The sequence below is a fragment of the Nostoc sp. genome (assembly GCF_036919895.1).
In the GTDB taxonomy this organism is placed as follows: domain Bacteria; phylum Cyanobacteriota; class Cyanobacteriia; order Cyanobacteriales; family Nostocaceae; genus Nostoc.
Genome location: NZ_JBALBW010000037.1, coordinates 115343 through 173013, shown reverse-complemented (window position 1 = coordinate 173013; position 57671 = coordinate 115343). Strand labels below are relative to the sequence as shown.

The following is a 57671-nucleotide window of genomic DNA, read 5'->3' as shown; positions in this document are numbered from 1 at the left end:
TACAGTCTTGATACTGACCGTCCCCTGTTAGCAGCCAATCCCTACCTTTCATAACTTCTAAATTGATAGTGGAGAAGATTGGAACACAATGATCGGTGAGACATTAGGAATGTTACCTACAGGAAGCTTAGTAGGTATGTTAATAGGAGGGATGATAGAGTTACTATCAGTACTTGATCCTAATAAAGAATAGGATCTAGTAGATAACCAATTGTTCATGATTTCACCTTGACTTTTCATTGCTGACTAATTAATCGTCTTCTTCTGCTGGACGTGTCAAAATATCCAACAAAATCCCAGAACCAAAATCATTCTTTTCGTCTATCTGTTTGACTCTGGTGCTGATTTCTTTGGCTTGCTCAATTTCTCCTAACTTTGCTAGTACTAATCCAGAAGCAGCATAAGCATTTAAGTACAATCGAATTTGTGGGTCTTCTTTGCGATTGACTAATATTGGCTGAAGTTGCTCCCAGTCATCAGGGAATTTTTCTAGTTCTTTAATTTTACCTAATAATTTGATTGTTGTTTGTAATGCAAGAGAATAATTGTTTTTATAATAGAAAAATCTATATGCTGCTACCAAGACATCTGTATTATCACTAGTCTGGTCTAAAGCTTGTTGAATATATTTTTCGGATTCTGATGTATTTTCCCAGTTTTGTGCAGCTAAAATTAATAGGTTTTTGATATCATCTGGAACCTGAAACCATGAGAATTTGTTTGTATCGACTTGCATATTAGGAATGGGGAATAGGGAATGGGGAATGGGGAATAGGGAATGGAGGACAAAGGCAAAACCTTGGGTTAAGCATTTCTTTCTTCTCTTTCTTCTCTTTGTGTCCTTTGCGTCCTTTGCGGTTCGTTAAAAAAAGGACTTTGGCAAAGAGTTTTAGCCTTAACTGACCTGTATTAGGGACAAGGTGATAACTTACAACCAGTCTTTCCCCTTGTCCTCTTCTCATGCCAATTTAAAACAAAGTAAGAACGTACACCAAAGTGAATAAGACAATCCAAATAATGTCAACGAAGTGCCAGTAAATCTCTGTCATTTCGATGAAAGTATGATTGGTTGCAGAATATTCACCAGGGAGACGCGATCGCCACAATGCGCGTAATATCAATAACAGTCCAATAAAAACGTGCAAACCGTGGAACCCTGTCATGATATAAAAGCAGTTGGCGAAAACGTTGGTGGTCAAACCATACCCCAATGTTGAGTACTCATAAACCTGACCAGCCAAGAAAATTGCACCCATGAGTGCAGTAATGGCATACCACAGTTGCATTCCCTTGACGTTATTTTTTTTAATCGCCGTATCACCGAAGTGAATCACGAAACTACTAGACACCAGAATAATGGTGTTAATCGTCGGTACAAGTAGTTCTACTTCGCTGCCTTCTGGAGGCCAAACTGGTGTAATACCTCGGAAAAATAGATAAGTTGCAAAAAATCCCCCAAACATCAGCGATTCAGAGGCAAGGAATGTCAACAATCCCCAAACTCTTAAATCTGGATGTTCTTCGTGTCCTGCACTGTGATCTTCGCTTGTCGTAGCTATGGTCATATTGTTTACCCTCAAAGGTGAAGCGTCGGGCAATTCAATTCTTCACAGTCCTGATTTGTTTGTGGGATGGGTGTCTCACCTGTTCTAAATTAAGGCAGGATGCCCAAGCCCACAAGAGTTATTTTTTGCGAATGAAATTTGGTAATACCCAACAATGTGAATGCGTTGGCTTGCATTGTGAATGCATTGGCTTGCATCGTGAATGCATTGGCTTGCATTGTGAATGCATTGGCTTGCATTGTGAATGCATTAGCTTGCATCGTGAATGCATTGGCTTGCATCGTGAATGCATTGGCTTGCATCGTGAATGCATTGGCTTGCATTAAAAACGCTACGCTTTCACTAAGCACTAGCTTCCGGTGTTGCAGATGGCTGTACTTCAGTACTATGATCGTGACCGTAATCATAAGGGCCATGAGTTACAACCGGCAACACTTCCCAGTTTTCAATTGCAGGTGGTGAGCTAGTTGTCCATTCTAAAGTCAAAGCTTGCCAAGGATTATCACCAGCCAAAGGCCCTTTCAACCAACTGTAAATGATGTTGATGGCGAAAGGAATTACCGATATCCCCAAAACAATTGAACCGAAGGTACAAATTTGATTGAGGTCGATAAATTGAGGATCATACATTGCCACTCTTCGCGGCATTCCTTTCAAACCCAACTCGTGCATGGGTAAAAAGGTTAGATTTGTGCCAATGAAGGTGAGAGCAAAGTGAATGCGTGCCCAGGTTTCATTCAACATTCGTCCGGTCATTTTGGGGAACCAGTGATAAATGCCGGCGTAAATGCCAAACACGGAACCGCCAAACAGAACGTAATGGAAATGTCCGACAACATAATATGTGTCGTGGACGTGAACATCAAAGGGGGCTGTTCCCATCGTCACACCACTTAAGCCGCCCATGACAAACATGGACAACAAGCCAATGGCGAAAAGCATCGCACCTGTAAAGCGGATTTTACCACCCCAAAGGGTAGCAACCCAAGCAAAAATCTTCACGCCAGTGGGAACTGCAACGATGAGAGTGGAGATGGTGAAGAACATCCGCATCCAACCGGGTGTACCACTGGTAAACATGTGGTGTACCCAAACGAACAAACCCACAACGCAGATGGCTACACTAGAATAAGCGATCGCTTTATAACCAAAGATTGGCTTGCGGGAGTGAACTGGAATTACCTCCGACATGATGCCGAAGATGGGCAGAATCATTAAATATACTGCCGGGTGAGAATAAAACCAGAATAAGTGTTGATAAATTACAACGTTACCGCCAGCATCTGGTTTAAAGAAGGATGTACCAAAGTTGAGGTCGAACAACAGCAGAACTAAACCGGCTGCCAATACAGGTGTGGAAAACAACGCTAGCAAGGAGGTTGCCAAGATTGCCCAGCAGAATAGGGGTACTTGATCCCACTTCATGCTAGGAACCTTCATCATCAAAATGGTGATTACGAAGTTCAGCGAACCCAAAATTGAGGAAGTTCCTACCAAAACGATCGCAAGTATCCACATAGTTTGAGCAATTGGCGCTGTCACCAAACTCAAAGGTGGGTAAGCTGTCCAACCAGATTGCGAACCGCCAAAAATGAAACTACCTAATATCAGCGCACCGGCTGGTGGATTTAACCAAAAGGCGATCGCGTTCAGCTTCGGAAACGCCATATCCCTAGCACCGACCATCAACGGCACCAAGTAGTTACCAAATCCGCCAATAGCGCTAGGGACAATCCACAGGAAGATCATAATCGTCCCGTGATTGGTCATGAAAGCGTTATACAGATTGGGGTCGAGTACGTCTGATTCTGGTGTTGCTAATTCCACCCGCAGCGCGATCGCCATCAGTCCGCCGATGAGATAGAAAACAAACGCCGTCACCAGGTATTGAATACCAATAACCTTGTGATCAACATTAAATGTAAAATAATCTTGCCATTTCCACGCCTTTGGATGGGAGGTGTGGCCAGCCACCATTTCCGGTTTATTTCCTTCTGGTGGAGTATTTCGTGGAAATCCTACCTGCGTCATATTTTTTACCACTATGCGCGACTCTTGCACAGACGCGATTAATTGCGTCTCTTGTACAGACGCGATTAATCGCGTCTCATGACTACTGACTCTAGAGTTGCTGCGCTGATTCCCATATCATGAGTGTGGGGCGCGAGAAACTCTGATGTTGATAAGTCGCCTGGATTAATTGCAACGACTTGATTGGGGTTTTGCTGTTGAGCAATCTGGTTTTCTGTGCGCCAGCTTTTATATTCTTCCGGTGTGTGGACAATTACCTCTGTCCGCATTGAACCGTGATAACCACCGCACAACTCAGCACAAACTACGGGATATGTACCTGGTTTGGTGGCGACAAATCGTAGTTCGGTAGGGATACCGGGAAGTGCATCTTGCTTCAAGCGGAAGTTTGGAACCCAAAATGAATGAATTACATCTTGTGCTGAAAGGTTGAGTTGAACATCAGCACCGACGGGAATGTGCAATTCCCCAGAGGTAATGCCACTATCAGGGTAATTAAATATCCAGGCATACTGTATGCCTTTGACATCAACAACTAAGTCGGCTGGTTTCCCTAGAGTTTGAGGAGATGCGCCAATACCAATTGTTGGAGCGATCGCTGGAGCAGCTGTTGCTTCAGAGGTATCGCTGAGTGTAGCAGCAAGAGCAGTTCCCGACTTATGAGCAACATGACCTGCTGAATGAGGATGACCCGCAGGTTCAAAACCGCCCATTTGGTTAAAAACATCTACACTGTAGATGCCCAAACAGAGGACAATCACTGTGGGAATTGCCGTCCAAAAGATTTCTAAGGGAACGTTACCTTCCACTCGCACGCCATCGGTATCGTCACCCTTGCGGCGACGAAACTGAATCAAAAAAAGTACAATGGTTCCTTGTACCACCAAGAAGAATGCGATCGCAATGGTAAACATGACGTTGAAAAAACCGTCTACCAAAGGCGCTTGTAGCGATGCCTGCACCGGCATAAGAGTGTGGTTTTGACCGATCCAAATGCTGATTGCTGTAACTGCTATCCCAGCAACCAGAGTCCATAGTGAAACAGGAACTTGTTGCATACATGCTACCTGCTTTGTAAACAGTCTTTTATAGGTACTGGGTATTGGGTACTGGGGATTAGGTATTAGGTATTAGAAAAACTATTCCTTGTCTTCCCAGTCCCTAGTCCCCAGTCCCCACTCCCTTTTCACTTTTCACTTATTAACTTTCTAACGTGCAGCCATAAAAAAAGGGGGAAAATTCCAGATTTTTTCCATATCTTTCCCCCAAACAAATATAAATTATATTTCAACTCATACCACAAAGTTAGCCCTCTGCTTTCATCAAAGCTAGTTGTTCTAAGAGGCACTGTTAGACCTAATATTGATTAGGCTATGTTAGCAGCAAGTTTAAATTTGTTAATAGCTGACATTTTGCAATTTACGGATTTGTTTACTGTGAACTATTTATTCGTTACAGTAAATATTTAGTATTCCCCTCAAGTTACCTTGCCTAGTGCATTTGCACTTTATGCAAACAGTGCCTCCTTGAATTAACAACAATTTGGACTAACTCTAAAAAATCTAATTATTTCCTGCAACATGGGTGTAGCAATTTTTCGGACAAATCCGTGAACACGCTTCACAACCAATACAGTTTTCTGGAGAAGTAACTGCCATTACTTTACGTTCAATTTCTTCATCGTCTTCATCTTCTACAAATTCGCCTTCTTCATTGAGCGCTTTCAAACCTAGCACATTGTATCCGCAGACTTTAACGCATCTGCCACAGCCGATACATTTATCCTTATCGATTTCCTGAGCAAATTTTGGTGTCCAAGTCTTGCCGCCAAATGTCAAACCTGTTAGTTGTGCCATGAATAAATCCTCGGCAATTTTGCCTATCAATCTGTTTGTGCATTAATCATCATATTATCCTAATCTTTTATTATTTTGTATTCAAAATTCACTTTCTCTCCATAAGAAATCTATGGTTTTGAACACAATGAGAAATCATTTTTTCAATCAATAATAAATGCAAAATATTGCCAATAACAATTATCAATACTTCAAATTTTCTCCTTCTTACGATCCGTATGGGAACGCATTGCTTGAGTCTCTGACTCAATAATCGGACTGGATACAGCAGCCGCTAGTCAGCTTTCCCCATGCAAAGCATAGAAAGGAGAGACGCATAAATTATAGGTTTTAAACCTACCCTCGTCGGTAAAGCCTCATGTAAACGCAAGTATATCGATAAAAGTAATGATATTATTTTTCAAATACTTTCAGCTTTAGACAAAGAAATCTAGATAAACAGTATACATGGATACAAAAATAAATGTTCATTAATTACAATTTGATATATGCAATATGTATTTTGCAAAGCAACAATTTGCAATTTGATCTGATTCAACTATTTATATAAATGATGACAAAATAAATATTGGTTTTCCATTTAAATCAATATAATGAATTTATGAAGGAAACATAATCAATTTATAAAGCAACTGTGATTTTTATGGCAGAATCTGAACGTACCTTAAATATTAAAATTATTAATAAATCAGAGGAAGTCCAATCGTGTCACGGTTAAATATGTTCTCAAAACACTTTATAGTTAAATCTCAACTGTTCACTAAATACGTAATTAAATGAAGATTAAGATATCTTACTAAGCTTGGTACGAACAAATTAATCATTTTTTTCATGAAATGTATAGTTAATAAATAAGTTTTGTCCGGCTCGGTTTAAAAGCCTTAAATAGCTTCCGATTGGATGCAAAGTCAAAATATGGATGTGGGGAGTGAATGGGCGAGAAAAATTATTCTCGCCAGAAAGATAATGTGGTAGCGAGTCATGAATAGACAGGACTCATCCAGGGGAGAACTGAGACAGACATCTCAACGATTAGAGTGGGAAAAGAGCCTTATGCCTTATACAATTCCTAACAACAGTTGCGTTGGATGTGACAACTGCCGCCCCCAATGTCCTACGGGTGCAATCAGAATAGAGGACAATGAATATTGGATTGATCCTGGTCTTTGTAATAATTGTGAGGGCTATTATTCTAAACCACAATGTGTAATAGCTTGTCCAACTAAGTCTCCCATTCCTTGGCAGGCGAAAAAGGGGAGATGCAAAGTTGAACCGAGAGATGCTAGCAGCTTAGACTTGTTTTCTAACGGCAAGAATAATCCATTTGCTTCTGCGATCGCAATTTGGGAAGCTTGTAATGTACTAGGGCAACGCACATCGCTACATTGGGAAACCGATGAAGAAGGCTACATCAGTTACAGCCGACAAGTTAATCAAGGTAAGGGTGCGATCGCTTTTCACATCCAAGATCCATTGAAAGTTAACGACAAGGCCACAAATATAGCAGCAATTGAGGGGCTTGATATTAGAGCCGCTTGCATACATCTAATTTTTGCAAGTTATGCTACAGCTTTAGATCAACCTTGGGAGCAAGAATTTGCGATCGATGAGCGCCAAATCGAGAAATATTTGGGGATGGAGAAACGCAAAGATTTAAGCAAAGCTGCCAAGCTAGCTTTAATGAAAAATCTTGTCCAGCAAGCTTGCTCCCTAATTATCTCCATTGACTGGCCTCAACAAGGTCGAATTAACGGATTTTCTGTTACAAACAGTCGCTTATGGCACTTAGTAGATATTCAGCACCACTTTCAAGAAGATAATCTTGGATGCAAATATCTGATTGGGCTAACTTTTAAAGTTAAAGCAGGTGCATGGGCGCAATATTTCTTAAACAAACAAGCGTGTAAAGAGCGAACCGCATTCTATCAATACGGTAGTCTCCCTAAAACACTACTAACCACAGTCATGAGCATTTGGCAGCAACATGAAGGCGCAGTCCGGTTAATGCTGTGGTTGCTGTTTAAAACCAAAATGGGCAAAGAACAACGCATCACTATTCCTACCTTGCTGCGGATTGCTTACGGTGAAGAAAAAGTCGCCCTTGCATCCAGACAACGGGAAGAACGCAAACGTCTGCTGCGAACCTTTGAAAGCGATTTAGAAATTCTCAATCACTATGGAATGAAGCCACTTTTCGATCCAGTTACTTACCCACCAGAAATTCAACCTTTGTGGGCAAAGTTAATCGATCTTCCCGAAGATCCAGATGAAGCATTAGAATTTTGGACTAACGACGGTGGTGCTGAAACTCGCCTCACAGACACAGGCCCCCGTGGTAAGTGGAATTTGTTAATGAATGCGCGGATTTTAGCTTTTGAACTCCCACCAGAATGGGAACAACAAATTTCCGAATCAGAAAAAAAGCAACGGCGAACTGCTAAAGCCAAAAGAAAGCCCAAAGCTACAAATGATTTACTGGGTGAACAGATTTTGCAAGCGCGAAAAATTTTGAATCTTTCCCAAAGAGAATTGGCAAAACTTACAGGTAAAAGCCAAAGCTGGATTCGAGATATCGAAAATGGTCGTTTAAAAGCCAAATTAGAAGACCAAGTTCTGTTAAGGAAAGTCTTAAATATGTCTTTATCTTGATTTTGGATTTGGAATTTCAACGCAGAGGTAGGCAGAGGCTTTATTACGAATTTGTGCAGCGTTAGCAATCCTCTGCGTTACTTTGCGTTTAAAATCTCTACATTTTTATGTACTATAACTCATTACCTTATTAGAAGAAACCCAGAGGCTACCTACAGCATATTTAGTAACTGTTAACTCTTGTGTAGCATTGCATGAACTCTTCAGTTGTTGAGTCTTAGTTTCATCTTTCACAAGTTTAGCTTGGTAAGTGGAGAGAGAACCAGAAGGTTGTTCAAAACTTAGTTCAGCTAGAATAGTATTGTTGTCTAAACTTTGCTCCAAAATTTTCCCTGCAACTTTGTAATTAAACCAATCCCATCCGTTACAAAGGATTAGTTCTCTTTCCAAAATCTGAAGTGCAGCAGGCAGAATTCCCCAGCCTCTATAGACTTTCTGTAAGCATTTAATATCGCCTGTTCGAGTCAAAATTGATCTAAATGAATCTTGATCGAGACGACCATAGTATCTTCCTTCTGGCAAATCTATGATTGTTGGCGCAAACCGATGTCCACCAAAGTGCGATGATTTCCAAATTCGTACATTATCCAAGCAGAAATCAGCATTACTAGCTGTTACATGGAAGTAAAAAGGAGCGCCATATCTAGCACAGCACTTATCATGGCTACCGTGGGTACAAACTAAAATATCTCTAGTCGGACTAGTTTCTACCTCACAATTAGAACTAATACCCCATATCCATTTTTGGACAACTGCTGCTACTTGCTCAATATTTCCTAACTTAAACTCTTGCTTATGGTATCCCTTACTTAATCCTTCTTGTTTTTGATAAATCAACAGCGTAGTGTGATTTACTTTGTGTGAGACATCATTAGCAATTAAAAGAAATCTAATCGGTAGTTTAGCACGCTTCACTTCCTCTACCAAAACCTTCAAATTCTGAGGTACCCATTTAGAATTAAAGGCTTCTGATGTCCAAGGTAAAGGACACTCAACTAAAATATAAGTTTGATAATTGGTGGCGCTACCAATAACATCTTCTCCTAGTTGCTGTGACTCATCAGAACAAAAAAAAGTATTCATCTCGCTGTACTCATTAGCGTATTTTTTGGACAAAAGGTATTACAAAATACATTTGTGTTCTTAGCTACAAATCCTTGGCTAAAGGAGATAAAAAAGAACAATATTCATTTCCCTATTAAAACTAGGTAGCCACTTTATAACATCATTATTTATCGAGGTATTTCCGGTTAATAAATTCTCCACAATAAAGATAAACAGTGTCAAGATAGATTTTTCCGTATCAGCCACGTTACTTTTGTATCTAGTTTTATTGTTATTTGGTATTTTATAAATTTCCCCTTGCTGAAACGCGACTTTTATGAGCTTGTTTTCTTTAGCAAAATCAAATAAATTAAACCCTGTACATACATACAAAGCTACTTGGAGAGTTACCAAGGATTAACTTGCTGATAATATCAATGTAGCCGATACTACAATCAAAAACATTGTTCATAGTAAGATACTTGTTTAAAGTTTTGCTGAAGTTATTTATATAGCTAGTTACAAATCCTGTTTTTACATCTAAAAATATAGTTTTTTGTTTTTCTTCTGAAGAATATATTCCTAAAGGGAGATGCGAAATCAGCCAATATGAGTTAAAAAATCTTTCTCCACTATCTATTTTTAATATAATATCGATCAATTTATACATATTGCGAATAATTCTCAATTAAAATGTAAATAAAGACAACAAAAATAGGGGCAAATGCTTTAATACCCCATAGTTAATGCACTCTACGTTAATGTTGAAAGTTAGTGACTAATTATTAAAAGCTTCACTGGTATCAACATTAACAAACTTGTTATTTACCCTTTTACCTAATCTAACTTTCTGATGCTCATGTCAGGGTTTGATGATAGGTATCTGCCTTGACTGTAACTGAACTAAAAAATAAATGCAAGTATTTGAGAATCTTTATAAGGACTCAAGAAAAGGTGAGTGAATGACATTAATTTTAGCTCTAGATTTTGGCGGCACTAAACTAGCAGCAGCATTGGTAAATATCGGTTCGAGAAAGTGGTTGCGTTATGAACGTCGTCTCTCGCCAGCGAATGGAAATGCTAGCACTGATTTGGAAATTATGCGATCGCTCATTTACTCGCTGTTAGAAGATACAAAACCTGCTGCGATCGGTGTCAGCTTTGGCGGCCCAGTAGACGCTTCCACGGGAACGGTGCGACTATCTCATCATGTCGCTGGATGGGAAAATATTCCTCTCAAAGGGTTGTTGGAGGATGAGTTTGGTGTGAGTGTTGGTGTAGATAATGATGCCAATGTTGCTGCTTTGGGTGAACATCGCTTTGGGGCGGGACAGGGATACGATAGTTTGTTTTATATAACTGTCAGCACTGGCGTGGGTGGTGGTTGGATACTCAATGGGCAGCCTTGGCGGGGGGCTGGTGGGATGGCTGGGGAAATTGGACATATCGTTGTAGATCCGGCTGGGCCAGTTTGTTTGTGTGGGAAGCGAGGATGTGTGGAACGTTTGGCTTCGGGGCCTTATATGGCGCAAAGTGTTAGGGAAATTTTGGAGAACGAACCGCAGAGGCGCGGAGGACTCAGAGGGGGAGAGGTATTGAGGGGTTTGGTGGGGGGTGATTTAACGTTGCTGACGGGACAGTTGGTAAGTGAAGCGGCCGCTGCTGGGGATGATTTGGCTAAGGAAGTTTTGGATAAGGCTGCTTGGGCGCTGGGTGTGGGTATTGGCAATGTGGCGAACTTGATGAATCCGCAGCGCTTTGTGTTGGGAGGTGGTGTGACGAAGGCGGGTGAGGATTTTTGGCGGGTGGTGCGTCAGGTGGCGCGGGAGACGGCTTTACCAGAGGTTGATTTTGAAATTGTGCCGGCGGTGCTGGGTGATGATGCGCCATTGTGGGGGGCTGTGGCGATCGCTTCTAATCGTTTTGAACTGTTCCCAAGTTAATCCATGTCGGAAGAAGCGTTGTTCTTCTGGTAGGTTAATAGCATTTTCTAACGTTTGAGTCATAATATTTCTTACTCTCCCAGTTAGTACTCATAAAATTTATCTTATTTACATTTTAAGTCAAAACTAAATTATCCCGATGAATCACAGTTTCTACACCGGCATAACCTAAAATTGTGGGAATTTCTCGTGAATGATAACCGCGAATTTTTTGCAAATCATTGCTATTATAATTCACAAGTCCTCTAGCAATTTCGTTACCGTTGCTGTCACACAATTGCACAGCATCTTGTGTGTCAAACTCTCCTTCTAATGCCTTAATTCCAGCAGCTAATAACGATTTTCCTCCTAGAGAAATTGCCGCGATCGCACCTTCATCTAAATACAATTTACCCGCAGGTAGCAGACCGTAAGCTATCCAACGTTTACGCGCCGAAGTTGGTTCTGGTTGCGGTTCAAAATGCGTCCCAATCAGTTCACCTTGGATAATTTTTTCTATATTCCGGGGAAATCGCCCTTGAGTAATTACAGTCCGCACTCCCGCCGCGATCGCAATTCTCGCAGCCGAAATTTTTGTCAGCATCCCGCCAGTCCCCCATTGAGAACCTTGGGAACCTGTTTGTATTTGTAATTCTGCTAATTCTTTAATGCTACTAACTAAAGCGATCGGTCGAGCATCTGGTACTGAACGGGGATCGGCTGAGTAGAGGCGATCGACATCGGTAAGCAAAAATAACCAATCTGCTTCTACTAGGCTAGCAACCAATGCCGAAAGGGTATCATTATCACCAAATTTTAGTTCGTCTATTGCTACAGTATCATTTTCATTGACTATGGGGATCACTCCCAATCCTAGTAATTCCTGAAAGGTGTTGTAAGCATTGAGATAGCGGCTGCGCTGTACTAAGTCACTTCGTGTCAGTAATACTTGAGCGATCGCTTGTTGCAGAGTAGTAAATAAATCATCATATATACGGATTAATCTACCTTGTCCAACTGCTGCTACAGCCTGTTTGAGTGCGATCGCTTTCGGACGTTCAGTTAAGCCCAACCGCGCACAACCCACGCCCACAGCCCCAGAAGAAACCAAAATTACCCGATGTCCCTGGCTTCTCAAATGGCAGAGTGTTTCGGCCAAAGTAGCGATCGTAGAAAGTGCTAATTGTCCCGTTTCTGGTTGAGTAAGGCTAGAAGTACCGATTTTGACAACAATTGTTAGTGACATCTAAAAAGTGAGGAGTTAGGAGTGAGGAGTTAGGAGTTGAATTTAATTCATAACTCATAACTTCTAACTCCTAACTAAATTTGTAAAGCGCCAATCCCTCTATAGTGAAGGTTGACGCTTTACGGAAGTATATTTACTTAGTATGAGTTAGGGTTTTTATTTAGCTTACCCCATGTTATTAATACTTATGATCCCCGATTTTTGGCTTCCAGTAAGATTCCTTAACTATTTCTTTAGATTTACTTTCCTGACGATTTTTCAAGTTTTATGAATCTTGCTTTTCTTGGGGGTAATAGAGGCTCCTAAGATTTCAGATACCCAAACTTCAAAGTTGCGGACGGGATGAGAACGCAAAGCTGCGTCGGCATGGACAATGGGTTCAACTAAAATGGTAAACATCCCCAAGCGATTACCTGCTATGACATCGGTAAATAAGCGATCGCCTACCATTCCCACTTGATGCACTGGCAGATCCATTGTCCTGACTGCTGCCCTAATTTTGCGTCGGGAAGGCTTCGCTGCACCTAAATAGTAAGGTAGGTTGAGCGATCGCGCAATTCCCCCAATTCTTGCTTCACTCAGGTTGTTACTCACCAAACACAATGCAGTACAGGTGCGAATTTGCTCCACCCACTCTCGTAGTTCTGGGGAAGCCATCCCTACTGTAAAGGGTACTAAGGTTTCGTCTACATCCAACACCAGCCCTTTAAGTCCGTATTTTTGGATAATATCTGGTGTTAGATTCAACACTGAACCTTCTAAAATCAAGTCAGGTTGCAAAAGGTTATTCCAGGCCATAGTCAACAGTCAAATTTCAAGAGCTTCAGACAAATGAGCATAACCCAATATAGTTTAGTTAGTCTAACTCCATACTGGAATATCTCCCTGAACATTTTGAGATAAAATCCCTAAAATATTTTATATTTCTTTGACGTAAAAACTATTCAAATCAATAAATATATCGTTTGCTTCTAATTTAACAAAATTCAAAATATTGTCATTTATTACCTCATCATAAATTTTTTCATTTCATTTGCTTCCTGTTAATTCAATAATTATGCTGCTAACATTGCCGTTAAATATCAATTTATAATTTCCCTGGCAACGCTTGAGATTAGTTGTATTATAAACTGGTAAATAGAAGTTTTGAATATTAAATAAAACATTATAAAGCAAACACATATATGTTAATATTGTGGCAATAAATTAAAGTATATTTATTAGCTGGTGATTATATAGCTTTTCCTAATCAAATTAGTTACATCATAGCCCCCTCCTCGCTTGCGGGGAGGGGGTTGGGGGTGGGGTTCTTGTATCTCACCAGACAGGGAAACGCTATAAATTCATTTCCTAAGATTGTCAAAATTCAACATTTATGGTTTGATTAGGATTTGCTTTATCCAAATTGTTGGGAAAAGATTCTTTACCATTACAGGGTCAAAATACAAACGCACTTTCAGCAGTGCTAGATAAGTTTATTGGTAAGCTGAGATTGTAGCGATCTCCAATATACAGGCATTGGTTGCTATCGCTACCCTCGCAGAGTAGCAGACAGAAAAGCAAATAGGGCGATAATGCAAAAACTCCTTTTTAATGACAGAGATAGATTTAGAGCGCAGGCCCTATTCCTTGGTGAGGATATTCACTTACAGACGTTAGAGAATTACGTTTGCTTGGCGACTATGCCATTAATGGTTACAGTCGGTGAACATGGCTGTGTGGTACTTCTGGACTATGGTGCAGTTGTCTTGTTTAATCTTGAGCCTGTAGAAAAGGTAGCCTTTTTGACCAAACTATCCTCTCAAGTTAGTGACTCTTTTGCCGATCCAGAAACAGAAGAAGTGGAAGTTCATCTCAACATTGCGGAGAGTGAAAGAGTTAAGGAAGGGAAAATTCAGCTGCATGAATTTAGTGTAGAACGGTTGCAGATAGTGGCTGATATCCTCGCTAAAAGTGTTGTGCTGTCTCATTACGAAACTAGCCTCGCGTCCGTATTCGATCAAATTAAACCATTTGCAGCTAGTCTCCAAAGCGAAAACAGAGGAAGAAAGCAGAGTAGAGAATTACTGCGTCAACTTGGGACTGCGCTGTTAGTTCAACATAAGATTGTAGGTCGAGTAGAGATTATTGATAAACCAGAATTGCTCTGGGAAGCCCCACAGCTAGAAAACTTATATCTCCGCTTAGAGGATGAATACGAAATCCGTGAGCGTCACAATGCCTTGGAACGCAAGCTAGAGCTAATAACCCAAACTGCACAAACAGTCCTGGAGTTCATGCAGCATAGCAGTAGCCAGCGAGTAGAGTGGTATGTGGTGATTCTGATTGTGGTGGAGATTCTGCTGTCACTGTATGACATCGTTTTCAAAGGCTAACGCTCAATTTGGAGACCGTAAAAATTGCTGCTTTTGAACAGTAGCCTTGAGTCTGGCAATCGCAGCCAACACTGCAAAATTCTATGCTTTTATCAGAATATTAAACAATACAAACTCTCCCAAAATGTTTCATTGCTTCCACATTTAACGGGACATGGTAAAGGGTTTAAGTAGATTTTGATTAAAATAAAAATTCAAAATGAAAATGTTACATTTTGAATTTTAAATTTTATTCTACTTCATTAAAAAGATGTTCCTCTAACAGAGGTTGCACTTGGCGAAACTCCTCTGGGGAAAGTAATTCCGGTTCACCTGTTTTCGCAATCCGTGCAAAAAATAACAGAGGATCGAGGGGTGTATAAATTGCATACTCCTGATCTTCCTCATAGAAGCTAGCGAGTAGCTGTAATTGCTCTGGATCTAAATCTGCCTCTTCGTCTTCGATTTCTAAGGTAAAGAGTTCTGATTCTTCAACAGGCGGTAAATCACCTGCCACTGTCAGAGCATAAGCTGTGTTCTTCAATATCAGGTTCTGCTCGGATAGTACAGCTTGAGCATTAGCAAAAATTTGCTCAATGATGTTGTCGTCTTCTACCAGAACCGCTTCTTCTTCCTCATCGTCACCTTCCCAAGAAAAAATCTCTACAGGTGAGTCTACAGGAAGAAGTAAAACGTATTCTTGCCCATCTACCTCAAGGGAATGCTCTACATAACATTCGAGCGATCGCCCTTTGTCATCGGTTAAAGTGATGGAACTGGTATGAGCGTTATCATCTTCTTCAGGAAATGGAGGGGAAAACATAGCCGAAAGGTAAAAATTTAATAAATATCAGCAAGTTTGGAAATCGCTTAACTATATTAATGACATATTCTGTCAATGAGATAGCTTGATACGTAGATACAACTGCTGGCTAATCGTTTTCAGAATATCATGTTAAAAGGTATCAATATTCAATAGCCGCAACTGAACTACGGGAACTAGCACGCTTAACATCCAGCCATTGTTGTAAAATTAAAGCGGCTGCTTTACGGTCAATCAAACCTTTATGGCGTGACGGGGAGCGGTTCTCAGCTATCAGCAGTTGCTCTGCTTGAAATGAAGTTAATCGCTCATCGACATATTCCACAGGCAGTTTCAGCGCTTTAGTAAGTCTTGTAGTAAATTTCTGAACTTGACGCGCCTGAAATCCTATTGAGCCATCCATTGAATAAGGTAAGCCCATAACTAGGATTTGCACTTCGCGTTCATTAACTATTTGCCGGATTTGCTCGACATCCTGGTCAAAAGATGTGCGCTCAATTGTGGTTATCCCAGTAGCAATTAAACCCGTGCGATCGCACCCAGCCACACCAATGCGCTTGCGACCGAAATCTAGTCCCAACGCTGAAATAAACGGTTTTGGCTGCTCCTGGGATATCACTAATTCTCCTGCTCTGCATCTGCTGATTCAGGAATCGGCGATGCTTCTATACTAGGGTTTTTTACTGGAAAGTTAATCGATTCTGACTTGATTGGCAGTGGTTTATCTGAGGATGGTAGCTTTCCTGGTTGTATCCATGACATTCCACCTGGTATAGGTTTACGTGCCGGTTGTAAACCTTGCAGCATGTCAGTCCACTGAATTCCCTCTAAGGAGACGAATTTAGATTCCCGTAGCTTGTGCCACACTGAGCGAGACATAACTAATGTATGTTTTATGCGTTTTGCGCCAATTCTTTCCAAATACTCTTCTCGCTCCGCCTGATAGTCAGAGGAAGCTAGTTGTAACCCTTGCTGGGGAAAATCTTGGGCAATCCGAGCCAGTTGAGATAGCAATTCTGGATAGAGCCAAGTGTAAGCAGGATGAACTGTCAGCGTTGCAGAGTGGGGAACTTCGCCCTTTCGGTCAAGTTGCACCTGAAAATAGCCGATCGCAGCTTTGCGTTGGGGTTCAAATACGTAACCACTGACTACTTCTGTTTTGGTCAGCCATTGTTTCACAGCATCAGTTAAAGCGCCAAACAAACTGGTTTTAAAGTCGCGAGTATTGCGGTCAAAAACCTGGCGTACCAAAGGTGGCATAGATGCCGTATCTAGTTGGTATAGCAATTGGGCATCAGCATTACTCACTGGCAAAAGATTGGGCAAATCTGGCTCTGCTTGTGCCAATTCAGCTAGCAATTCCGGCCCAATTTCCCAATACGTCATTTCTGCCAGACGCTGGAATCCATTTTGTCGATATAGTGCCAGTGCCTCAATATCGTTGATGTTAACTTCTAGTAGCCAAGTCCGAGCTTCCAAAATCGATTCAAAGCAATGGCGCAAAAGTTGCGAACCGATTCCTTGTTTATCGACACCACGCTCTAACAACACTTGATCGATGCGCCAAGTGCTGCGTGTTCGGTTAAAGGGTGATACTTGAATCATCCCTAGAAGCATCCGCCCTTGCTCTGCAACATAAGCACAGAGGCGATACTGAAGCGGGTTAGGGAACCAACTCAAAAACTTGAGTAATCCATACCAGCGACGCAGCATGAGCATCTGGCTGATGGCAAAACCTGCTCCCTGGGGAGTAAGGGCTGCGAATGACTCTTGAGTTATGCGCTCAATTCCGTCCAGATCCCGGTATTGGACTGGTCGGATAACAACACTGAGGTTTCTGGGAAGTAATGAAGTCATTTTTATTCGAGCCGCTATTTAGCCTTAACTAACTGCTCTTCAAAGGAACTGCTGCAATAATATTAACTGCTTTCTGCCCTTTACTAGTGTGTCAAAAGGGAGATTTGAGTAAATTAATACTTAAAAAAGCAGAAAAAGCAGACTTTGTGAGAACACGATTGGCGTTAACCCAACAACATCTGCCTTTATTTTATTGGAATTTTGATTAAAATTTGTATATATTTACAGCCCTTGTCGAGAAACTAGCTTTTCAAAGTGGGCTTGAGTTTGATGGAGTAATTGCTGGCGACTATCTACCATTGTTTGTTTCAGGGATGGAACAAGATTGCGAGCTTGCAGAGTCATGTGAAGTTGCAGGTTGGCGACATATTCACTGAAATCTTGATTCACTTCATCTGCGCCCGCATCTGTTAATAAATTTGATTCCATTGCCACTGTGTTCTCCTGTGTTAATCCTATTCTGTCTCTCTTCATGACAAAAAATTATCATGTTGCTTGGACTAACTTCTTAATTTGCAATGAAGTTTAACGCTTCTTAGGGATAGCGATCGCAGCAGGGTTTTTATTTGCCCATTAAAATCTAAAACCAACACCACCTTGTACAGAGATAGCTGTACCACCACTATCACGGTAGGCATCAAAAGCGATGATGGCATTGCCAAAAAGGACAGTATTGCTATTCGGGATCATATAATCGATGCCCGGTTGTAAAGCAAAACTGATTTTGTCGCCCACAGGAGAAGATCCACCACCACCAGCCAACACTAACCCAGCACCCAGGTAGGCATCGGCTTGCCAGTTAAGGGGAATATCGTAAGAAATCGTTGGCACAACTGCTGTATTATTACCAATTAACACTTGAGCACGCAGTGAAAGCGGTGCTTCCAAAAGCTTGTAGCGCCCAGCTATCACTCCCCCGAATTGGATACCATCAGTAAAACCAACACTGGGGCCTATACCTATATAACTGCCATAAGCTACTTGAGCTTGCGCTGGTTTCATAGTCGCCAGACTCAAAACCAAGCTAGCCCCCAAAACTGAAACCAAATATGGAATATACTTCATAACTGACTCCTCACACCATTTTGTTATTGGGCATTGGGTTAGAAAAACTCTTCCCCATTCCCCATTCCCCATTCCCCATTCCCCATTCCATTCTACGGGCAACGAGGATGAATGCCTCCTTGAGTACAAATGTACGCTAATTGCTTGGCATCTAAATTTTTGGCTTGAGAAAAATCAACCCCTTGAACTACGGCAGATACTGAGCCTAAATCTGGGGTTTTGACAAATTGATCTGCTGGATCTTCTTTGCTAGGGGCGAGAATTGCCCCCTTAAAATCTGCTCCTGCCACATTTGCTCCCCGTAAATCTGCAAGACTCAGGTCAGCATTTTGTAAGTTAACGTTTTCCATCTGGGCAGAACGCAAAACAGCACCAGCGAGACGAGTGGCGCTGAGGTTAGCATTGCTGAGATTAGCACGATCCAAATAGGCTCCTGATAAGTCTGCTCCTTGCCAATCAGTGTTAGTTAAGTTGGCAAAGGATAATTGTGTTCCTATAGCAGTAACGCGACCTAAACGGGCTGCATAAAGATTAGCTTCGTTCAATTTAGCATCGCCTAAATCAGCCCCAGTTAAGCTGGCTCTTTCCAAAACTGCGTTTCGCAGATCGGCTCCCACTAGTTGGGTGCTGTTGAGTTTTGCGTCATATAGACGCGCGTTGGATAAGTTGGCTCTGTTGAGAACGGCGCGGCTCAAATCGATCCGGTTCATCAAGACGCGACTAAGGTTAGCATCAGTCAGATTGGCTTGCTGCAACTGAGCTTGGCTTAAATCAGCTATTACATCGTCGTAGGTATCCCAGCGTCCATCTTCACCTGGACTCCGAAAGCGGCTACCCTTAAAGCTGGCTTGGTTAAGATTTGCAGATTTAAACTTAACTCCTGATAAATCAAGGTTGTCTAGTACCAAGTTGAAAAATGAACTTCCTGGAGTACCACTTTGACCTAATTGGATGCTACTAAGGTCAACGCCCTCCATTTTTCCGCTATACACAGAGAGAATTTTGTTGATCGTTCTTTGGTTTATTTGTAGCCGCCCTTGTCGCAAATCCCGTTCTTGGGTTGCAGCGCTCCCTACAGATTCCAGTTCGCTAACCAAAAACTGATTCTTATTTTTTAATTCGGGGATGGCTTGGGGCCCGACAGTTGTCAAAGCTTGTTGAATCGTATCCAGGAGGCTGGGGTTGGTTTCGCTAACCAATAAATCCGCCAGATATTTAATAGACTGGGGATCGTTAAGACCACCCATAGCCAGAATTGCACTTTGGTGTTGCTCGTTAGTCACCCCAGAGTTGGGAGTCAATTGTTTGACAAGTTCGAGGAACTGTTGGCTATTAATTTGCTTAGTTGCTCGTTGGGATTGTTGAATTTGGATATAAACTTGAGTGCCAATTAAAGTTGCCAACACAGCAGTCATACTTGTAAGCCCTACCCCAAACAAAGTCAGATTAGGATTTTGCTGTATTCGCCGCCACAGGTTAGGCGATTGGTTGATTTCATCTACCGCTAATTCTTCTCCCTCTTGCCATTCTTCTACTTCATCATTACCGCCAGCAGACTGAGCTTGTCTTTTGCTAGCTAAGAGTGAAGATGGTAAGGGACGAGTTGCATCTATTGTATGAGTGCCTGCAAGTTGATCGTGCAGGGCGCGACGATCCCGACGCGACCGCGACGGTAAACCTATCCCTTCACCGACAATCATTAATAAAGACAAAAATGTGAATAATCCTAAATTTGGAAAAGCAAAGCTGTAGCGCCACAGGAGATAGGCGATGGAGATAGGTACAGTCCAACGTCCAACTCCTTCTCTAATGACAACTGCCCCCAATCCGGGCGATTTTCCTTGCTCGTTGACAACCCGCACTTTGAACCAGCGTTTCGGAATTGTGTTACCAGTCTTAGCCAGTAAATACAATTGCCACCACGAGAGAGTTACAGGGGCTAACAGGGCGATTGTCCACAAAATATTAGTCGGCCATGCTACGTTACGGATGCCATAGCTCACAGGCAGAGCGAGAGGCCGAGCGATCGCTCTTTCTGTAACTACCAGCACGGGGTTAAGCGGCACTCGGTTCAGATCGCTTCTAGAATTGGCGTAGACACCAATACCGAAGGGAATCAACCCACTGGCAACTACTAGTGTGATTTCAGCCGCCCAAGCGGCAAAACGCCTACTTGCTAGTAACAGCGAACTGGCTCTTTCCGGTTCTTTGGACTGACCAGATTGATTACTACTTTGTCTAACAATTGGTGATGTCATCGAATAATTCCCTTTGATATTATTTCTACGCCGCGATCGGTACAATTAAAATAGACTCAGCTAATGGGCAAAAAGAAAAGCATATTGAAATAGAATTTAGAAGTTATGGAAGTCAGGAGCCTTTTGTATTATGGCTCCTGACTTTCATAACTCCGGGCAGATTGCCAAGTAAATGCATATCAACTTATTGCTTACGTTGAAAGCTACTAGACACAAAAAATTTGTATCCAACATACACTAACGCTGCCAAAAGTGCCAGAGTTATTACAGATGCAACCAGTTTAAACACTGCTTGCAGCATCGCCAAGGCGACAAGCACCGTCACACCCGAAACTACCAACTTTTTCGTTCCAGATAAGCCGTTGAACCAAATTTGAAATCGCTCTAGTTGCAAGTTCAAGTTGGCAAAAATAGACTGAGGCATCTGTTTTTGTCCTTGTGGTTGAGAAACAACCCCAGGTGGGGAATTAATCTCTGCCTCTAGCTTATCGAGACGACGCTGTAAGTCTTCTTCTGGTTGAGGATTCATCAATCTTTTCTACCTCAGTTAGCACACTTATTGAAAAACAGACCAACTAAATTCTATTTTTGGTGGTTGTCTTAGTGATTTTAGCTAATGTCTGTGTGTGCAATACCTTTATGACAGGTAAAAATTATGTTTTTTTGTTGTTGTCTGCTAACCGAGCTACTTTTTTAAGTATTTTTACGTCTTTAAAATGTCAAAAAAGCTTTCTTAAGTGATGCTTATTATACTGGTGGTTAAATATTTTGGTGGACAAGCGATCGCCACTAACGATCTTAGATGAGATAATTTGCATGACTGAGGTGGAGATGTTGTTTTGCAGCATCTCCAGATTGCATCTTCACAAACAATCTTAAAGTTAATGGTATTAGGTTATACGGTAGCTTTTGGAACCAAGGCGCATTGCTGTCGTCTATAAAATTAGACTGTATAACAATATTGCTCTAAAAAATCTGGAGCATTAATTAAAATGAAAACGCTTCGGCTACTTGCAATTGTTCCCACAGCTTTGGCGATGAGTTTGGTTTTCACTGAGGCTAATTTGGCACAGACACCAACAGTCCAAATTAATCGGAATTCCCAACCAGATCCACTAGTTTTAAACGGAAAGTCTGGGGGAACTGTCAAAAGTAATTGTGGCAATATTACCACTGAACCTAGTCAAGTTATCCAGGTTACAGAGTCACTACCTTATTTACGGTTAACAGTAGAGAGTCAAGGGAAGCCAACGCTGTTGATAGACGGGCCCGGAGGGCGCTTTTGTGTAATGCCAGATAGCTACTCTGGAGGCAAGCCAGAACTTTCTGGTTACTGGAAAACAGGAAAATACTCGGTCTATGTGGGCGAACTATCCGAGCAGCAGTCTAGCTACACCCTCTCAATCTCACAAAGAAATAAGTAGTCATTTGTAAAAGACAATGACAAATGACTAATCTTCCAGTGATTTAGCTGGAACTTCGATAGCAGTGACATCAATTGTGCCTTCTGGTGTGAAACGGAGAAAATGACTATTTTGCACTAACAGCGACTCCCCACAGTTAGGACACTGTAACTGACTGTTATTTAAACCTGTAAATTCGTATCCACAGACGGGACACTGGTCAGCGACCAAGTTGCGTTGCAGCCACCAACGGAACCCAAAAAAAGCCACAATAGGTGCTAAAAATAGCAACCCGACAATAATTACCAAGGATTTAACCAACCAACCCAAGCCTAATGATGCCAGCAACCAAACAAGTGCCAGTAGGGTAAGCCAAGGCCGGAGATTTAAAAGATTCAATTGAAATGACTTAAAGCTCATTTTTTAAATGTCGTCCTGCTCTCCTTCTAGGATAGCGATTTTAGTCATTTGTTATTGGTCACTTGTCATTTTGACTTGATAATTGAGGATAGAAGCATTTTTTGCAAGTGCTGTTGGAAGGCATTTATGCCAAACAAAGCGATCGCCTGTTCTCGGAGCCACTCTCCATTACATCGCTGGTCATCCCCTTGAAGCATTTCTATACAAGCTGCTGCGACAGCATCGGGATTGCGGTGTGGTACTCGCCATCCCAGTTTACCATCCTGTAAGGGGTCAGCCGAGCCATCGTCATCACCGGATAACACCGGCACTCCACAAGCCATTGCTTCTAGATAGACAATGCCAAAGCCTTCTTGTGAAGGCATGATATAGGCATCAGCAAGGCGATAATGTTCCATTAATTCTTCTGTGGCAACGAAACCAGCAAAGACGACGCGATCGCTCACACCTAAATATGCAGCTAACTGTGCCAATCGCGGTTGGTCATCACCGCGACCAATTACTAAATATTTCACTTCTGGGAAAACCTGAGCAATTTGTGGTAGTGCCCGAATCGTGACATCTACACCCTTGTAAAGATCCCCTGACCATAAGCGTGCTACTGTCATTAACACCTTAGAATCAGTGAAACCATATTTTTGAACTAATTCTGGCTGCTTGGAACCAGGAGTAAATTTATCTCCATCAATTGCACAAGGCATCATCTCTACCATTTTGGGGTTTAGACCATTGGCAAGACAAGCGCGATCGCGGCTGTAGCGACTAATTGTCAAAATTCTATCTGCTGATGTCAGGGCGCGACGTTCTTGATTTTTCAGAGGTTCCCAGACTTCTTTGCCATAAGTTAGTACGGTGTAAGGAATCCCCAAGGGTTGACAAAGGGTTTGGATTAATACTGCTAAGTTAATGTGACCGCAGAAAACTTGCTGCGGACGATTTTGCAATAAACACTTAAGTAAAGCTGTTGCCATTTGCAGTCTCCCCAAATGAGGAGACTGATTTTTAAAGTAATGAAATTTTAAGTTCTCGTCTTCAAACAAATTTAATCTATCAGCGCTATCTCGCAGCAAAAAGACTTCTGCCTTGTAAACTTGGCTCAATTCCAGATAGGCGCGGAAAATATCTTTTATATATGATTGGATACCACCCTCGTGGGCAAAAATTTCTAAAAACACGAAGACATGGTTAGTTCTTTGATTGACTTTATCACCTACCTTGAGATTTTCTGTCACTTTAGTGATGTGCATAATATTAGGTTATTTATACTTGGGTTAAGGGCGCGATCGCACCGCTTTGTAACCGCTCTAAATCTGTTTTTACCATTTTTTCTAAAAGTTGTTCAAAGCTGACTTGGGGTTCCCAGCCAAGGTTTATTTTAGCTTTAGTGGGGTTAGCGACTAATTGAAAATGCTCGTCTTGTCGCAATAAGCTGGTATTTAAAACTATATGGTGCGTCCAATCCAATCCGACAGACTCAAAGGCTGTGGCAACTAAATCTCTAACACTGTGCAGTTTTCCAGTGCCAATCACATATTCTTCAGGTTCATCCACTTGCAACATCAGCCACATTGCTTCTACGTAATCTCCTGCAAATCCCCAATCGCGTTTGGCATCTAAATTACCCATTTCTAAGGTGTTAGTTAAACCCAATTTTATCGATGCGGCTGCCAAAGAAACTTTTCGGGTTACAAACTGAGGTGCGCGTAAAGGAGATTCATGGTTATATAAAATCCCACTACAGGCAAATAGTCCATAGCGCTGTCTGTGATGCACCATTGTCCAGTGGGCGTGCATCTTCGCCGCAGCATAAGGATTTTTGGGACGAAAAGGCGTTTCTTCGTCTTGTGGCGAAATAAATACATCGCCAAACATTTCTGAACTGCTGGCTTGATAAAATCTGGTAGATAAACCTACCTCTCGCACTGCTTCTAAAAGTCTGGTAGCCGTACCTGTGATCAAATCTAGGGTTCCCAATGGGTCGTTCCAGGAGTCTGGGACAAAACTGGGAGCCGCCAAATTGTAAATTTCTTGGGGACGCAACTGTTCAACTGCGGTCAACAGCGCTGCATTATCTCTCAAGTCAACCGTAAAAATTTCTACTTGATTTGCCAGTGTTCCCAGCTTTGTCAAATTAGGTTGTCGATGCGGAGGTACTAATCCGACAACTCGATAACCACGGTTAAGAAGCAAATGGCTGAGATAGTAGCCATCTTGACCAGTTATTCCTGTAATTAGGGCTGTCTTAGTCATATTTGTCCCCTGTTCTCTCTATCTCTGTAAGCACTGAATGGCACTTGTTGGAGAACAAAAATTCAGGCTCTCAACACTGCTGACAAATCTTAACAAGGGATCTAGTGTAACTCGAATGCTATGTTTACTGTATTCACTAATTATTTTTATACAAAAACATTCTTTGAGATTTTACAAAAAAATCATAATCACTACGCAATTTTACGTAAAAAATATATTACTCCAAGTCAAAGACTATTGAAAAGAAGTATACTTTTATCAGTCAAGTAACTACATATTCGAGCAGAAACCCCTTCTTCTGATGTTTTTGTTTTCAAGTGTTTTCAAGTAAGTGAATCAACTTAACTTTTACTTTTGTGCTTCTACAGAGTATTTGACGATGAGAAGGCAATTTCTACCATCTCCACCACGTTCGTATATAACACGGTCTGCCAACCGCCGGAGGAGAAACCATCCATAGCCACCTACTTGTAGAGTACCTGGGGCTGGTTCTGCGATCGCATCAGGATCGAAAGGTTTTCCATAATCCCAAATTCTAATCTCTAGTCGGTCAATCCATAGATAAACGTTAATCTCAATGGTTGTTTCCGGGGGTAAAGCATGATGAGCGTGACGAACAGCGTTAGTAAAACCTTCTGCTAATGCTAAATTGAGCCGATCTAGTTGGGTTTTTGACCAGCCAAGTTGAGACAAATGTTGCAGACAAAATTGCTCGAACCATTCTTGCACCTGGTTTAGGAGACTGAGTTCGCTCTTAACCTTCAGATGGTCTTGCTGCACTATAGTAAACATTAACTGTGACTTAAATATAAATAAACCTAAGTTGCTAGTTATTAAATTTTGCACTATTCGCCAAATTTCTCCGATATAGAAAAATTTAAATTTAGATATTTTGTGTACCAAAATACAAAACATCGACGATTTTGGCATTTTGAGGATTGTAACTAGCAACTTACGTTAATTAAGTGAAAAATGTTTATATTTGATGACTTTAGCGCAAGTCTTTAGGCGCAGCCTTCCCATTAGGCATTCTCAGTCGAAGACTGGGAACAAGATAATCTCTCAAAGCTTGTTTAAGTCAAGAATTTTACCTGAAGTTGACACCAATGGCCTTTGGCTGATGACTCATTAATCTTAGCCTCTTGTAGAGAAGAGGCTAGGATTAATGAATTCTATATTGTTAAAATTGACGCCTGTAGATTTATTTCAAAAGCACATCTGTATATACTCTTGAAACTCACAGGCGTCAAAGCACTTTGTGGTGACTAATTTAAAATAGTCCCAAGGTCAAAGATTTATCCAATGGCAAGGCAGCACCAATACCTAGCCACAGGGTGACAAGAGTACCAAAGAGGAAGACTGTGGTTGCGACTGGACGGCGGAAAGGGTTTTGGAACTTGTTGACATTCTCAATAAAGGGAATGAGAATTAGTCCTACTGGTACAGAACCCATTGCTAACACTCCCAAAAGTTTGTTAGGAAGCGATCGCAAAATTTGGAAGACTGGATATAAGTACCACTCTGGCAAAATTTCCAATGGTGTAGCAAAAGGATTTGCTGGTTCACCGGTCATCGCGGGATCTAGCACAGCTAGAGCCACAATTGCCGCGAAGGAACCCATGATCACGATTGGAAAGACATAAAGTAAGTCATTAGGCCAAGCGGGTTCACCATAGTAGTTGTGACCCATGCCTTTAGCGAGTTTTGCTCTTAACTGAGGATCGCTCAGATCGGGTTTTTTTTGTGTTGCCATTTTGAAATATGCTCTCCTGCTTAAGTTAAATTAAAGCATTTGTGAAAGCTATCAGCTACTAGGCAACCCTAGCAGGCGGGAAGCGGAGTTTTGTCGATCTCCGGTCAGCCGCCTGGAGGGAATTTACAGCTTTAGGCTTCAGACACAAGGGTTTGTTTGTTGGAACTTATGTGCAATTAAATTTATTGGTTTCATAAGTTTAGAACAAATAACTTTATCTGAAAACTGACAAATCTTGCCTTTCACTAATAACTGAGATTACAAAGGCCCGGAAATGCCTTGCTTGCGGATCATCAAGAAGTGAAACAGCATGAAGACTGCAATCAACCAAGGTAGTACAAAGGTGTGGGCGCTGTAGTAACGAGTTAGTGTTGCTTGACCAACACTTGAACCGCCTCGCAGCAGGTCGGAAATCAGAACGCCAACTACGGGAATTGCTTCTGGTACACCGCTAACAATTTTCACAGCCCAGTAGCCAATTTGATCCCAAGGTAAGGAATAGCCTGTGACTCCAAAGGAAACTGTAATTACAGCCAGGATCACACCACTTATCCAGGTCAGTTCGCGGGGCTTTTTGAAACCACCAGTCAGATAAACCCGGAAGGTGTGCAAAATCATCATCAATACCATCATGCTGGCAGACCAGCGATGGATGGAGCGAATTAGCCAACCGAAGCTTACTTCATTCATGATGTACTCCACTGAAGAGAAAGCTTCAGTGACTGTTGGCCTGTAGTAGAACGTCATGGCAAATCCAGTGGCAAACTGGATGAGAAAGCAAACCAGGGTAATTCCACCCAGACAGTAGAAAATGTTGACGTGGGGAGGGACGTACTTGCTAGTAACGTCTTCAGCGAGTGCCTGAATCTCCAGGCGTTCCTCAAACCAGTCGGAAACGTTGGCCATACAATCTCAAGTTCCTAAAAGTCGGTTGCGGTTGATAAATCCCGAAGTTTTAAAATTGGCGGCTAAAATTCTGATGATTCCAAGCCTCGGCATCCTGCGGATTCACCCAAGGGGTTGCCGCAAACTAGAATAGCAACAGAATTGTCTATGAACTTTTCATCAGCCGCCTCTTATAACTTCTCTCCCAATTAGCAATTTTGGGATTTTAGTAAAGGCGAGTTTTTTCGTTTGCTTGTCAGATGTCAGCGTGCTAAGAGTCTTCAGAAACTTTACACTCTGTAAAGAAGGAATATATTGCGATCTCTTTACGCCCCTGCACACAAAATGGTGGACACAAAGTAGATTTTATCCTCTCGTGAGTGGATACAACGCATCAGTTGACTGAACAACTTGATGAGAGAAATGCACCACTTCTATAAAAAAAGTAACATAATCGAGAGATAGATTTCATCAACAACAGGGCAACTGAGCATTTCTAGGCAATTTGGGTTGAGGTGGAATTGATAATGGGGTTCATGAACAAACAAGTCTTTCGGGTTGGATTTTCGTTGTTAATCGCGTTTTGGTTGGCGTTTGGTACGCTTACCCAGCCTGCGATCGCTTTGACCGGCGAACAAAAGCTGGTTTCGGAAGTTTGGCGAATTGTTAATCGCACTTATCTAGATGAGACTTTTAATCATCAGAACTGGGCGGCTGTGCGACAAAAGGTTCTAGAGAAGCCTCTGACAGACTCAAATGCTAGTTATGCGGCAATTGGGAAGATGCTTAAGAGTCTTGATGACCCTTTTACCCGCTTTTTAGACCCGGAGCAGTACCGCAGCTTACAAGTTAATACTTCTGGGGAATTGACTGGAGTAGGATTGCAAATTGCCCTGAATGCTGAGAGTGGGAAACTAGAAGTAGTGGCTCCTATAGTGGGTTCACCAGCAGATAAAGCGGGAATTAGACCACGCGATCGCATTCTTAAAATTGAAGGCGTTCCCACAAAAAATCTTACCCTAGATGAAGCTGCAACTAAAATGCGGGGCCCTAGTGGCAGCCTTGTTACTCTCCTGATTGAACGGGACGGAGAGCCAGAAACGGAAATCAGACTAACACGCGATCGCATTGCTCTTAACCCTGTGGTTTCAGATTTGCGTGTTTCTGCTGAAGGTACACCCATTGGCTATCTACGTCTTACACAATTTAATGCCAACGCTTCAACGGAATTGGCACACGCTATTTCTAGTCTAGAAAAAAAAGGTGCTGCTGCCTACATTCTAGATTTACGAAATAATCCTGGGGGGTTATTGCAATCAGGAATTGAAATCGCTCGTTTGTGGTTAGACTCTGGTACTATCGTCTACACGGTAAATCGACAAGGCATTCAGGGTAGTTTTGAAGCCTCTGGGGCATCCCTAACAAACGATCCTCTGGTTATTTTAGTGAATCAAGGAACTGCCAGTGCGAGTGAAATTCTCGCCGGCGCACTTCAAGATAATGGTCGCGCTCAACTGGTAGGCGAAACCACCTTTGGCAAGGGCTTAATTCAATCTTTATTTGAGCTATCAGATGGTTCCGGCTTGGCAGTCACAATTGCTAAGTATGAAACTCCTCAACACCGGGATATTAACAAACTAGGCATTAAGCCAGATAAAGTGATTTCCCAAGATCCAATTAACCGCGAACAGATTGGTACTGAAGCGGATCTGCAATATCAAGCAGCAGTGGAACTTTTGAAGAAAGACTCGGTTGTGGCAGGAAAGGTTTAAAAGTTAGGAGTTATTCAAGTTCTCGTTTACGTGAGGTATACCCGTAGGGGCACAGCAGTGCCCATTGGTGTCAACTTAAGAGGATTTTGCCCAAATTTGCTGGGTGTAAGCGTCAATCTCACGATGGCGCTTACGCCTAGTTTTGACTAGTCCAAACAGTTTTTGATGTTCCACAAGATAAGGAACTGTCAGATAGTAATACCAAGTTTAACCCCACAAAACAGAAACTAAACGCACTTAGCGCTGGCAAGGGTTAGAGCGATACTCTCCCATAGATATAATTTCATCAGTTTTCTTTTCTTCGTTTTCATCCGACTTCAAAGGTTTAAAGCTGAGGGGAGATAGCAATGAAAATATCTCTTTCTCAATTCGTTCGATCGGCGGCGCTGGTAAATGTTTTTGTTGCCGCAGGTCTGGGTTTCCTTTTTTCGCTGGACGTTTTGTACTCATGATGTATCACTAAGAACATCAAACCAGATATTCTTAGATTACATCTTATCTTATGCTGACTTTTTGCTTAAGTTGACACCAATGGGCACTGCCGTGCCCCTACGGGTGTACCTCACGTAAACGAGAACCGCTATAATCAGTCTTTGATACTCGTTAATGAGCCTTTATGCTCTGATTGCTGCTGTATGTTAATGAAATTATTGCTTAAACAACGCCCAAGCTAAAAACCTCTCAGTATGATACAACGCTAATTGATTGCTCACACCGTTGAAAACGGCATCAAAAGCGTGTTCTGCCCAAGGAATTTGTATAAAAACCGCAGTATTACCAGAGTCCTGTAAACTTTCATACATCTTTCTGCCAAATCGCGCTTCTACCAAATTGTCACGACTACCGTAAATTAATAAAGTTGGCGGTAAAGGGTGCGTTAGATAATTTATCGGTGAAGCAATTTGATATTGATTAGGCAATTCCTCTAAAGAACCACCCATAAATGCTTTTAAAACAGCGCGGGTGTTGATAGGATCGGGGAATGGTGGTGTTTTGTATCCTCCAGGTAAGTTAACAGGGCCGTAATAGTTGACTACAGCCCGAATAGGTGGTGCATCTGGTTGATAAGCCGCTAGCATTGCTAGGTGCGCTCCCGCAGAACGTCCTATAAGTACCATGCGTTCTGGATCGGCTTCATAAGCTGCTGCATGTTTGCGAATAAAATTTAAGGCTGTACGCACATCATCTAACTGAGTTGGAAACTGATATTTAGGTGCGTGTCGATAGTCAATTGCAAATACTGTATATCCACGATTAGCAATATATTGATTAAACTCAGAATTGGCATGAGGATTGCCATATTGCCAAGCTCCACCATAAATTACTACCACTGCTGGATATTTCCCCACCTCTGGGGGTTGGTAAACTTCCATTTTTAAAGGCACTCCCGCAGGAGAAGCAAAGATAATATCTTTTTGATGACGGGTTTTACCTAATGGAATACCCCCGAAAAAATTAACTAAGTTAAAGGGATGGGTTTGCATTTTAGCCCTTACTTGGGCAGGAATTTGCTCTAGATAATTTGTGCCCAAACCTTGTTTCATCGCTTTATCCATCTGTATTTGAGTTGGTGGGATATTCACTAGCACCCATGCACAAATTAGCAATCCTATTAAGCTGAAAATGAAAGATAAACGCCGTATTTTACGGCGACGGATGTAGAAAAAAGAAAGTAATAAAGAGAGTGAATTTAATAAAAATAACCAAGGGCTAACTTCTGGCGCTCCTACTGCTAGGGTGAGTAAAAACATATTTGGAGCCGGAAGAATAATCCAAGAACTGAGAAATAAGCTTGCAAAACTTAGTAATAATACAAGCCATGATAAAAGTATTTTGGGTTTAGTAAACATAAATTAAAGCGCGGTAATAACGACTCCAAAGAAGTACAATCTATCCGCCAATGCTACGGTTGGCAATAGTTAAATCATGTCAAGTCATATTACTTTAATAAGTATTCTTACTTTGAGGATACACTAAAGCTGAGATTAGGCGATCGCATTGAAGTTTCCAATGCACTGTACGAATGAGTACAAGAAGATGAACCCTGTGTGCAGGAATGCTTTGCCTGTATGGTTTTTCAGGTTGATAAAATTAGCGATCGCAATAGCTCCTCTACCAATTGCGTCGTGTGCTTCTATAAAGGCCCGGAGTATAAAATTCAAGCCATCTACGAATCAAATCGCTACAATTGGCGCTGGTCAAAGTAGTAGTGAAGGTATAAGCTGAACGAATAATTACTAAAAAGTACATCTTTTGCCATTTGCAGTTTTTTCTGAATGTTACTAATCTTTATCGATTTCAATTTTAAGGTTGGGTAATCCTTCTAATGGGCTAAGGTCGGTAACGTCTGTATCTCCTAAAACTAATTCCGTAAGATTAGGAAGGTTAGCAAGCGGACTTAGGTCGCTAACAGGCATTTTTGAAGAAAAGAAACTACTTCTAAAAAGGTTCTCTTTACCTAAACATAGTTTACGTAAACTATGGCAATTAGCAAGGGGACTAATATCAGTGACACCTGCTTCGGCTATAGTTAGGCTGACAAGATTGGGAAGGTTTGCTAAGGCACTAAGATCATTAATTTTATTATTATTAAGCATTAAATTGGTAAGATTAGAAAGAGAAGCAAGTGGACTAATATCTTGTACTTGTGTTTGATAAAGGCTTAAATTTTTCAGGTTAGAAAGTTTTTCTAAAGAATTAATAACGCTAATTTGTCCAGATGATCCCAATGCACCTACACCCTCGAAAATTACTGTTCCTATACTCAGTGAAGTTAGTTTATAAATATTGGCAAGTGGACTGAAATCACTAATCTCATTTTCTATAATATCTAACTTTTCTAGATTAGTAAGGTTAGCTAGTAAACCTAGATCGCTGATACCTGTTGTCGCTAGACCAAGAGTGGTAAGCTGGGTCATAGTCTTTAGAAACTGACAATCTATATCTTCATCTATATTAAAAATTATCAAGCTAACTAAATTCTGCATCTTCGCTAAAGGGCTAAAATCCCTTATTTCGGATTGTCCTAAAATAAGGCTAGAGAGGCTAGAAAGATTGCACAATATGCTAATGTCATTAGTTCTGATACCACTTAAGCTGAGATAATTCAGATTATAAAGAAATGCTAACGTGTTGATATCACAATTAAAAATTTCTTCTTGGAAATACCTACCTAATGATAAGTGATTCAGTGTGGGAAGTTCTGCTAATGGACTTAAATCACAGATTTCATCTGCTTCGGATATTCTTAATTTAGTGATATTGGTAAGTTTTTGTAGTAGACTCAAATCTTTTAAAGACAGCTTTTCTATAGTTAACTCTTTAACATGCTTAAGATGCTCAAATCCTTCTGATGAAACGAGAGTAGGGATATATACTTTGTTAGTATGAGATAGTACCTTCTGAGCATAAGTATCACGGTCAAAAGCATCCCAAGCTCTACCTAATTCTTTACTTAAGTCATAACGACTATCTTTTGCATAATCAGTCAAAATTTCCATAGCAGCGGAACTACCAATCTTGGCTAGCGCCTGTATACACAGAGCAGTTTCCCCATGAGAATAGTTTGGCTTAGGAGCAAGCAAAGGTGCGATCGCATCCCCAGCCCTCGCAACCATTATCACCTCGTCATCATCTTTGGGAGGCAACAACGCCTCAGCTTGTTTAAGGACTTCAGCACGTATCTGAGGGTCAACTTCTACGGTTGTTTCCAAACACGCCACCGCCAGCAAATGCAAATAATGGCCTTTATCTGGCATTTCGTTACCCATCTTGAGCAGCTTTTCAAGCAATTCTTTACGCTCTCTTGGGCGACCTAGACCCGCAGCAACAATAATTGCCTCACGCCATTGGTCATTGTCGGCATGTTTCAATAGTACATTAACACTATCTTCATTAAGTGCTGCCTGTGCAGCGAGAAACTCTTGAAAGGTGCGGTGTGCAAAATCAATTTTCCCAACAGATGGTTCCCGCAAAAGTGCTACTCTTTCCACAAATAGAGCGCGTATCTGTTTCCCAGTAACTTCCTTGGGAAGGTTCATCACTGGTAAGCGACGGGTAAAGTGTGCATCAACTCTGTCTATTTCAACGTCAGAATAATTATTTTCCATCATCCAATAAGCAAAGGATTGGATCAAAGCCATTTTCTGACTGTCGGACAGACCACCTGGGTAAGACTCGTCAAGGTCGAGTTTGATTTTCCGTCCGCGATCGCGGCTGTTCAACAGCATATCAATGCACTCTTGGTAAAGCTTGATACGTTCTGTAGGCAGATTTTCACCACGCTCTCGATATAGCGCACAAATCATCGCACACAACAATGGTGTGGTTGCCAGTCGCCGCAACTCAGGACGTTGATGCAACAGACGTTTTAGGTCGGTTGCCCTACTCTGCAAATTAATCTGTTCATCTTCTGGACGACGAGCAGCTGCTAGAGCCTTATGCCACTGAGCAATAAACTGCTCGATATCAGTAGGACTCATGGACTGTAGTGACAGATTTAGAAATTGTGCTTGCTCTGTCCAAGTTTCCCAGTCCTGCCACTTTTCCCCTTGACCATCCTTTAGCCCAGCAGGACGTGATGTGACAACGTAACGCGCATAGGGAAAGTCTGTCACCAAGTCAGCAAGGGCATTCAAAAAATCTTGACGCTGGTTTCGTGGCAGTTCATCCACCCCATCAATCAATACCAATGCATATCCTGTCTCAAGGCATTGATGTACCCACCCCTTGGGCATCGTATCAGCAATATTACGAGCAATGAGTTTTGGAAATTCTTCCGGTGTGGGGAAACCTTTATCTACTAAAGACCTTAGCCGAATAAAAAATGGTATCAATCGATTCCAAGACTCTAAGGCGGGTGGAAAGTCTTGCTTGGCAGCACGCACAGCTAGCCACTGGAGAAGTGTACTTTTACCAGCACCAGCCCCACCCCGAATTACTATCCGTCGGCAGGTAGCAAGGGTTTCGTCTACTGGAGATGTGCGTAAACTGGTGATTTTCTCCTGCTGAACGTGAACTGCTATTTCCTCCGTTAGGCTTCTACTGATAATTTCTGCCTGTTGATTTTGCTCCTCTCGCCCGTGCTGTATTGCTGATAAGGTAACGTAGGCTTTGCTGAGGCTTTGTTGAGCAGTTAGGGTATCCATTCGCGGCAAACCAAACATCTCCATCCGATCTAGTTGGCGGATGATGACTTGTCGATATTTCCTCTCAAACTCATTTTTGTCTCGTTGAGACTGTTCTTGCGATGTCTGGAGATGCTCAATAATTTCTTCTAGTCGCTGCAAACTCTCTGTAGTTGCAGCAAGTGTAAAACCTTCCAATTGTGGTGCTACTTCGATGATGCCTCTGCTTACTTCTTCTAACATCCGCTCATAGAGAGCAGTTTCATTGCGGTTAAAGTGTTTGCAAGTTTCTGGATAAGCATTACGAAGATTTAGCGTTAACGATTTTACATCCAGACTAAAACTCATCAGCAACTCACTCGTCACCTCAGCCCGACGCAATGTTTCTGCAATTTCTAATTGAATCGCCGTGCGGCTGTTTTGGCTGATGCTTACGGCTTCCAGGTCGAAAATAGGCTGCATCTTTTCTACTATCTGCTTGGCAATCTTTTCAAGACTTCTTTGTGTCTTCTCTTGGTCACTAGGATTAGAAATAAAATTTTTAAGCTTGTCTACTATATCTTCTCCAACCGCCTTCTCTGATGAGGCATTTTTCAGGCAAGTAGAGATTATTATCTTTGCTATAGCAGGGCAGAGAATGGAAAGAAGCGATCGCACAACAGCCATGAGTATGATTACAAGATATTACTTAATTTTCAATGTAATTTATACAAAGCTGAATTAACTTTTTTTCGCCATAACTTAAGGATAAATTAAGCAAGACGATGTGTTACTTATTCCTAGCAACTATATAGCACCAAAATGTAAATCCGAAATAAGGTGTGGTTTTGACTTTAATCATGCCCCAGCACCCAAATCATCTAGCCTAATCTGAGAATCAGAAATGCGAGAAAATGGGTGCATTAGTTTTGGAATACCTTATTTCCCTAAACCCAGATGATTTAATAAAGCTTGGCGCATCACTTCTACAGGTACATTTTCCTGCTGCAACCAAATTTTTAAGGCTGCTACCCCTTGCTGGACTAGCATTTCTAAGCCATTGATGGCAATTGCACCTTGTTTTTCAGCTTGCTCTAGAAATTGCGTCGGTTTAGGGATATATATTAAATCGTAAGCGATCGCACCTGTTGGTAAATCTGCTATTTCTTCTCCACTCAAAGGCGACTCGTCAACGTTGGGATACATCCCTATGGGGGTTGTGTTTACCAGCAGATTAGCTTGGGGAATTAGCTTTGCAACTTCCTCCCATTGATGAACTTGCAAATTCTCCGCGATGGGTGAATTACTCCAACTATGGCGGAATTCTTGTAATCTCTGCATATTCCGCCCAACAACAAGAATTTTGGCAAAACCTAATTGGTGACAACCTGCTACAACTGCTCTAGCTGCGCCACCATTGCCTAAAATTACCGCTACTTTCTGACTCCAATCTTGCTTATAGGTTGTCTGCAAAGGAGCGATAAATCCTTCTATATCGGTGTTTGTCCCCACCCATTGATTATTTTGACGACTAACAGTATTTACTGCCCCTATGGTTTGGGCAAGAGGGGTAATTTCTGACAGGAGGGGCATAATTGCCTGTTTGTGGGGGATTGTAACACTAAAGCCGACAACCCCAATAGCGGCAAAGCCTGCGATCGCTACTTCTAAATTCTCTGGTGCAATGGGAAAGGGAAGATAAACGTAATCTAATCCTAAATTAGCGATCGCTGCATTATGCATCAGTGGCGACAGCGAATGTTCCACCGGATGTCCAATTACCCCTAGTAGTTTAGTTTTACCTGTAATCAATTTGTCATTTGTCATGTGTCAATAATCATTAGTGATTTTCCTTGCTCAATCCTTTTAAAGCAAGGATTTCAGTCTTTATTATCACTACATATTGACCAAATTCTCACACATCACGGGCTTTAAAAAAATTGTAAATGGCAAGCCCAATAGCTATAAGTAACACTGCATGAATTAAATTTCCAGCAATATGAAGTGTTAATCCTAATGCCCAAAAAGCAACCAGTACAACAACAATACCCCAAAGGATGCTAAACATATATTTGACTCTTAGTAAAGTGATTTTTACTTGCTCACATATCTTATCGTCTAACTTGAGTTTTATTCTATTTGCCCTAAGATAGGTTAATAAATTTAAATCATCTTTCTTAAGAAAGAAACCGAAAGCATTTATTTTTTTTAATTGTAAGGATTGAGCAAGAAAAACCACTATTTACATCCCACTAACCCGTCAAGAGTCAAGGCTCAAGGGTCAAAAGTCAAAAATTACCCCCTCTGCTCCTCTGCCCTACAATTATTAAAAGCTACTTAACACTTCTTTAAATCATGCAGGCAACTACAGCCCCCTCTAAAAACCCAATTCCTGGTAAATATTGGCAGTGGCGCGGGCACAATGTTTACTATGTGCGTGCGGGAGAGAAGCAATCGCAACGTCCGCCTTTGCTTTTGGTACATGGATTTGGTGCTTCCACAGACCACTGGCGCAAGAATATCACAGGATTGTGTCAAGACTTTGAAGTATTTGCGATCGATCTTTTGGGATTCGGGCGATCGGCAAAACCAAAATTGCAGTACAGTGGCGACTTGTGGCGCGACCAACTTCATGATTTTATTACTGAAGTAATTGGTCAAAAAGCAGTATTAGCGGGTAATTCCCTTGGTGGCTACGCTAGCTTGTGTATTGCAGCGCAACATCCCGAAAGTGCGGCTGGTTTAGTTTTGCTCAATAGTGCAGGGCCATTTAGCGAAAGCCAACCCACATCTGAACCTGAAGCTTTACAATCAGAAATTCAGGCTCCCAAACAATCGGCTAATTTGCAGAAACTTCTTGGTGACTGCACTAAGTGGATTTTTCAACAACCTTTAGCCCAGTTTTTATTATTTCAGTACGTGCGACAACGCTGGGTAATTCGCCAAACCCTAGAAAAAGTTTATCTTGACAAAAGTGCCATTACAGACCAATTAGTAGAAGAAATTTCTCGCCCTGCTGACGATCCTGGTGCGTTGGATGTGTTTGTTTCAGTTTTTAGCACTCCTCAAGGGGAAAAAGTTGATGTGCTACTAAAGCAATTAACTTGTCCTTTGTTGATGCTGTGGGGAGAAGCCGATCCTTGGATGAATGCTAGAGAACGTTCTCAAAAGTTTCGTCAATATTATCCTGAACTCACAGAACATTTCTTAACAGCCGGTCATTGTCCCCATGATGAAATACCTGATAGAGTAAACCAACTTTTAGGCGATTGGGTTTTGTCTCAGTAAGTGTGTGAATAATTAAAGGTTTGTAGTAAAGGCTTGCGATCGTGTCCGCTTAATTACTTCTCAAACCCCAAGAACCCCAACGTTCCCTGGGGAGCATCCCAATTTTGCAAATCTGAGGTGCAATAACTGTGAGAATCATAACTAATTATCCGAACACGATATTAAGCCTTTACTACGAGCAAACTTATTTTAAAATATATGATTTAAGTTCTTGCTCGATTTGGTCGCTAATTATCTCAGTTCCCATACCGATTTTATCAAGGTTAACTCTAACAAAATTTGTTTTGTCTTGCTTTGTAAATTTTTTGTCATTATCCGAGTCTTTGATGATTTTTATAAAAATTGCATTTTGACTTGGAACAACAACCCAACTAATTATTCGAGTATTATTTGGGGTAATTTGCTGGAGTTGCTTACCTGATAAATCAGAAAGATAACCAATAGTAGCATCTTCGCTGTTGAGCTTTTCATCTGTATTTGTGTCCTGGTCAATTATTTTGTACAACCAAAATCTTGTATTTGGCTTGTTTACCGCTTTTACTTCCAATAAATCGAAGGAGGTGATAATGGCTTTTTTCTTTAATAAAAGATGAGCTTCACCATCTTGTTTATGATAAAAAATAATATTGGCGAATTGGTTGTTTTTTTCATAAGAACGTGATGAAAAGCTTAAATCAATTCCTTGTTCTTCATTCCGCTCTAGAACAGTAACAGGAATCATCAGATAATCTGATTGTTCTTTAATGATTAAATCACTATAGACGAGATTTGCTTGAGGCTTAGGTTGATCATCTGCTTTTGCCTGTTCTACGTTTCTACTAACAGAAGATTTACAGGAAAAAGAAAGGAAAGAAAGGGTTATGATAATTATGACTGTAGTAAAGTTTTTGAAAAAGCTATAATTTATTGCTACTGCACTGCGATTAGGTACGACAGAAGCAGACACGATTTTAAACCGGTTTAGTGCAAAAGCACTACAACATCCGACACAACGGGCATTAATAGCAACCATAAAAAAATCATCAGTATAGAACTACTTTAGGAATGGCAATCCATGATTTGGATTTAGTCTATCGGTGAGCAGATTGGGTTTTTGTCATGGATAAAGGGCGACTAATAGTAGAAGGCAAACCACAAGATGTATTTAGCCAGCGTCCACTTTTAGAAGAGTTAGAGTTGGGCATACCATTGATATATGAGATGTGATTTGATGGGTTATCTGCTGAGTCAGGATTAGTTATAGAGCGAGTCCGACAGCGAATATTAGAGCTATTCCATAATTTTTAGTGATTCACAATTTGGGTGTGACTGAACAGCAAAAAGAAAATGTCAATAAATCTAAACCGTTGATGCTTCTAGTAATGACTGACCGAGATAACCTCCTTCAGCTTTAACGCCAGGTAACGCGAAGAAATATCCACCACCAATGGGGCGAATATACTCCTCCAAAGGTTCGCCAATCAAGCGATTTTGCACGGTAACAAAGCCTTTCTCTAGGTCAGCCTGAAAACAGACAAACAACAAACCCATATTTAACTGTCCAGCTTTGTCAAACCCCCGTGAATAATTGAAACCACGCCGCAAAATCAAACTCGACTCTGATTTGCGAGGATTAGCAAGGCGGATATGAGCATCAAGAGGAATTTGTTTACCTTTAGGGTCTCGCTCGTAATTGGGAATATCTTTCTCACGGTTCATCCCCAAAGGTGCGCCAGAATCCTTAATGCGTCCAATAATTGTCTCTTGTTCTTGTAGTGGTGTGCGATCCCAGCGTTCGACTAAGTTACGGATCACTCGTACTACTTGATAGCTTCCCCCTACTGTCCAAGCGGGTTCTCCACTGTTTGGCTGTACCCAGACAATCCGATCCATCAATTTGTCATCGCCAGCATCTAAATTTGCCGTACCATCTTTAAAACCAAGCAAATTACGCACCGTAGATTTGCCTTGTTTTTTGTGGGTATTCGGCGGTAGAAATCCCGTTATTTGCCAACGCAAAGTTATCAGTCCAGGCAAGTTCTTAATGATATCGCGTAAAGCGTGGAGATTCGATTCTTCAGTATTTGCACAGAATTGCAACAGTATATCCCCATGACACAAATCTGGGTCAAGTTCGTCATTAGGAAAACTGGCCATCGGATCTAACCGCTTGGGTTTCAAGTTACTGAGTCCAAAGCGGTTATCGAACAGTGAGTTACCCACAGCTAGGGTGATTGTCAGGTTATTGGGAGCAATCTTTGGGCCCATAATCCCCGAATCACTGGGGGGAAATTTGGGGTCGCGGGGTTTGGGTGTTCCCCCTGCCATGAGAAACTGAATGCGCTCAGTTAAAGTTTTGAATAAGCGGACTAAATCTGCTTTATTTGTAGCAGTTGTATCAAATGCAACCATTAGCCCCGAAGCAGGAGTAGGGGTAAGAATACCTGCTTGGTGAAGTCCAAAGAACGGCACGACCTCTTCGTATGGGTCAAGAGGTGTTCCCATAAGAGTCCGAAAACCCAAAGTTGTTAAAGCTGCTATTCCCCCTGCTGCTGCCATGCCAATTAACAAGTCACGACGGCCTAGCTTGGGAGTAATGCGTAAACTTGGTTGCTTTGTAATGGACATAATTTACTCCTCTAGAAGTTCTCGATCAATTAATTAACGCCCAAAGTACCGCGCAGTTGAGCCAAATCTTCAGAAAGAGCAGCGATCGCTGTTTTCATGTTTTTCTTGTCTGCTTCACTCACCTTGTCGTACTTAACAAAACCACCATCAGGGGTTTTGTATTTAGCAAGTCCTTGGTCAACTTTGGCGAAATTTGCATCCACACGCGCCAGTAGTTCTGGGTTGGCTTTTTGGATGACGGGGCGCAATAACTCCACAATCTTTTGGGAACCATCGACATTAGCGCTGAAGTCCCAGAGGTCAGTATGGCTGTAACGGTCTTCTTCTCCAGAAATTTTGGTAGCAGCCACTTCTTCAATCAAGTCAGCAGCACCGCCAACCATATTTTTTGGTTCAATGGTCAAGGTAGCAATGCGTTTTTGCAGTTCCAGTCCATCTTTTTGTAGCTTTTCGGCAAAAGGTTTCATGCCTTTTGTCGTTTTGTCCTGGAATAAAGCTTTCTCTAGGCGATGGTATCCAGTGAATTGTGGGTCAGCCTCTTTTTTGGCAAAGTCATCAGCACGGGAATCCATCGTTTTATCGAGGTCGGAGAAAAGTTCAGCTATCGGTTCGGCGCGTTCCCAGTGGGCATGGGTTGGGGCATAGAGTTTCTGAGCTTTGGCAAGGTCGCCAGCAATCACGGCATCGGTGAAAGTCTTGTTGTCTGCCACCAGTTGGTCAGTTTCTTTAGTGACGTAGACTTTATATTCTGCGATCGCACCGACTAATTGACCTTGATCTACAGTCCCCTTAGCTTGAGAATTTCCAACTCCTGCTTTTACAGTGAGTTTCCCTTTGGGGTTGCTGCGTAAACCGCAAGCCATGTCATATTCACCCGGTTCGAGATTGGTTTTGAGTTTTTGAACGAAGCCAGGAGCAATATTTTCCTTTTCCTCAATGACTTTCACCCCAGATAAAATCTCCCACTCCAAAGGTTGGCTGCTTTTGTTGGTAAGCACAAAGTTGTTTTCCCCAGATGTTAGTGTCAGCTGATTGGGTTCGCAACCTTTATCTGTTACAGTCAAAGCAGTTTCTGTAGAATTTTTAGTAGAAGTATCACTGGCTACCTTAGCTTCTGGAGAACTATTCGTGGAAGTATCGCTTGATTTGTTGGATTCACAGGCAGCTACTGTCAAGGCAATTAGACAGATAATTGTTGAGTACTTTAAAACATTTTTCATTCTTGTATTTTCCTAAAAATTATTGAAGTAGTTAAGAATGCCTTACTGTAGTCTTCTGTCCAGCGTTATTCCCTAAGAAGAACACCGACATAGTAGGAATTAGATAGCCAAAATAGGCGATCGCCTCGCTGACAGTCGGGGCATCGTTATAGCCAAAAAATCCTGCCAAAAGTGAACCAATAAACCCGTTCTTGGGAAGTACCCCGCTAGCATCGAATACCACTGTTTGTAGTAAATTCCACACTCCGGCTTCATGGAAAGCTCTCACCCCACTTGCTAAGAGTCCAGCAGCAACCAGGATAATAAAGGCTCCTGTCCATTTAAAAAATCGCTTCAAGTTGATGCGGATACCACCTTGATAGATGCCTACACCGACGGCTAGGGCAGCTGCATATCCAAACAATGCCCCCACGGGAGCTTGAATTCCCAAATTTTGCTGAAACGTCGCCAGCAAAAATACTACTGTTTCCAGACCTTCCCGCAGTACTGCAAAGAATGCCATCCACACTAGTGCAGTACCCCATTTATCCCCCGACTGAATGGCAGTTTCAATTTGAGAGTGTAACTCGCCTTTGATAGAACGAGCAGCACGGCGCATCCAGAAAACCATCCAAGTGAGAACCCCAACTGCGACGATGGAAATTACCGCTTCAAATAGTTCCTGTTCTTTCTGCGGAAACTCCTGACTGGTTATTTGCAAAATAATCCCAGCAGTAAGACAAAGACAAGTCGCTAGGGCGATACCAATCCAAACTGACTTCATCAAATGGGTACGTCCAGTTTGCTTGAGATAACTGGCAATGATGCCCACGACAAGCGCAGCTTCAACGCCCTCTCGGAACATGATCAAGAAGGGAAAAAGCATGGATAACCTTATTAGCTATAATTACTATTAAATTACCATGAGAATAATAACTTACTTGAGAATACTTGTATATAACTGCGAGTTAAAAAATCTCTATAATCCTGGAAGCATAAAAGGTTTCAACCCTTTTAGCCCCGTAAATACCCAAACTTTGGGCAACTAGAAACTCCATTTATCCCACTAAGCTCCCTTATCCAATCCAATTTCAGTTACCCTGAATGACCTAAATAGCTTTATGATTCTCTACAAAAGCATATTTGAAATTATTTAGGTCTAATACCAAAATATTCTCAAGCTTATTCTAGAACATGGTGAATCACTTAAAGGTGATTCGTGCAATGCGGGTATTGAACGTTCTTCCAGGGTCAAATAAAGTGCAGGGAGATGAAAAATTATGGCTGGACATCCATTTCATGACCAACTGAGTTTAGAAGAACAAGCTGAGAAACTCGGAAAGCAAGCAGTAGGCTTGGGTCTGATTCCCAGTTTTGTAGTGCATTACTTTCCTGATACCTGGGTATTTTATATACCAAATGAAAGTCAATCAGAAGCACTGACACCAGAAGAAGCATACTTTCGTTTAAAACAACTGGTTAAACAGTAAATATTTTGACGACAGATTTTTGAAGATAACAGCTAGGCACTGCAATTGTTAAGTAACAGTAGTTATGGCGAAACCTGCTATTTTAACCGTCGATGACGATCCAGAAGTTTTGCAAGCAGTGTCACGAGACTTGCGGCATCAGTATGGCGATCGCTTCCGTATTGTTCGAGCAGATTCTGGTATTACCGCTCTGGATGCGGTGCAGCAACTCAAATTACGGAATGAAGCAGTTGCTCTATTTTTGGTGGATCAAAGAATGCCGCAGATGGGAGGTGTGGAGTTCCTTGAACAGGCAAAAAACATCTTTCCTGATGCAAAACGTGCTTTGCTGACTGCCTATGCAGATACCGATGCTGCCATTAAGTCAATTAATAGTGCCAAACTTGATTACTACTTACTTAAGCCCTGGAATCCACCAGAAGAGCGACTATATCCGATTTTGGATGATTTGCTAGATGACTGGCTAGCTGGATTCCGCCCACCCTTTGAAGGGATTCGAGTCATTGGTAATCGCTGGTCGCCTTTTTCCCATCAGGTAAAAGACTTCCTGGCGCGTAATCAGATTCCCTACAAGTGGTTGGATATTGAACTGGAGCCGGATGCAGCAAAATTAGTAGAATACGCAGAAGCTGATGGTAGACAGCAATTGCCCTTGGTGCTGTTTCCCGATGGTTCTCGATTAATCCAACCATCTAATTTAGAGATTGCTGCCAAAATTGGACTGCAAACCCATGCAGAGCGCCCATTTTATGACTTGGCGATCGTGGGTGCTGGCCCTGCGGGATTAGCAGCCGCAGTCTATGGCGCTTCTGAGGGATTGAGTACGGTCTTAATTGAGCGTGAGGCTCCAGGGGGGCAAGCAGGTACAAGTTCGCGCATTGAAAACTATTTGGGATTTCCTGTTGGTTTGAGCGGCAGCGATTTGGCCAGGCGGGGAGTCACTCAGGCGCGGCGATTTGGAGTAGAAATTCTTACTCCTCAAGTAGTAACCGGAGTTAAGCTGCAAGATCCTTATCGGGTTCTGCAATTAGCAGATGGTAGTGAGATTAGTTGCCATGCACTTTTAGTTGCAACCGGTGTTTCCTATCGTTGGCTAAATGTCCCAGGAGCCGAGAAGCTAACAGGAGCCGGAATTTATTATGGTGCTGCCATGACTGAGGCGATCGCCTGTAGCAATGAGGAAGTTTACCTAGTAGGCGGGGCAAATTCTGCCGGACAAGCAGCAATGCATTTTTCTAAGTATGCCAGTAAAGTGATTATGCTGGTGCGGGGTGAGTCCCTTTCATTGAGTATGTCCCAATACTTGATTGACCAAATTGCGGCGACTGCAAATATCCAAGTTTGCACCAGTTGCAGCGTTGTGGAAGTGAAGGGAGATGAACATCTAGAAGAAATTGCGATCGCCCATGCCAAGACTGGACAAACTGAAATCGTGCCAGCGCGATCGCTTTTTATCTTTATCGGTGCTATCCCCAAAACTGATTGGCTCGATGGGGTTATTCGACGCGATGCTCAGGGGTTTATCATCACAGGCCCCGACTTAATGCTCAATGGCAAGTCTGCTCCAAGTTGGGGTTTGGAACGCTCACCTTTTTTACTAGAAACCAGCATTCCTGGCATCTTTGCCGCTGGAGATGTGCGATCTGGATCAATTAAGCGGGTGGCATCTGGTGTGGGTGAAGGTTCAATTGCCATTCAATTCGTTCACCGCTACCTGAGCAATGTTTAGCTGGAGCAGCACAAATTAAGGAGGTTAATTCATGTTGTGTATTGAAGAATTGATCGACTTAGACCCGTTTCAACAGCTTCCTCAAGAGCGATTGCAGTGGGTTTGCGATCGCGCTCAAACAGTTGAACTTTCCGCCGGAGAAGTGTTAGCCCATGAGGGAGACTCTGCATGTCGCTTATTTATCTTAGTCAAAGGTAAAATCAACATCACCCGCCGCAGTGAAGGAGTTGAAATTCCCATAGGGCAACACGAAGCCCCATCCTTTTTTGGTGAAATTCCAGTCCTCACAGATGAACCTGCACCTGTGACAATGCGAGCATTGACAAATTGCCACCTTTATGGAATTGAGGGAGAAGATTTCCGTAAACTGCTCCATGAATGTCGCGATTTTGAGCGGATGGTCTTCCGCATTATGGAACGTCGTGTCCGAGGGCTAGAGTCTTTTATTCGGGGGCGGGAAAAGATGGCAGCTTTAGGGACACTAGCCGCCGGTTTAGCTCATGAACTCAACAATCCAGCCTCAGCCCTCGTTCGGACTTTAGGGGAAATGCCCTCTGCCATCCTAGAACTACAACGAATGAACTTAGTTTATGGGCAACGCAACGTTGAAGAAGCTCATACTCAAGACTGGTTGAGAGTGAGGGATCGGGGCTATGATGCGATTTTAAATAATCGTCTCGATCCGGTGACACTAAGCGATCGCGAAAGCGTCTTGCTGGAATGGTTAGAAGACTATGGGGTGAAGCAGGCATGGAAATTAGCAGAACCTTTAGCAGAAGGTGGTGTTGAGGTCGAAACCTTAGATCGGATGATGGAACGTTGGCGCAATGATGAGACTGAATTGCGAGAAATCGGATTGCACTGGCTATCGCTCTCCTTTGAAGTCATATCAATGATTAAACATGGTTTGCGAGGAGCCGAGAGGATTTCCGAACTTGTGCAAGCCATGAAATCTTATACTTACCTCGATCAAGGCGTTCAGCAAGAAGTGAATGTGCATCAAGGTTTAGAAGATACATTGCGATTATTTGTTCATAAACTCAAGTGCGGCATCCAAGTAGAACGCAATTACGATCGACATATTCCTAAAATCTTTGCTTATGGTAGCGAACTGAATCAGGTGTGGACAAACTTAATTGACAACGCCATAGATGCAATGGATGGTAAGGGACTGCTGGAAATTACAACACACCATTGCGATCGCTTTGCTCATATTGACATCATCGATTCTGGTAGTGGAATTCCACCTGAAATTAAAACCCGTGTTTTTGAACCTTTCTTCACTACCAAATCAGTGGGGCGTGGTTCAGGACTCGGTTTGGAAACCGTTCGCCGGATTGTAGAAAATCGTCATCACGGTACGCTCTCATTTGAGTCGCAGCCAGGTAGAACTTGTTTCACTATTTGCTTACCCTTGTCAAATAAATGAATTATTTGAACAAGGTTAAGGAACGAAAACCCCACACAATCAAGGCTTTGTTGGATTTCTACATTCTGACCTGCAATGAACCTCCCTTTCTTCCTTGTTTAAAACAATCCCTCCAATTCAGCAAATTTACGTAAGCGCGGTAGACACTGACGCTGATAAAAACTGCTTAATGTTGGAATTGACAGCCCAAATTCCTCAGATAATTCTTTCCAGCTAACTTCCGGGGGTAGGCGTTTAAGAATTAACACCTGACAATTCACATCTGGTCGCCCTTTAATACAAGTACGGCACAGTTCTCCTTCAGAATCGGTCTTAGCCCATATCTCCACGTCTTCCAGAATGGGAGGTGCTTGGGGAGTAGCTGGAAGGTTATCTATAGGATCGATTGTTTCACTTGTTCCACCCGATGTAGACTGACGAATCCAAAGAGGGACTGTTGTGGCTTGTTCGCGGTTCTGGTTAATGTAAAAGTCTTGTAGTCTCCTTTTTAGGTAAGCATTCAGCCAAGTGATGACACTGCCATAGGAGGGATCGTAGATTTGACCTGTCAAACCTTCACAAACATTGCGGCAGAAATACAACCAAGTTTGTTGTAGTGCATCTTGATAGTAGGGAGTACTTTCCCTCCAGAGTCTATTTGCTGTCAAGCGAATAATTTGCGTGAGCAGCTTCTGACGCTGAGGACTTCCAAGTGCGTGTCCACAGGCTTCGGAAACTAAGCGGCGTAGCTCTTCATCGAATTGAGCCATGACAATCTTGGGGCAGAAAGAAAGCAAGAATATCTTAGTATTGCGTATAACAACGCCTTAAAAAAAGATGTTGGGGATTGGGGATTGGGGATTGGGGACTGTGGGGATTGGGAGATTTGAGTCTTTGAGGTAGATGAATCTATTTCAAAGGATGACTGAGGCTTTAATTCTCTTTGTCCCCTAGCCCCCAGTCCCTAGTTCCCAGTCCCCAGTCCCCAGTCCCCAGTCCCTAATCCCCAATCTCTAATCCCCAGTCCCTAATCCCCTCAATATAATCCCAGCCAAGAAAAGAAATTTTCCCACCAGGAATATGTCAGATTACCAACACTCAGTTTCATTTTGTTGCGAATGTCTTGGATATTCCAGTTGGTTAGTTTAGCCAGAGTTTGCGCCTCTTGTTCAAAACGCTTGGGCAAAGACCGCTTATATTCTCTACCCGCCTGACATTTGGATTCCCCTTGGAACGGATGTTGCAAAACATAACGCCCTTGGAAAGATTCACTGTTAGCAGTTTGTTGGAATATCAAGTCTTCAGGGAATTTATCGCGGGTATAGCGGACATGCAACCGGGAGATGAAGACGCTGCTTCTAGGAGAGGGACGACGAAAGCTTGGAGATACTGGTACATTACTTCCAGAATTATCATCTAGCCAAAATACGCCTGCTTGCTTGAGTTCTTCTTGGGTTAGAGGATCGGCAGAGCAGGGATCGCAACTACCCATATCCCAAGCGTATTCCAAAAAACCAACTTTCCTGTCTTCTTTGGTGTAAGCAGTTTGAAACATTGATTTGTAAAATTCACCAAATTTATCTTTGACAAACAAGGGAACGTTTGCGTCGGAGGGGATTTTTACCGTCCGGTAGTTGGTGATTTCTGCTTGTCCTTGGGGCGAGAGGATGTAGATAATCAAATCCTGCTCTGTCGTGGCATTGATCATGCCTAAACGAATTGGCAGCATGAACTTGGGTGACTGGTAGGAAATTTGTAGCGGACGAAGGAACTGGTAGCCAGATTTCTCGAATTTATCTAAGTTGACTTTGGCAACAAAGAATTTCATTGAGGAGCGGATGTAGGGTTTGAGTAACTCTTTCGCACCTCTGGGGATTTTGTAGCCATTGCGTTTGAGCCAAGTTTCTAGTCCGCCAGATTCTTTAGCGCTAAGGATGAGGATGTCATATTCGCCGACGTTGAAACGTGCTTCGACTGTTACACCCAAACTGCGATCGCCTGTTGCACTTCCCGCCTCCATTCTCGCTGCTGCTGGTGCTGGTGCTGATAACTCTTGAGGGTAAACTGGGGCACAAGGATCTGAATCAAAATACTCTACCAATCGCGGCGCACTAAAAGCATCTAGGCGTTCGATAATCTTAGGTTCAGTGACGCGAACTTGCTCTTTTTGCAGCACTGTTGGTACTGGTACTACCATTGCAAAATCTTTGACTTCGCCTTGAAAATCATTTGCCATTGTTAAGACGGTGCGATCGCCATCTCGTGCAATTACCACCTGAGAAGCTTTGTTATACAGTTTTGTGTCAGCTTTAGCTACATAAAATCCACAAAATGCCCAAGCTGCGGGTGCAAAGCATAAAATAGCTACAATTGCCAACAATAATGGCGTTAAAAGTCGAAAAAATCTCATTTTATACCTCTGCATTTTTAGTTAGGAGTTAGGAGTTGAGAGTTAGGAGTTAAGAGTTCTTCTTCTTCTTCTTTCCTATCTCCCTCTTGCCAAGAGAACCTTGGGGCTAACCACAGAACATCAAACAGGATGGTCAATGGCGCAAGGGCAAACAGCGCCCAGAAAACTGCTGTGGAAATAAAGAAATAATTTCGCAGGATAAAAGTTAATCCGGCGATGCACATTGCCCAAACTACCCGCCCAATTCGAGAATTGGGAATTGATCGCGGATCTGTAATCATAAATAGGGCAAACAGCAGCAAAGATCCGCTCATTAATCGATGCCAGTAAACATCCCAAGTCCAACCCAGCCAGAGATTGCGAATGGCCTCTAGTAAGGAGTAGGAACCCAAAAAGGCTGCTGTGGTGTCCCAACGACCAACGCGCTGCAAAATCATGCCGCCAGTGCCGGCAAATAATAGCCCATACCACCACTCTTCACCCCATTGTCCCGGTGAAACCCAAGCATCGGGGGTGAGAATCAAGGCAGATATGATGCCGAAATTGGTGGGATTGAAGAAATGCTTATCGCCGATTTTGAAGATAAACTTGCTTGCGATCGCAATTGCTGCGGCTATTGCCATTGTTGTCCAGTGATCAGCCCGCAACAATAGGCCCAGTCCCAAAGATGTAATTAAAGCACTACGAAGATTTGCCATTTGTTCTTTGCCAGTAACTAATGACAATATCCATTGGGTTGCTAGACTGGTGGCGATCGCTACCCCAATTAATTCTGGTCGCAGAGTCCAATCTCGTGTACCAATTCCCAATACTAGGAATAAGCCGAGAAAAAGAATTTGATAATCTCGTATATCTTTGAGCAGCATTAATCCTTAAATTCCGGGATTACCCGTAGATTTCTCATCAATCTATACGAGTGCTAGCTCAAATAGTAATGCTGTTACAGATTTTGTTACAAAGCATCCTCTGTGCTTCTGCGATCGCCCTGTCACCAACGCCAAAAAATTGACTCAACTTAATTACATTCGCGGACTCTCTACAGTTACGATAACGTTATCCGATACAACATCTCCCCAGCTTTCGGCACAAGCAAGATCCCTTCATTCTCACGGTTAGCCCATTCTGTGGGTCGAATGGTAGCCGGATCTCGATAGTTTAAGTTATGAGCAGCACAGCGTTCAGCAGAAATACCTGTCGCTAAAGTGACGCGAATCCGAGCTTGTTCGCCTTCTATAGGATCAAATGTACCCATACCTTTTAAGTGAGTACTATGAGCCAGCACTCCACCGGGATACGCTTTAAATTTATCCCACTGTTTGAGGAAATAATCCCGCACGTGATAGCCAATTTGAGATAGTATTTCGCCGTGGGTATAGCTAAACTCGGTAATGTGAGGAGCATATATAATTACTTCGCCTCCGTCCGCCACTACTGGCTCTAGCTTGTACATTCCTTTAGCTGCTGTCCAAATATCATCATACATTTGGGGCATTACTGAAAGCACTTGTTTAAAAGGCTTATCTACATAAATAATATGCAGTTTGTCGGATAATTTTGCGGCGGCTTCCCAGGCTGGCTCAGGTTTATCTATGTAAAGTCCAGCTAGCTGATTTGTTTTAGGTGCAACCACCATTGCCAAGCAAAGTTTTGGCGTAGAAATCAGGTTAGCGGCTCGGTTAATTAAGCGTCGAACTGGTGTTATTCCCAAAGCCCCAATGATTTCATAACTGGTGATTAAAGCACCCAACCAGTGGGATATATCAATTACTTCCTGACCACCAATACCGGGAAAAAAGTATTTATTTCCACCAGAAAAACCGACAACTTCATGGGGAAAGACGGGGCCGCAAATCATTATTAAATCATACTCTGTTACAAGCTTGTTAACCCGGACTTCAACTGACTGATGTAGCATTCCCCGGCTAATCTCTGCTATCTCATCTGCTGAAATTACTCCACAAGAAATAAAGGTATCTGGTTCATTCCACTGGTGGTTAAAGATGCGAACCTTTTTAAAGGTTGTCTCTCTTTCCTCTTGTGTCGCTCCTACTAGGTGATTGATTTGTTCTTCACTCATGAGATTATGTGTACCCAGAGCAATCAAAAAATCTAGAGCCGCTACCCTTTTACTCAACTCCTGATGCAGCAATCGAAACATTTGCGGGATGGGAGCAGTGCGGGTGCTATCTGGAATTAAGACTAGGATACGCTGTCCATCGAACTGACGGTCTGCCAAAGCTTGATGAACTAGCCCGGAAACTTGCTCGTCGGAAAGTGTTCCGTTAGTTACAGTCAGTGAATACATAAATTAAACTCCACTGTAGATACTAAACCCACCATCTACCGGCACTACTACCCCATTGATGAAACTAGAACCAGGACTACATAACCAAATCAAGGTACTGAGTAATTCGTCTGGTTTTCCAAAACGTCCGGCGGGAGTATGTTCGATAATTTTTTGCCCGCGTTTGGTCAAACTGCCATCTGGATTTAGGAGTAAATCTCGATTTTGTTCTCCAATAAAGAAACCTGGCGCGATCGCATTTACTCGCATTCCATCGCCATACTTTTGGGCAAGTTCGACGGCTAACCAACGAGTAAAGTTATCTATCCCGGCTTTAGCGGCTGAGTAACCAACCACGCGGCTAATCACTCGGATAGCAGACATAGAAGATATATTGACAATACAACCGTGAGGCTGTTTTTTTTCGACCATTGCTTGACCAAAAACTTGGCTGGGGAGTAAAGTACCGAGTAAGTTCAGGCTAACTACTTCCTCAAAGGCTGTGTGTGGCATATCAAAAATAGTTGCATCGGGGGTAATTGTGGCAGCCGGAATATTACCGCCAGCCGAGTTTACCAAGATGTCTATTTGACCCCAACGCTGTATAATTTTATCTCTGGCTACTTCTAGTTGGGAGCGATCGCTAACATCTGCCAATACAGCCATACTTTCTCCACGATTAGCAGTAATCTCAGCCACTACCGCTTCCGCCCGTCCTTGATTGCGACCCAGAACTACTACTCTCGCTCCAGCAAGGGCTAAACCTCGCGCCATAGCTCCACCAAGTACACCAGAACCGCCTGTTACCACCGCTACTTGCTCTTTCAGGCTAAAAAGTTTATTTAAAATAAAATCTGACATCTTGTTTCAATTCGTAATTCGTAACCTGTTTAAGCTCTTTACTCTGTGTCCTCTGCGCCTCTGTGGTTAAATAAATTTCTTTTAAACCGCAGAGACGCAGAGGGCGCAGAGAGAAAAAAAGAGATTTTCCGAGTCACTTTGAAAGGGCTAATGCTAATAACTTGATTTGGGAAAATTGGTATTAGTCCAACTTGTAAGCACTCTTAGCGAGGTCGTAAGCTAAAGCACGAGCCATATCATACCCTTCCTCTTCATCAACCAATCCTCGTGTTACCAATCCGGCTAACCAGTTACAAGCTACCCGCCGCCAAACATTATGACGAGCCGGAATAGAAACGAAAGCGCGGGTATCATCATTAAACCCAGCAGTATTGTAAATTCCGGCTGTTTCCATTACCTGATTAAAGTAGCGTTCCATGCCATTTATGCTGTCGTGAAACCACCAGGGTGGGCCGAGCAATATAGTAGGATAATGACCAGCTAAGGGAGCCATCTCTCGGCTGTAAGTGCTTTCATCCATGCCAAAAATGATTAAGCTGAAACGGCGATCGTTTCCGTAAGCTGACAATAACGGGTGCAGATTTTGAGTCCATTCTATTTTGAGGGGAATATCACCACCTTTATCAGATCCAAATTTCTCAAACAAAGCCGAGTTATGGTTACGCATAACACCACAATGCATTTGCATTACCAAGCCATCTTCTACACTCATCCGAGCCATTTCTATGAATATATGACCGGTAAATTGCTCCACATCTCCTGGATTCAGTTTGCCGTTTAATGCTCTTGCAAAGATAGCTTCTGCTTCCTGCTCGGAAAGGCGCGTGGTATAAGGTGTAGCTGCACCTTGATCGGTAGCTGTTGCACCCATTTTTTTAAATATTGCCCGACGTTCTTCTAAAGCTTGGATAAAAGTAGCGTAAGTGCTAATTTCTCTACCGATACTGCTTTCTAATTTGGTTAAATTTTCTCGCCAACCAGGAGCATCTAGGTTAACTACTGCATCTGGTCGAAAAGTCGGTCTAATTTGAGTGAAACCTTCTTCGTGGAGCGATCGCTGATTCTCTAGGTTATCACTAGCTGCATCGGTAGTACAAAGCACTTCGATGTTAAAGCGTTTGAATAAAGCACGAGGGGAAAACTCAGGTAAGGCTAATAAACCTTCCAGATAATCATAGATACGTCCAGCATTACGAGAATTTAAAGGTTCATCCACCCCAAAGACATTAGTTAATTCGTCTTTGAGCCACAACCCTGATGGAGTACCCTGGAATAGATAAAAATGTTCGGCGAACAATTGCCAGATTTTCCGGTGGTCAGTTTCTGCTGGTGAACCATCACGAGTAGGTATACCCAAAGCTTCCAGAGGTATGCCCCGACTATAAAGCATCCGCAAAATGTAATGGTCAGGGATAATAAATAATTCTGTTGGTGAACCAAAACGCGCTGCTGGATTAGCTAACAAGGCTGGATCTACGTGTCCGTGTGGGCAGACTAGAGGTAACGCAGATATGCTATCAAAAAATTGATGGGCTAGTCGTCTTTGAACTGGTTCTGGAGAAAAACAGCGATCGGGAGATAAACTCAGTTTTTTGGTTAACATATCTTTTCTTTGATTAAAATTTTTAGTGTTGCTGAGTATAAATAAGAATTTGTCTTACTTTATTAATGTTGCACTACTACCACGCTCTACTAGAAAAGGAGATAAAACGCGGTTTTCCACAGTTTTTTCTTCTAATAAATCGAGTAACATTTGCATGGCTATGCCACCAATTTCTAACATCGGCTGGCTGACTGTTGTCAGTGCTGGCGTAACATAACTACCTAAAGCAATACCATCAAATCCAACCAGGCTTAGATTTCGGGGTACTAAAATACCTAGTTCTTGACAGGCTAATAGAGCGCCAACCGCTACCATATCGTTGTAACAAAAGATGCCTGTTACTTCAGCAGCCAATAGTTTAGATAGCATATTTTGTCCGGTGGCGACATCGCTGATTCTGGTATTATATTCGTCACTAATTGAAATCCAATCAGGATTTTGTGGTAGTCCAGCTTCAGCAAGAGCCATTTTATATCCTTCTAGGCGATCGCGGTTCGATCTGCTGCGATCGCCTACACCCAAATAACCAATGGTGGTGTGTCCCAAACTTATTAAATGCTCTGTGGCTAATTTAGCGCCTAAGCGATCGTCTATTGCTACTGAGTGAAATATTTCAGATTGATCTTCGGTCTGGCTATTAATCAAAACTGTTGGTATAGCAATTTGGGTTAATTGCTTTATATGCTGTTTGCTAATTCGTGAGTCGGCTACTAATATTCCGTCTACTCTCCGGCGATGAAAAGTATCAATAGCTGCCATTTCCTGCTCAAAATCTCGGTGTGAAGCACTTAACAAAACACTCAAGCCGGCTGGTCTGGCTATCTGTTCAATGCCGTCTACTACCTCAGCAAAAAAAGGATCTGCGATAGAAGTTACTACCACACCAATGGTATTAGTACGTTTATTTTGCAAGCTTTGAGCGATCGCATTTGGCACATAGTTCATCTCCTGCGCCAGTTGCTTAATTTCCTCTCGCACTTTCGGACTAATGAGAGCATTATCTCGCAAAGCCCGCGAAACTGTGGAATGAGAAACACCTGCTTTCCGAGCAATATCTTCAATTGAAATTCTTCGTTTATTCATTTTTATCTTAGATTTTAAATACTGCACACGTGTGCATTTGTATGTATTATAGAAAATAATCGTTATTTGTCAAGAGATTTTAATACAACTCACATTTTGCTCTGTGTTCGTTTCAATAACTTAACTTTTCCTCAGAAAAATATGATTATTATCATCATGGGTGTATCTGGTTCTGGTAAAACCACTATAGGAAAACTGCTAGCAGACTCCTTAGACTGGGAGTTTAGTGACGCTGATACTTTCCACTCAGCAGAGAATGTTGAGAAAATGCGGTGCGGTATCCCATTGAGTGAAGCTGACAGGATACCTTGGCTGCAAGATTTGCAAACAGCGATAAAACATTGGCTACAAGAAAATAAAAATGTCGTACTGGCCTGTTCGGCTTTAAAAGACAGCTACCGGCAATTTTTGGTATTGGATAGCGATCGCTGCGCCAACACCAAGGATGAGCGCATCAAACTAGTCTACCTCAAAGGGTCTTATGAGTTGATTCAAATCCGGTTGCAAGAGCGTAGTAATCATTACATGGGTGCAAAACTCCTCAATAGCCAGTTTGAGACTCTTGAAGAACCATTGAACACCATATCTATGGATGTTGCACAACCACCCCAGATAATTGTGCAGAACATTAGAACGGCTTTGAGCATTTAGCTTATTGTTTACACCGCAAGATTAAGATTAATCACGTTAAAAAAAACCAAATTTTGGCAACTAAATACGTCGGATGTCACTCTAAAGAGGTTTTAAAAGCAACCCCTACCCATCCGCGCATTTAGCGAAAAAACTAATCTCAATAATATATCCTACTCGATTAGTTTAGCTGACTCTAAGGCGATGCCTGGGTTGGGCTACACCTACCCAATACCAGCACCCCCATGACCAACTTTATTTAGCAACGTCTTCAAAGTCTGTTATTGCACAAGCAAACTCTCTAAAAGCTGTTTTAATCAAAACCTCTTTCGTTCCCCTTTCCAACGAAGAATTGCGTATCAGGTCTGTTAATTCTATAAATAACAGAGAGAACATAAAACGATCTTGGCGATCGACTTGTTTCAAGCAAGACGATATAAACTGATAAAGCTCTGTTTTTCTAGGCTTGGTTTGTTCTTCCCATATTTGTAACCCAAGCCGGAAGGTTCTCAAGCGGATTTCGTTGCTATTGAAGGACGCATCTTTGTAGCGGACTGATACGCGCTGGGGTATTTCCATGAGGTTTAGCTATACATATTCAATGTAAAGTAATTATTCACTTATATTTTGGCTCAACCGGAAAAATCTGATATTTTGCACCAATTCCAATAATCGCTGTCGCTTAGAAACGAATTACGACTAAAATAATGCCTAATTATCCAGAAATTTTACGTGCAAGTATCTGGTTTGGCGTAGTTACGCAGAATTTTATATCTAATACCCTCTTCAAAGATATTAGACCGAATAGTTACGTATAAATACCCGAAATTGGTTTTAAACACCTGACTTTAAGTATATTCCTTGGTGATATTCAGGATTTTTCCAGATAACATCCGAATCAGGACATTATACGTAAATTTTCTAGATATTACTCTATGGAAGAACGCCAAAAAAAGCTCTTAGAACAGGTACAGGATAAAATTCGGCTTCAACATTATTGTGACCAAACAGAAAGAAGTGACACTGACTAGATTAAGCATTACATCTGTTTTCACGATCGCTACCATCTCAAATATATGGTGAGTGCGGGAGTAGAAGCCTTTTTAACACATTTAACTGTGAAAAAAAACATTGCTGCATTAACTCAAAATCAAACGTTAAAGAGCTTTGCATTATTATGAAATACAAACCCGATCAACAAAAGCTGTTGAGATGGATTGCATTGTTCCTAGTTGGAACATTTCTGCAATTGTTGTTTTATATCCCAACACCAGTCTTACCCCAAAATTCCAATAGCTGTAGCAATATTACAGCCCCTCTGACACCTGAAGAACAAACTTATGCTCGTGGTGCTTGGCAGTATTTTGTCAAAAACTATCAGCCAGCAACAGGATTTACCAATTCTACAGGGGGTTATCCTTCTGGTACACTCTGGGACATGGGGAATTACTTGATGGCGTTGAATGCTGCACGCTGGTTGAATCTTACTGACCAAGCAGACTTTGATACACGCATCAACAAGTTTTTGACGACTCTCAACAGCCTGAAGTTATTTGAGGATACTTTGCCCAATAAAGTCTATAACGCAGCCAATGCACAAATGGTTGATTATGGCAATAATCCCCTTGAGCGAGGTATTGGCTGGTCTGCTTTGGATGTTGGGCGAATACTTGCGGCATTTGATGTCATCCGCACCTGTCATCCCCAATATAACGATTGGCTCAAAGGAATTGTAGCAAAGTGGCAAGTGGCGCGATCGCTAAAAGATGGACAACTTTTTGGCGCGACTGTTCTCCCAGACAACAAAACTTTGCTGGTGCAAGAAGGACGACTCGGCTACGAAGAATACGGCGCTAGAGGTTATGAACTTTGGGGTTTCTCTGCACCCAAGGCTATTTCTTTAGAACCATTTAAGTTCGTTGAAATTAATGGCGTGCAAATTCCCGTTGATACCCGTGACTTTAAAAGCACTAACGCTAATAATTACGTTGTTAGTGAGTCTTACATCCTTGATGGAATTGAGTTTGGCTTGCAAGGTGAGTTAGCTGATTTTGCAGCTAGGGTTTTAGATGTGCAGAAACGGCGTTTTGATACCACAGGTCAGTTGACTGCTGTCACAGAAGATAATATCGATCAAGCGCCTTATTTTCTCTACAATACCGTCTACGCCAACGGTGCAAACTGGGCAACAATCACCGATGCTAATCAACCTTATCCCCAGTTTCGCAGCATCAGCACCAAAGCCGCTTTTGGTTGGCACTATCTTTTTCCAGATAATGCTTATGCTCAAAAAGTTTTTGATGTAGTCAAGGATCTCCGCAGTCCTGATGATAGTGGTTACTATGCTGGGATCTATGAAGAATCAAAACAACCCAATAAAGCTTTGACAGGTAATACTAATGGGCTGATTTTGGAGATTTTATACTACAAAGCTAAGGGAAATCACCCTTTAATTACTTCTAGTTCTGCGAGTGTGTCTACTGGTAAGCCCAGTGAAAATGCTTCTCCTGAAACACCCTCAAATCAAGGAAATTCTACTGTTACGCCTCCTACCGCAAATCAACCGAATTCTACTGTTGAGCCTCCTATCGCAACCCCTACAGATACTCCTAAAATTGTAGAAGTGGCCGTTGCACCTATTCCACCAGTCGATAGTCCCCAATCATCTAACCTCAAACTAGATCGACCCCTGACGTTGATTGAACGGCGTTATGCAGAAGCCGCTTGGCGATACTTTCAAGCAAATTATCACTCCAAAAATGGGCTGATAGACGATCGCAGTGATTTCAAAGGTGCAACCCTGTGGGGACTAGGAGATTAT

At 42.2% G+C, this 57671-nt stretch carries 53 protein-coding genes and 1 pseudogene (2 of these 54 running past the window's edge); 12 read left to right on the top strand and 42 right to left on the bottom strand.

What is annotated here, in order from left to right:
* The 7 genes from V7K55_RS07345 to fdxB all read right to left on the bottom strand — a co-directional run.
* Positions 1-52, bottom strand: the beginning of a protein-coding gene (locus V7K55_RS07345; protein ID WP_334829684.1) for a cupin. 560 nt of this gene lie to the left of the window's left edge; 52 of the gene's 612 nt are visible here — the first part of the coding sequence; it begins with the start codon at positions 50-52; the stop codon falls past the left edge of the window.
* Between the two features lie 198 nt (positions 53-250).
* Positions 251-736, bottom strand: a complete 486-nt coding sequence (locus V7K55_RS07340; RefSeq protein WP_334829682.1) for a hypothetical protein — start codon at positions 734-736, stop codon at positions 251-253.
* Positions 737-968: 232 nt separating this feature from the next.
* On the bottom strand, positions 969-1565 hold the full coding sequence (locus tag V7K55_RS07335; protein WP_334829680.1) for a cytochrome c oxidase subunit 3: 597 nt from the start codon (positions 1563-1565) through the stop codon (positions 969-971).
* An 89-nt stretch (positions 1566-1654) separates the two neighbouring features.
* The gene (locus V7K55_RS07330; RefSeq protein WP_334829678.1) at positions 1655-1888 is read right to left on the bottom strand and encodes a hypothetical protein; all 234 of its coding nucleotides are present in this window, start codon (positions 1886-1888) and stop codon (positions 1655-1657) included.
* 19 nt (positions 1889-1907) lie between these two features.
* Positions 1908-3596 (bottom strand): cytochrome c oxidase subunit I, encoded by a 1689-nt coding sequence (gene ctaD, locus V7K55_RS07325; RefSeq protein ID WP_334829676.1) that lies wholly within the window; start codon positions 3594-3596, stop codon positions 1908-1910.
* 65 nt (positions 3597-3661) lie between these two features.
* Entirely contained in the window at positions 3662-4654 is a 993-nt protein-coding gene (locus V7K55_RS07320) for a cytochrome c oxidase subunit II (RefSeq protein WP_334829674.1), read from the bottom strand.
* Between the two features lie 504 nt (positions 4655-5158).
* Positions 5159-5452, bottom strand: a complete 294-nt coding sequence (fdxB, locus tag V7K55_RS07315; RefSeq protein WP_334829672.1) for a ferredoxin III, nif-specific — start codon at positions 5450-5452, stop codon at positions 5159-5161.
* Between the two features lie 1053 nt (positions 5453-6505).
* Between fdxB and V7K55_RS07310 the strand changes: the two genes are divergently transcribed.
* Complete coding sequence (locus V7K55_RS07310; protein ID WP_334829670.1) at positions 6506-8101, top strand: helix-turn-helix domain-containing protein; 1596 nt, start codon at positions 6506-6508, stop codon at positions 8099-8101.
* 105 nt (positions 8102-8206) lie between these two features.
* Here the strand turns inward: V7K55_RS07310 and V7K55_RS07305 are convergent, their stop codons facing one another.
* Together V7K55_RS07305 and V7K55_RS07300 are read right to left on the bottom strand one after the other, a co-directional pair.
* Positions 8207-9184 (bottom strand): sucrase ferredoxin, encoded by a 978-nt coding sequence (locus V7K55_RS07305; RefSeq protein ID WP_334829668.1) that lies wholly within the window; start codon positions 9182-9184, stop codon positions 8207-8209.
* A gap of 331 nt (positions 9185-9515) precedes the next feature.
* Entirely contained in the window at positions 9516-9815 is a 300-nt protein-coding gene (locus tag V7K55_RS07300; RefSeq protein WP_334829666.1) for a hypothetical protein, read from the bottom strand.
* A gap of 292 nt (positions 9816-10107) precedes the next feature.
* Here V7K55_RS07300 and V7K55_RS07295 point away from each other — a divergent pair, with 292 nt between their 5' ends.
* Positions 10108-11088: an ROK family protein gene (locus tag V7K55_RS07295; RefSeq protein WP_334829664.1), complete on the top strand. Its 981-nt coding sequence runs from the start codon at positions 10108-10110 to the stop codon at positions 11086-11088.
* 115 nt (positions 11089-11203) lie between these two features.
* On the opposite strand, the gene proB is transcribed toward V7K55_RS07295, so the two are convergent.
* Positions 11204-12313, bottom strand: a complete 1110-nt coding sequence (gene proB, locus V7K55_RS07290) for a glutamate 5-kinase (protein WP_334829662.1) — start codon at positions 12311-12313, stop codon at positions 11204-11206.
* Between the two features lie 258 nt (positions 12314-12571).
* Entirely contained in the window at positions 12572-13111 is a 540-nt protein-coding gene (locus tag V7K55_RS07285) for a YqeG family HAD IIIA-type phosphatase (protein WP_094327481.1), read from the bottom strand.
* A 776-nt stretch (positions 13112-13887) separates the two neighbouring features.
* Here V7K55_RS07285 and V7K55_RS07280 point away from each other — a divergent pair.
* Positions 13888-14688: an RMD1 family protein gene (locus V7K55_RS07280; RefSeq protein ID WP_334829659.1), complete on the top strand. Its 801-nt coding sequence runs from the start codon at positions 13888-13890 to the stop codon at positions 14686-14688.
* Between the two features lie 229 nt (positions 14689-14917).
* On the opposite strand, the gene V7K55_RS07275 is transcribed toward V7K55_RS07280, so the two are convergent.
* From V7K55_RS07275 to V7K55_RS07245, 7 genes are all read right to left on the bottom strand, one after another.
* A complete protein-coding gene (locus V7K55_RS07275) occupies positions 14918-15490 on the bottom strand; it encodes a DUF3727 domain-containing protein (RefSeq protein WP_334829657.1) in 573 nt (190 codons plus the stop codon).
* A gap of 142 nt (positions 15491-15632) precedes the next feature.
* On the bottom strand, positions 15633-16109 hold the full coding sequence (gene ruvX, locus V7K55_RS07270; RefSeq protein ID WP_334829655.1) for a Holliday junction resolvase RuvX: 477 nt from the start codon (positions 16107-16109) through the stop codon (positions 15633-15635).
* Positions 16109-17347, bottom strand: a complete 1239-nt coding sequence (locus tag V7K55_RS07265) for a GNAT family N-acetyltransferase (protein WP_334829653.1) — start codon at positions 17345-17347, stop codon at positions 16109-16111. Before V7K55_RS07265 ends, ruvX begins: the two co-directional genes overlap by 1 nt.
* A gap of 222 nt (positions 17348-17569) precedes the next feature.
* Positions 17570-17776, bottom strand: coding sequence for a hypothetical protein (locus V7K55_RS07260; RefSeq protein ID WP_322639954.1), 207 nt, complete (start codon positions 17774-17776; stop codon positions 17570-17572).
* A 144-nt stretch (positions 17777-17920) separates the two neighbouring features.
* Positions 17921-18412 carry a hypothetical protein gene (locus tag V7K55_RS07255; RefSeq protein WP_334829646.1) on the bottom strand — a complete coding sequence of 164 codons (492 nt, stop codon included), beginning with the start codon at positions 18410-18412 and terminating at the stop codon, positions 17921-17923.
* Positions 18413-18504: 92 nt separating this feature from the next.
* Positions 18505-20670, bottom strand: a complete 2166-nt coding sequence (locus tag V7K55_RS07250) for a pentapeptide repeat-containing protein (RefSeq protein WP_334829644.1) — start codon at positions 20668-20670, stop codon at positions 18505-18507.
* Positions 20671-20854: 184 nt separating this feature from the next.
* Positions 20855-21199, bottom strand: a complete 345-nt coding sequence (locus V7K55_RS07245; protein ID WP_334829642.1) for a hypothetical protein — start codon at positions 21197-21199, stop codon at positions 20855-20857.
* Positions 21200-21662: 463 nt separating this feature from the next.
* Here V7K55_RS07245 and V7K55_RS07240 point away from each other — a divergent pair, with 463 nt between their 5' ends.
* The gene (locus V7K55_RS07240; protein WP_334829640.1) at positions 21663-22094 is read left to right on the top strand and encodes a hypothetical protein; all 432 of its coding nucleotides are present in this window, start codon (positions 21663-21665) and stop codon (positions 22092-22094) included.
* Between the two features lie 27 nt (positions 22095-22121).
* Here V7K55_RS07240 and V7K55_RS07235 read toward each other — a convergent pair whose 3' ends face one another.
* From V7K55_RS07235 to petB, 6 genes are all read right to left on the bottom strand, one after another.
* Entirely contained in the window at positions 22122-22493 is a 372-nt protein-coding gene (locus V7K55_RS07235; RefSeq protein WP_334829638.1) for a hypothetical protein, read from the bottom strand.
* A gap of 65 nt (positions 22494-22558) precedes the next feature.
* A complete protein-coding gene (locus V7K55_RS07230) occupies positions 22559-23740 on the bottom strand; it encodes a glycosyltransferase (RefSeq protein ID WP_334829636.1) in 1182 nt (393 codons plus the stop codon).
* Positions 23741-23753: 13 nt separating this feature from the next.
* On the bottom strand, positions 23754-24743 hold the full coding sequence (locus V7K55_RS07225) for a GDP-mannose 4,6-dehydratase (RefSeq protein ID WP_334829634.1): 990 nt from the start codon (positions 24741-24743) through the stop codon (positions 23754-23756).
* 348 nt (positions 24744-25091) lie between these two features.
* On the bottom strand, positions 25092-25535 hold the full coding sequence (locus tag V7K55_RS07220) for an ATP-binding protein (protein ID WP_334829632.1): 444 nt from the start codon (positions 25533-25535) through the stop codon (positions 25092-25094).
* A 478-nt stretch (positions 25536-26013) separates the two neighbouring features.
* The gene (gene petD, locus V7K55_RS07215; RefSeq protein ID WP_094332659.1) at positions 26014-26496 is read right to left on the bottom strand and encodes a cytochrome b6-f complex subunit IV; all 483 of its coding nucleotides are present in this window, start codon (positions 26494-26496) and stop codon (positions 26014-26016) included.
* Between the two features lie 258 nt (positions 26497-26754).
* Positions 26755-27402: a cytochrome b6 gene (petB, locus tag V7K55_RS07210; RefSeq protein ID WP_100900603.1), complete on the bottom strand. Its 648-nt coding sequence runs from the start codon at positions 27400-27402 to the stop codon at positions 26755-26757.
* 506 nt (positions 27403-27908) lie between these two features.
* Here petB and ctpA point away from each other — a divergent pair.
* On the top strand, positions 27909-29153 hold the full coding sequence (gene ctpA / locus V7K55_RS07205; RefSeq protein WP_334829630.1) for a carboxyl-terminal processing protease CtpA: 1245 nt from the start codon (positions 27909-27911) through the stop codon (positions 29151-29153).
* A gap of 270 nt (positions 29154-29423) precedes the next feature.
* On the opposite strand, the pseudogene V7K55_RS27485 reads toward ctpA, so the two are convergent.
* The 6 genes and pseudogenes from V7K55_RS27485 to V7K55_RS07175 all read right to left on the bottom strand — a co-directional run.
* Positions 29424-29603 (bottom strand): annotated as a pseudogene (locus tag V7K55_RS27485) (IS4 family transposase); the annotation flags it as partial.
* A 197-nt stretch (positions 29604-29800) separates the two neighbouring features.
* Complete coding sequence (locus V7K55_RS07195; RefSeq protein ID WP_334829628.1) at positions 29801-31003, bottom strand: alpha/beta hydrolase; 1203 nt, start codon at positions 31001-31003, stop codon at positions 29801-29803.
* A gap of 135 nt (positions 31004-31138) precedes the next feature.
* Positions 31139-31315 carry a hypothetical protein gene (locus tag V7K55_RS07190; RefSeq protein ID WP_334829626.1) on the bottom strand — a complete coding sequence of 59 codons (177 nt, stop codon included), beginning with the start codon at positions 31313-31315 and terminating at the stop codon, positions 31139-31141.
* A gap of 120 nt (positions 31316-31435) precedes the next feature.
* Positions 31436-34945 (bottom strand): NACHT N-terminal Helical domain 1-containing protein, encoded by a 3510-nt coding sequence (locus V7K55_RS07185; protein ID WP_334829624.1) that lies wholly within the window; start codon positions 34943-34945, stop codon positions 31436-31438.
* A gap of 252 nt (positions 34946-35197) precedes the next feature.
* Positions 35198-36085 (bottom strand): shikimate dehydrogenase, encoded by an 888-nt coding sequence (locus tag V7K55_RS07180; RefSeq protein ID WP_334829622.1) that lies wholly within the window; start codon positions 36083-36085, stop codon positions 35198-35200.
* A gap of 88 nt (positions 36086-36173) precedes the next feature.
* Entirely contained in the window at positions 36174-36497 is a 324-nt protein-coding gene (locus V7K55_RS07175; protein WP_334829620.1) for a lmo0937 family membrane protein, read from the bottom strand.
* 116 nt (positions 36498-36613) lie between these two features.
* Between V7K55_RS07175 and V7K55_RS07170 the strand changes: the two genes are divergently transcribed.
* On the top strand, positions 36614-37546 hold the full coding sequence (locus V7K55_RS07170; protein ID WP_334829618.1) for an alpha/beta fold hydrolase: 933 nt from the start codon (positions 36614-36616) through the stop codon (positions 37544-37546).
* Positions 37547-37730: 184 nt separating this feature from the next.
* Here V7K55_RS07170 and V7K55_RS07165 read toward each other — a convergent pair whose 3' ends face one another.
* From V7K55_RS07165 to efeU, 4 genes are all read right to left on the bottom strand, one after another.
* On the bottom strand, positions 37731-38558 hold the full coding sequence (locus V7K55_RS07165; RefSeq protein ID WP_334829616.1) for a hypothetical protein: 828 nt from the start codon (positions 38556-38558) through the stop codon (positions 37731-37733).
* A 326-nt stretch (positions 38559-38884) separates the two neighbouring features.
* Entirely contained in the window at positions 38885-40153 is a 1269-nt protein-coding gene (efeB, locus tag V7K55_RS07155; RefSeq protein WP_334829614.1) for an iron uptake transporter deferrochelatase/peroxidase subunit, read from the bottom strand.
* A gap of 29 nt (positions 40154-40182) precedes the next feature.
* On the bottom strand, positions 40183-41373 hold the full coding sequence (gene efeO, locus V7K55_RS07150; RefSeq protein WP_334829612.1) for an iron uptake system protein EfeO: 1191 nt from the start codon (positions 41371-41373) through the stop codon (positions 40183-40185).
* A gap of 31 nt (positions 41374-41404) precedes the next feature.
* The gene (efeU, locus tag V7K55_RS07145) at positions 41405-42238 is read right to left on the bottom strand and encodes an iron uptake transporter permease EfeU (RefSeq protein ID WP_334829610.1); all 834 of its coding nucleotides are present in this window, start codon (positions 42236-42238) and stop codon (positions 41405-41407) included.
* A 394-nt stretch (positions 42239-42632) separates the two neighbouring features.
* On the opposite strand from efeU, the gene V7K55_RS07140 reads away from it, so the two are divergent.
* From V7K55_RS07140 to V7K55_RS07130, 3 genes are all read left to right on the top strand, one after another.
* On the top strand, positions 42633-42842 hold the full coding sequence (locus V7K55_RS07140) for a hypothetical protein (RefSeq protein ID WP_334829609.1): 210 nt from the start codon (positions 42633-42635) through the stop codon (positions 42840-42842).
* A gap of 64 nt (positions 42843-42906) precedes the next feature.
* A complete protein-coding gene (locus V7K55_RS07135; RefSeq protein ID WP_334829607.1) occupies positions 42907-44571 on the top strand; it encodes an FAD-dependent oxidoreductase in 1665 nt (554 codons plus the stop codon).
* Between the two features lie 31 nt (positions 44572-44602).
* On the top strand, positions 44603-46000 hold the full coding sequence (locus V7K55_RS07130) for an ATP-binding protein (RefSeq protein ID WP_334829605.1): 1398 nt from the start codon (positions 44603-44605) through the stop codon (positions 45998-46000).
* Positions 46001-46098: 98 nt separating this feature from the next.
* Here V7K55_RS07130 and V7K55_RS07125 read toward each other — a convergent pair whose 3' ends face one another.
* The 7 genes from V7K55_RS07125 to V7K55_RS07095 all read right to left on the bottom strand — a co-directional run bounded on the left by V7K55_RS07125 (position 46099) and on the right by V7K55_RS07095 (position 54220).
* Positions 46099-46749, bottom strand: a complete 651-nt coding sequence (locus V7K55_RS07125; protein WP_334829603.1) for a sigma-70 family RNA polymerase sigma factor — start codon at positions 46747-46749, stop codon at positions 46099-46101.
* 266 nt (positions 46750-47015) lie between these two features.
* Complete coding sequence (locus V7K55_RS07120) at positions 47016-48389, bottom strand: DUF2330 domain-containing protein (protein WP_334829601.1); 1374 nt, start codon at positions 48387-48389, stop codon at positions 47016-47018.
* A 17-nt stretch (positions 48390-48406) separates the two neighbouring features.
* Positions 48407-49255 carry an RnfABCDGE type electron transport complex subunit D gene (locus tag V7K55_RS07115; protein WP_334829599.1) on the bottom strand — a complete coding sequence of 283 codons (849 nt, stop codon included), beginning with the start codon at positions 49253-49255 and terminating at the stop codon, positions 48407-48409.
* A 176-nt stretch (positions 49256-49431) separates the two neighbouring features.
* Positions 49432-50694: a lactate racemase domain-containing protein gene (locus tag V7K55_RS07110; protein WP_334829597.1), complete on the bottom strand. Its 1263-nt coding sequence runs from the start codon at positions 50692-50694 to the stop codon at positions 49432-49434.
* Positions 50695-50697: 3 nt separating this feature from the next.
* Entirely contained in the window at positions 50698-51534 is an 837-nt protein-coding gene (locus V7K55_RS07105; protein WP_334829595.1) for an SDR family oxidoreductase, read from the bottom strand.
* Between the two features lie 181 nt (positions 51535-51715).
* Complete coding sequence (uxaC, locus tag V7K55_RS07100; RefSeq protein WP_334829593.1) at positions 51716-53137, bottom strand: glucuronate isomerase; 1422 nt, start codon at positions 53135-53137, stop codon at positions 51716-51718.
* Positions 53138-53191: 54 nt separating this feature from the next.
* Complete coding sequence (locus tag V7K55_RS07095; protein WP_334829591.1) at positions 53192-54220, bottom strand: LacI family DNA-binding transcriptional regulator; 1029 nt, start codon at positions 54218-54220, stop codon at positions 53192-53194.
* A gap of 141 nt (positions 54221-54361) precedes the next feature.
* Here V7K55_RS07095 and V7K55_RS07090 point away from each other — a divergent pair, with 141 nt between their 5' ends.
* The gene (locus V7K55_RS07090) at positions 54362-54871 is read left to right on the top strand and encodes a gluconokinase (RefSeq protein WP_334829589.1); all 510 of its coding nucleotides are present in this window, start codon (positions 54362-54364) and stop codon (positions 54869-54871) included.
* A 234-nt stretch (positions 54872-55105) separates the two neighbouring features.
* Here the strand turns inward: V7K55_RS07090 and V7K55_RS07085 are convergent, their stop codons facing one another.
* Positions 55106-55429 carry a hypothetical protein gene (locus V7K55_RS07085; RefSeq protein ID WP_094328612.1) on the bottom strand — a complete coding sequence of 108 codons (324 nt, stop codon included), beginning with the start codon at positions 55427-55429 and terminating at the stop codon, positions 55106-55108.
* 452 nt (positions 55430-55881) lie between these two features.
* Between V7K55_RS07085 and V7K55_RS27480 the strand changes: the two genes are divergently transcribed.
* Complete coding sequence (locus V7K55_RS27480; RefSeq protein WP_442949072.1) at positions 55882-56031, top strand: phage integrase N-terminal SAM-like domain-containing protein; 150 nt, start codon at positions 55882-55884, stop codon at positions 56029-56031.
* A protein-coding gene (locus V7K55_RS07080) for a DUF3131 domain-containing protein (protein WP_334829587.1) crosses the window boundary here: on the top strand, positions 56028-57671 show its 5' portion. Its footprint extends 1197 nt past the window's final position; only the first 1644 of its 2841 coding nucleotides appear in the window; it begins with the start codon at positions 56028-56030; the stop codon falls past the right edge of the window. Before V7K55_RS27480 ends, V7K55_RS07080 begins: the two co-directional genes overlap by 4 nt.

What these genes read in the sequence shown, in the direction of transcription:
- V7K55_RS07220 (WP_334829632.1), bottom strand. Translation starts at nt 25,535, where the DNA reads ATGTTTACTATAGTGCAGCAAGACCATCTGAAGGTTAAGAGCGAACTC.
- V7K55_RS07235 (WP_334829638.1), bottom strand. Translation starts at nt 22,493, where the DNA reads ATGAGCTTTAAGTCATTTCAATTGAATCTTTTAAATCTCCGGCCTTGG.
- V7K55_RS07185 (WP_334829624.1), bottom strand. Translation starts at nt 34,945, where the DNA reads ATGGCTGTTGTGCGATCGCTTCTTTCCATTCTCTGCCCTGCTATAGCA.
- ctaD (WP_334829676.1), bottom strand. Translation starts at nt 3,596, where the DNA reads ATGACGCAGGTAGGATTTCCACGAAATACTCCACCAGAAGGAAATAAA.
- V7K55_RS07265 (WP_334829653.1), bottom strand. Translation starts at nt 17,347, where the DNA reads ATGACTTCATTACTTCCCAGAAACCTCAGTGTTGTTATCCGACCAGTC.
- V7K55_RS07240 (WP_334829640.1), top strand. Translation starts at nt 21,663, where the DNA reads ATGAAAACGCTTCGGCTACTTGCAATTGTTCCCACAGCTTTGGCGATG.
- V7K55_RS07275 (WP_334829657.1), bottom strand. Translation starts at nt 15,490, where the DNA reads ATGTTTTCCCCTCCATTTCCTGAAGAAGATGATAACGCTCATACCAGT.
- V7K55_RS07245 (WP_334829642.1), bottom strand. Translation starts at nt 21,199, where the DNA reads ATGAATCCTCAACCAGAAGAAGACTTACAGCGTCGTCTCGATAAGCTA.
- V7K55_RS07130 (WP_334829605.1), top strand. Translation starts at nt 44,603, where the DNA reads ATGTTGTGTATTGAAGAATTGATCGACTTAGACCCGTTTCAACAGCTT.
- proB (WP_334829662.1), bottom strand. Translation starts at nt 12,313, where the DNA reads ATGTCACTAACAATTGTTGTCAAAATCGGTACTTCTAGCCTTACTCAA.
- V7K55_RS07330 (WP_334829678.1), bottom strand. Translation starts at nt 1,888, where the DNA reads ATGCAAGCCAATGCATTCACGATGCAAGCCAATGCATTCACGATGCAA.
- V7K55_RS07300 (WP_334829666.1), bottom strand. Translation starts at nt 9,815, where the DNA reads ATGTATAAATTGATCGATATTATATTAAAAATAGATAGTGGAGAAAGA.
- V7K55_RS07285 (WP_094327481.1), bottom strand. Translation starts at nt 13,111, where the DNA reads ATGGCCTGGAATAACCTTTTGCAACCTGACTTGATTTTAGAAGGTTCA.
- V7K55_RS07170 (WP_334829618.1), top strand. Translation starts at nt 36,614, where the DNA reads ATGCAGGCAACTACAGCCCCCTCTAAAAACCCAATTCCTGGTAAATAT.
- petB (WP_100900603.1), bottom strand. Translation starts at nt 27,402, where the DNA reads ATGGCCAACGTTTCCGACTGGTTTGAGGAACGCCTGGAGATTCAGGCA.
- V7K55_RS07230 (WP_334829636.1), bottom strand. Translation starts at nt 23,740, where the DNA reads ATGCACATCACTAAAGTGACAGAAAATCTCAAGGTAGGTGATAAAGTC.
- petD (WP_094332659.1), bottom strand. Translation starts at nt 26,496, where the DNA reads ATGGCAACACAAAAAAAACCCGATCTGAGCGATCCTCAGTTAAGAGCA.
- V7K55_RS07255 (WP_334829646.1), bottom strand. Translation starts at nt 18,412, where the DNA reads ATGAAGTATATTCCATATTTGGTTTCAGTTTTGGGGGCTAGCTTGGTT.
- V7K55_RS07260 (WP_322639954.1), bottom strand. Translation starts at nt 17,776, where the DNA reads ATGGAATCAAATTTATTAACAGATGCGGGCGCAGATGAAGTGAATCAA.
- V7K55_RS07140 (WP_334829609.1), top strand. Translation starts at nt 42,633, where the DNA reads ATGGCTGGACATCCATTTCATGACCAACTGAGTTTAGAAGAACAAGCT.
- V7K55_RS07180 (WP_334829622.1), bottom strand. Translation starts at nt 36,085, where the DNA reads ATGACAAATGACAAATTGATTACAGGTAAAACTAAACTACTAGGGGTA.
- V7K55_RS07165 (WP_334829616.1), bottom strand. Translation starts at nt 38,558, where the DNA reads ATGGTTGCTATTAATGCCCGTTGTGTCGGATGTTGTAGTGCTTTTGCA.
- V7K55_RS07320 (WP_334829674.1), bottom strand. Translation starts at nt 4,654, where the DNA reads ATGCAACAAGTTCCTGTTTCACTATGGACTCTGGTTGCTGGGATAGCA.
- V7K55_RS07135 (WP_334829607.1), top strand. Translation starts at nt 42,907, where the DNA reads ATGGCGAAACCTGCTATTTTAACCGTCGATGACGATCCAGAAGTTTTG.
- V7K55_RS07120 (WP_334829601.1), bottom strand. Translation starts at nt 48,389, where the DNA reads ATGAGATTTTTTCGACTTTTAACGCCATTATTGTTGGCAATTGTAGCT.
- uxaC (WP_334829593.1), bottom strand. Translation starts at nt 53,137, where the DNA reads ATGTTAACCAAAAAACTGAGTTTATCTCCCGATCGCTGTTTTTCTCCA.
- V7K55_RS07305 (WP_334829668.1), bottom strand. Translation starts at nt 9,184, where the DNA reads ATGAATACTTTTTTTTGTTCTGATGAGTCACAGCAACTAGGAGAAGAT.
- V7K55_RS07310 (WP_334829670.1), top strand. Translation starts at nt 6,506, where the DNA reads ATGCCTTATACAATTCCTAACAACAGTTGCGTTGGATGTGACAACTGC.
- efeB (WP_334829614.1), bottom strand. Translation starts at nt 40,153, where the DNA reads ATGTCCATTACAAAGCAACCAAGTTTACGCATTACTCCCAAGCTAGGC.
- efeU (WP_334829610.1), bottom strand. Translation starts at nt 42,238, where the DNA reads ATGCTTTTTCCCTTCTTGATCATGTTCCGAGAGGGCGTTGAAGCTGCG.
- V7K55_RS07095 (WP_334829591.1), bottom strand. Translation starts at nt 54,220, where the DNA reads ATGAATAAACGAAGAATTTCAATTGAAGATATTGCTCGGAAAGCAGGT.
- V7K55_RS07250 (WP_334829644.1), bottom strand. Translation starts at nt 20,670, where the DNA reads ATGACATCACCAATTGTTAGACAAAGTAGTAATCAATCTGGTCAGTCC.
- V7K55_RS07115 (WP_334829599.1), bottom strand. Translation starts at nt 49,255, where the DNA reads ATGCTGCTCAAAGATATACGAGATTATCAAATTCTTTTTCTCGGCTTA.
- V7K55_RS07110 (WP_334829597.1), bottom strand. Translation starts at nt 50,694, where the DNA reads ATGTATTCACTGACTGTAACTAACGGAACACTTTCCGACGAGCAAGTT.
- V7K55_RS07105 (WP_334829595.1), bottom strand. Translation starts at nt 51,534, where the DNA reads ATGTCAGATTTTATTTTAAATAAACTTTTTAGCCTGAAAGAGCAAGTA.
- V7K55_RS07280 (WP_334829659.1), top strand. Translation starts at nt 13,888, where the DNA reads ATGCAAAAACTCCTTTTTAATGACAGAGATAGATTTAGAGCGCAGGCC.
- V7K55_RS07195 (WP_334829628.1), bottom strand. Translation starts at nt 31,003, where the DNA reads ATGTTTACTAAACCCAAAATACTTTTATCATGGCTTGTATTATTACTA.
- V7K55_RS07225 (WP_334829634.1), bottom strand. Translation starts at nt 24,743, where the DNA reads ATGACTAAGACAGCCCTAATTACAGGAATAACTGGTCAAGATGGCTAC.
- V7K55_RS07340 (WP_334829682.1), bottom strand. Translation starts at nt 736, where the DNA reads ATGCAAGTCGATACAAACAAATTCTCATGGTTTCAGGTTCCAGATGAT.
- efeO (WP_334829612.1), bottom strand. Translation starts at nt 41,373, where the DNA reads ATGAAAAATGTTTTAAAGTACTCAACAATTATCTGTCTAATTGCCTTG.
- V7K55_RS07090 (WP_334829589.1), top strand. Translation starts at nt 54,362, where the DNA reads ATGATTATTATCATCATGGGTGTATCTGGTTCTGGTAAAACCACTATA.
- V7K55_RS07335 (WP_334829680.1), bottom strand. Translation starts at nt 1,565, where the DNA reads ATGACCATAGCTACGACAAGCGAAGATCACAGTGCAGGACACGAAGAA.
- ctpA (WP_334829630.1), top strand. Translation starts at nt 27,909, where the DNA reads ATGGGGTTCATGAACAAACAAGTCTTTCGGGTTGGATTTTCGTTGTTA.
- V7K55_RS07085 (WP_094328612.1), bottom strand. Translation starts at nt 55,429, where the DNA reads ATGGAAATACCCCAGCGCGTATCAGTCCGCTACAAAGATGCGTCCTTC.
- V7K55_RS07125 (WP_334829603.1), bottom strand. Translation starts at nt 46,749, where the DNA reads ATGGCTCAATTCGATGAAGAGCTACGCCGCTTAGTTTCCGAAGCCTGT.
- V7K55_RS07295 (WP_334829664.1), top strand. Translation starts at nt 10,108, where the DNA reads ATGACATTAATTTTAGCTCTAGATTTTGGCGGCACTAAACTAGCAGCA.
- fdxB (WP_334829672.1), bottom strand. Translation starts at nt 5,452, where the DNA reads ATGGCACAACTAACAGGTTTGACATTTGGCGGCAAGACTTGGACACCA.